Origin of the sequence: Aeromonas sp. 602200 (assembly GCF_049173895.1) — a bacterium.
GTDB classification, from domain to species: Bacteria; Pseudomonadota; Gammaproteobacteria; order Enterobacterales; family Aeromonadaceae; genus Aeromonas; species Aeromonas veronii_A.
In genome coordinates, this window is the sequence record NZ_JAAKSL010000014.1 from 55,492 (window position 1) to 113,162 (window position 57,671).

At 57.9% G+C, this 57,671-nt stretch carries 52 protein-coding genes (2 of these 52 only partly in view); 30 read left to right on the forward strand and 22 right to left on the reverse strand.

The window, feature by feature from the left end; genetic code table 11:
* A protein-coding gene (gene queF / locus G5221_RS15900; protein WP_101530823.1) for an NADPH-dependent 7-cyano-7-deazaguanine reductase QueF crosses the window boundary here: on the reverse strand, window positions 1–358 show its beginning. The gene continues 491 nt to the left of window position 1, outside the view; only the first 358 of its 849 coding nucleotides appear in the window; the start codon lies at window positions 356–358; the stop codon falls past the left edge of the window.
* A 204-nt stretch (window positions 359–562) separates the two neighbouring features.
* On the opposite strand from queF, the gene syd reads away from it, so the two are divergent.
* Window positions 563–1,111, forward strand: a complete 549-nt coding sequence (syd, locus tag G5221_RS15905; RefSeq protein WP_101530793.1) for a SecY-interacting protein — start codon at window positions 563–565, stop codon at window positions 1,109–1,111.
* A 92-nt stretch (window positions 1,112–1,203) separates the two neighbouring features.
* Here the strand turns inward: syd and G5221_RS15910 are convergent, their stop codons facing one another.
* From G5221_RS15910 to G5221_RS15930, 5 genes are all read right to left on the reverse strand, one after another.
* Window positions 1,204–1,989 carry a Zn-ribbon-containing protein gene (locus G5221_RS15910; RefSeq protein WP_227341186.1) on the reverse strand — a complete coding sequence of 262 codons (786 nt, stop codon included), beginning with the start codon at window positions 1,987–1,989 and terminating at the stop codon, window positions 1,204–1,206.
* A 3-nt stretch (window positions 1,990–1,992) separates the two neighbouring features.
* On the reverse strand, window positions 1,993–2,289 hold the full coding sequence (locus tag G5221_RS15915; protein ID WP_227341185.1) for a hypothetical protein: 297 nt from the start codon (window positions 2,287–2,289) through the stop codon (window positions 1,993–1,995).
* 84 nt (window positions 2,290–2,373) lie between these two features.
* Window positions 2,374–2,610, reverse strand: a complete 237-nt coding sequence (locus G5221_RS15920; RefSeq protein WP_005338602.1) for a DUF2789 family protein — start codon at window positions 2,608–2,610, stop codon at window positions 2,374–2,376.
* Between the two features lie 74 nt (window positions 2,611–2,684).
* The gene (locus G5221_RS15925; protein WP_139409987.1) at window positions 2,685–2,984 is read right to left on the reverse strand and encodes a DUF3301 domain-containing protein; all 300 of its coding nucleotides are present in this window, start codon (window positions 2,982–2,984) and stop codon (window positions 2,685–2,687) included.
* 112 nt (window positions 2,985–3,096) lie between these two features.
* Window positions 3,097–4,137, reverse strand: a complete 1,041-nt coding sequence (locus G5221_RS15930; RefSeq protein WP_421205924.1) for a DUF3549 family protein — start codon at window positions 4,135–4,137, stop codon at window positions 3,097–3,099.
* Between the two features lie 276 nt (window positions 4,138–4,413).
* On the opposite strand from G5221_RS15930, the gene G5221_RS15935 reads away from it, so the two are divergent.
* The 6 genes from G5221_RS15935 (at window position 4,414) to ptsG (ending at window position 10,817) form a co-directional block, all read left to right on the forward strand.
* On the forward strand, window positions 4,414–4,749 hold the full coding sequence (locus tag G5221_RS15935; protein WP_005338596.1) for a YqcC family protein: 336 nt from the start codon (window positions 4,414–4,416) through the stop codon (window positions 4,747–4,749).
* Window positions 4,746–5,519 (forward strand): tRNA pseudouridine(65) synthase TruC, encoded by a 774-nt coding sequence (gene truC / locus G5221_RS15940; protein ID WP_019445213.1) that lies wholly within the window; start codon window positions 4,746–4,748, stop codon window positions 5,517–5,519. Before G5221_RS15935 ends, truC begins: the two co-directional genes overlap by 4 nt.
* A 90-nt stretch (window positions 5,520–5,609) precedes the next feature.
* Entirely contained in the window at window positions 5,610–6,050 is a 441-nt protein-coding gene (locus G5221_RS15945; protein WP_201991790.1) for a flavodoxin, read from the forward strand.
* A 530-nt stretch (window positions 6,051–6,580) separates the two neighbouring features.
* The gene (locus tag G5221_RS15950; RefSeq protein WP_302054505.1) at window positions 6,581–7,900 is read left to right on the forward strand and encodes a maltoporin; all 1,320 of its coding nucleotides are present in this window, start codon (window positions 6,581–6,583) and stop codon (window positions 7,898–7,900) included.
* A gap of 91 nt (window positions 7,901–7,991) precedes the next feature.
* Window positions 7,992–8,963, forward strand: a complete 972-nt coding sequence (locus tag G5221_RS15955) for a MalM family protein (RefSeq protein WP_216951886.1) — start codon at window positions 7,992–7,994, stop codon at window positions 8,961–8,963.
* Between the two features lie 423 nt (window positions 8,964–9,386).
* Window positions 9,387–10,817 (forward strand): PTS glucose transporter subunit IIBC, encoded by a 1,431-nt coding sequence (gene ptsG, locus G5221_RS15960; protein WP_005338586.1) that lies wholly within the window; start codon window positions 9,387–9,389, stop codon window positions 10,815–10,817.
* A 269-nt stretch (window positions 10,818–11,086) separates the two neighbouring features.
* On the opposite strand, the gene G5221_RS15965 is transcribed toward ptsG, so the two are convergent.
* The 4 genes from G5221_RS15965 to map form a co-directional block, all read right to left on the reverse strand.
* A complete protein-coding gene (locus G5221_RS15965; protein WP_005338583.1) occupies window positions 11,087–11,470 on the reverse strand; it encodes a DUF3461 family protein in 384 nt (127 codons plus the stop codon).
* A gap of 126 nt (window positions 11,471–11,596) precedes the next feature.
* On the reverse strand, window positions 11,597–12,424 hold the full coding sequence (dapD, locus tag G5221_RS15970) for a 2,3,4,5-tetrahydropyridine-2,6-dicarboxylate N-succinyltransferase (RefSeq protein ID WP_101530944.1): 828 nt from the start codon (window positions 12,422–12,424) through the stop codon (window positions 11,597–11,599).
* A 173-nt stretch (window positions 12,425–12,597) separates the two neighbouring features.
* Window positions 12,598–15,234, reverse strand: coding sequence for a bifunctional uridylyltransferase/uridylyl-removing protein GlnD (gene glnD / locus G5221_RS15975; protein ID WP_104015480.1), 2,637 nt, complete (start codon window positions 15,232–15,234; stop codon window positions 12,598–12,600).
* Between the two features lie 85 nt (window positions 15,235–15,319).
* Window positions 15,320–16,108: a type I methionyl aminopeptidase gene (gene map / locus G5221_RS15980; RefSeq protein ID WP_421205927.1), complete on the reverse strand. Its 789-nt coding sequence runs from the start codon at window positions 16,106–16,108 to the stop codon at window positions 15,320–15,322.
* A 371-nt stretch (window positions 16,109–16,479) separates the two neighbouring features.
* On the opposite strand from map, the gene rpsB reads away from it, so the two are divergent.
* The 17 genes from rpsB to accA all read left to right on the forward strand — a co-directional run bounded on the left by rpsB (window position 16,480) and on the right by accA (window position 35,748).
* Complete coding sequence (gene rpsB / locus G5221_RS15985; RefSeq protein WP_204385178.1) at window positions 16,480–17,208, forward strand: 30S ribosomal protein S2; 729 nt, start codon at window positions 16,480–16,482, stop codon at window positions 17,206–17,208.
* A gap of 104 nt (window positions 17,209–17,312) precedes the next feature.
* Complete coding sequence (tsf, locus tag G5221_RS15990; RefSeq protein ID WP_204385179.1) at window positions 17,313–18,194, forward strand: translation elongation factor Ts; 882 nt, start codon at window positions 17,313–17,315, stop codon at window positions 18,192–18,194.
* 71 nt (window positions 18,195–18,265) lie between these two features.
* Window positions 18,266–19,000: a UMP kinase gene (pyrH, locus tag G5221_RS15995; RefSeq protein ID WP_005343782.1), complete on the forward strand. Its 735-nt coding sequence runs from the start codon at window positions 18,266–18,268 to the stop codon at window positions 18,998–19,000.
* Window positions 19,001–19,048: 48 nt separating this feature from the next.
* Window positions 19,049–19,606 carry a ribosome recycling factor gene (gene frr / locus G5221_RS16000; protein ID WP_216951882.1) on the forward strand — a complete coding sequence of 186 codons (558 nt, stop codon included), beginning with the start codon at window positions 19,049–19,051 and terminating at the stop codon, window positions 19,604–19,606.
* A gap of 72 nt (window positions 19,607–19,678) precedes the next feature.
* On the forward strand, window positions 19,679–20,455 hold the full coding sequence (gene uppS / locus G5221_RS16005; RefSeq protein ID WP_227341180.1) for a polyprenyl diphosphate synthase: 777 nt from the start codon (window positions 19,679–19,681) through the stop codon (window positions 20,453–20,455).
* Window positions 20,456–20,482: 27 nt separating this feature from the next.
* Window positions 20,483–21,340: a phosphatidate cytidylyltransferase gene (locus G5221_RS16010; RefSeq protein WP_227341179.1), complete on the forward strand. Its 858-nt coding sequence runs from the start codon at window positions 20,483–20,485 to the stop codon at window positions 21,338–21,340.
* Window positions 21,340–22,536 carry a 1-deoxy-D-xylulose-5-phosphate reductoisomerase gene (gene ispC / locus G5221_RS16015; protein WP_005338569.1) on the forward strand — a complete coding sequence of 399 codons (1,197 nt, stop codon included), beginning with the start codon at window positions 21,340–21,342 and terminating at the stop codon, window positions 22,534–22,536. Before G5221_RS16010 ends, ispC begins: the two co-directional genes overlap by 1 nt.
* On the forward strand, window positions 22,536–23,888 hold the full coding sequence (gene rseP, locus G5221_RS16020; protein ID WP_227341176.1) for a sigma E protease regulator RseP: 1,353 nt from the start codon (window positions 22,536–22,538) through the stop codon (window positions 23,886–23,888). Before ispC ends, rseP begins: the two co-directional genes overlap by 1 nt.
* 34 nt (window positions 23,889–23,922) lie before the next feature.
* Window positions 23,923–26,454, forward strand: a complete 2,532-nt coding sequence (bamA, locus tag G5221_RS16025; protein WP_204385182.1) for an outer membrane protein assembly factor BamA — start codon at window positions 23,923–23,925, stop codon at window positions 26,452–26,454.
* A 149-nt stretch (window positions 26,455–26,603) separates the two neighbouring features.
* The gene (locus G5221_RS16030; RefSeq protein ID WP_005338563.1) at window positions 26,604–27,116 is read left to right on the forward strand and encodes an OmpH family outer membrane protein; all 513 of its coding nucleotides are present in this window, start codon (window positions 26,604–26,606) and stop codon (window positions 27,114–27,116) included.
* A 3-nt stretch (window positions 27,117–27,119) separates the two neighbouring features.
* Complete coding sequence (gene lpxD, locus G5221_RS16035) at window positions 27,120–28,139, forward strand: UDP-3-O-(3-hydroxymyristoyl)glucosamine N-acyltransferase (protein WP_005338561.1); 1,020 nt, start codon at window positions 27,120–27,122, stop codon at window positions 28,137–28,139.
* A 24-nt stretch (window positions 28,140–28,163) separates the two neighbouring features.
* Entirely contained in the window at window positions 28,164–28,625 is a 462-nt protein-coding gene (gene fabZ, locus G5221_RS16040; protein WP_005338559.1) for a 3-hydroxyacyl-ACP dehydratase FabZ, read from the forward strand.
* 5 nt (window positions 28,626–28,630) lie between these two features.
* Complete coding sequence (gene lpxA / locus G5221_RS16045) at window positions 28,631–29,422, forward strand: acyl-ACP--UDP-N-acetylglucosamine O-acyltransferase (protein ID WP_005338557.1); 792 nt, start codon at window positions 28,631–28,633, stop codon at window positions 29,420–29,422.
* On the forward strand, window positions 29,415–30,554 hold the full coding sequence (lpxB, locus tag G5221_RS16050; protein WP_227341174.1) for a lipid-A-disaccharide synthase: 1,140 nt from the start codon (window positions 29,415–29,417) through the stop codon (window positions 30,552–30,554). The genes lpxA and lpxB overlap by 8 nt, the downstream gene beginning before the upstream one ends.
* Before the next feature lie 119 nt (window positions 30,555–30,673).
* On the forward strand, window positions 30,674–31,264 hold the full coding sequence (gene rnhB / locus G5221_RS16055) for a ribonuclease HII (protein WP_227341172.1): 591 nt from the start codon (window positions 30,674–30,676) through the stop codon (window positions 31,262–31,264).
* Between the two features lie 38 nt (window positions 31,265–31,302).
* The gene (gene dnaE / locus G5221_RS16060) at window positions 31,303–34,782 is read left to right on the forward strand and encodes a DNA polymerase III subunit alpha (protein WP_421263559.1); all 3,480 of its coding nucleotides are present in this window, start codon (window positions 31,303–31,305) and stop codon (window positions 34,780–34,782) included.
* 15 nt (window positions 34,783–34,797) lie between these two features.
* A complete protein-coding gene (accA, locus tag G5221_RS16065; protein ID WP_005338549.1) occupies window positions 34,798–35,748 on the forward strand; it encodes an acetyl-CoA carboxylase carboxyl transferase subunit alpha in 951 nt (316 codons plus the stop codon).
* Window positions 35,749–36,062: 314 nt separating this feature from the next.
* On the opposite strand, the gene G5221_RS16070 is transcribed toward accA, so the two are convergent.
* Together G5221_RS16070 and tal are read right to left on the reverse strand one after the other, a co-directional pair.
* On the reverse strand, window positions 36,063–36,245 hold the full coding sequence (locus tag G5221_RS16070) for a DUF3545 family protein (protein WP_005338547.1): 183 nt from the start codon (window positions 36,243–36,245) through the stop codon (window positions 36,063–36,065).
* Between the two features lie 160 nt (window positions 36,246–36,405).
* Window positions 36,406–37,356 carry a transaldolase gene (tal, locus tag G5221_RS16075; protein ID WP_005343804.1) on the reverse strand — a complete coding sequence of 317 codons (951 nt, stop codon included), beginning with the start codon at window positions 37,354–37,356 and terminating at the stop codon, window positions 36,406–36,408.
* Window positions 37,357–38,057: 701 nt separating this feature from the next.
* Here tal and G5221_RS16080 point away from each other — a divergent pair.
* Complete coding sequence (locus tag G5221_RS16080; RefSeq protein WP_201937296.1) at window positions 38,058–39,488, forward strand: alanine/glycine:cation symporter family protein; 1,431 nt, start codon at window positions 38,058–38,060, stop codon at window positions 39,486–39,488.
* A 62-nt stretch (window positions 39,489–39,550) separates the two neighbouring features.
* On the opposite strand, the gene G5221_RS16085 is transcribed toward G5221_RS16080, so the two are convergent.
* Genes G5221_RS16085 through G5221_RS16095 form a run of 3 tightly spaced genes read right to left on the reverse strand, consistent with a single transcriptional unit; the run spans window position 39,551 to window position 43,477 of the window.
* Window positions 39,551–41,566 carry a transglutaminaseTgpA domain-containing protein gene (locus G5221_RS16085; RefSeq protein ID WP_421263560.1) on the reverse strand — a complete coding sequence of 672 codons (2,016 nt, stop codon included), beginning with the start codon at window positions 41,564–41,566 and terminating at the stop codon, window positions 39,551–39,553.
* The gene (locus tag G5221_RS16090) at window positions 41,553–42,548 is read right to left on the reverse strand and encodes a DUF58 domain-containing protein (protein ID WP_227341164.1); all 996 of its coding nucleotides are present in this window, start codon (window positions 42,546–42,548) and stop codon (window positions 41,553–41,555) included. The genes G5221_RS16085 and G5221_RS16090 overlap by 14 nt, the downstream gene beginning before the upstream one ends.
* Window positions 42,548–43,477, reverse strand: coding sequence for an AAA family ATPase (locus G5221_RS16095; RefSeq protein ID WP_408082963.1), 930 nt, complete (start codon window positions 43,475–43,477; stop codon window positions 42,548–42,550). Before G5221_RS16095 ends, G5221_RS16090 begins: the two co-directional genes overlap by 1 nt.
* Before the next feature lie 355 nt (window positions 43,478–43,832).
* On the opposite strand from G5221_RS16095, the gene G5221_RS16100 reads away from it, so the two are divergent.
* The 3 genes from G5221_RS16100 (at window position 43,833) to dtpB (ending at window position 48,202) form a co-directional block, all read left to right on the forward strand.
* The gene (locus tag G5221_RS16100) at window positions 43,833–45,005 is read left to right on the forward strand and encodes an MFS transporter (RefSeq protein WP_227341162.1); all 1,173 of its coding nucleotides are present in this window, start codon (window positions 43,833–43,835) and stop codon (window positions 45,003–45,005) included.
* Between the two features lie 18 nt (window positions 45,006–45,023).
* Window positions 45,024–45,986 carry an HTH-type transcriptional regulator YidZ gene (gene yidZ / locus G5221_RS16105; protein WP_201937385.1) on the forward strand — a complete coding sequence of 321 codons (963 nt, stop codon included), beginning with the start codon at window positions 45,024–45,026 and terminating at the stop codon, window positions 45,984–45,986.
* 710 nt (window positions 45,987–46,696) lie between these two features.
* On the forward strand, window positions 46,697–48,202 hold the full coding sequence (gene dtpB / locus G5221_RS16110) for a dipeptide/tripeptide permease DtpB (RefSeq protein ID WP_076492903.1): 1,506 nt from the start codon (window positions 46,697–46,699) through the stop codon (window positions 48,200–48,202).
* Window positions 48,203–48,262: 60 nt separating this feature from the next.
* Here the strand turns inward: dtpB and ruvX are convergent, their stop codons facing one another.
* From ruvX to metK, 7 genes are all read right to left on the reverse strand, one after another.
* The gene (ruvX, locus tag G5221_RS16115; protein WP_421263561.1) at window positions 48,263–48,685 is read right to left on the reverse strand and encodes a Holliday junction resolvase RuvX; all 423 of its coding nucleotides are present in this window, start codon (window positions 48,683–48,685) and stop codon (window positions 48,263–48,265) included.
* 43 nt (window positions 48,686–48,728) lie between these two features.
* The gene (locus tag G5221_RS16120) at window positions 48,729–49,283 is read right to left on the reverse strand and encodes a YqgE/AlgH family protein (protein ID WP_005349793.1); all 555 of its coding nucleotides are present in this window, start codon (window positions 49,281–49,283) and stop codon (window positions 48,729–48,731) included.
* Window positions 49,284–49,484: 201 nt separating this feature from the next.
* Entirely contained in the window at window positions 49,485–50,435 is a 951-nt protein-coding gene (gshB, locus tag G5221_RS16125; protein ID WP_100654325.1) for a glutathione synthase, read from the reverse strand.
* Window positions 50,436–50,549: 114 nt separating this feature from the next.
* Window positions 50,550–51,281, reverse strand: a complete 732-nt coding sequence (rsmE, locus tag G5221_RS16130; RefSeq protein WP_064338534.1) for a 16S rRNA (uracil(1498)-N(3))-methyltransferase — start codon at window positions 51,279–51,281, stop codon at window positions 50,550–50,552.
* A gap of 118 nt (window positions 51,282–51,399) precedes the next feature.
* A complete protein-coding gene (locus tag G5221_RS16135; protein ID WP_042055150.1) occupies window positions 51,400–52,104 on the reverse strand; it encodes an endonuclease in 705 nt (234 codons plus the stop codon).
* A gap of 73 nt (window positions 52,105–52,177) precedes the next feature.
* Complete coding sequence (locus G5221_RS16140; protein ID WP_042055152.1) at window positions 52,178–52,705, reverse strand: SprT family zinc-dependent metalloprotease; 528 nt, start codon at window positions 52,703–52,705, stop codon at window positions 52,178–52,180.
* Window positions 52,706–52,773: 68 nt separating this feature from the next.
* Entirely contained in the window at window positions 52,774–53,925 is a 1,152-nt protein-coding gene (metK, locus tag G5221_RS16145) for a methionine adenosyltransferase (protein ID WP_005338519.1), read from the reverse strand.
* A 349-nt stretch (window positions 53,926–54,274) separates the two neighbouring features.
* Here metK and tkt point away from each other — a divergent pair, with 349 nt between their 5' ends.
* Both tkt and G5221_RS16155 read left to right on the forward strand, forming a co-directional pair.
* Window positions 54,275–56,266, forward strand: a complete 1,992-nt coding sequence (tkt, locus tag G5221_RS16150) for a transketolase (protein ID WP_149153405.1) — start codon at window positions 54,275–54,277, stop codon at window positions 56,264–56,266.
* A 159-nt stretch (window positions 56,267–56,425) separates the two neighbouring features.
* A protein-coding gene (locus G5221_RS16155; RefSeq protein ID WP_421263562.1) for a hypothetical protein crosses the window boundary here: on the forward strand, window positions 56,426–57,671 show its 5' portion. It continues 131 nt past the right edge of the window; only the first 1,246 of its 1,377 coding nucleotides appear in the window; it begins with the start codon at window positions 56,426–56,428; its stop codon lies off the right edge, out of view.

The window sequence follows — 57,671 nt, forward strand, 5'->3', positions numbered from 1 at the left end:
CCTTGGTCAGCATGGCGGCGACTGCCTCGATAGAGTCGCAACGGGTCTGGTTGAAGGAGTTGAGGTAGAGCTTGAAGGATTTGGATTCGATCAGGTTCGCACTGGTGGCCGGAATGGCCACTTCACCCACCGCCACCATCGGCTTGCCCTTGGCATTGAGCCAGGAGAGCTCATAGAGGGTCCAGACATCGCAACCGCTAAAGGGCAGGTCATCGCCCAGCTTGAGATCATCCCGGTTCAGGCTACGTGGAACCGGCTGCAGCAGGGAGGGGGTGTACTGGCTAATGTAATCGGATTGCTGGCCCAGGCTCAGGCCGGTCAGGGCGCTGGCCCCGGCGTATCTATCTTGTTTGCTCACAGGGTTGCTCACGTAATGTGCTCATGATGAGTGGAATGAAACGGGCCATTGCAGGGCCGGATGGTTGCAGCCGCTTGGCTTGGGCGTCGGCCTCTCTGTATCCCGGGTTCTGTTTCCCGGGTCACTAGGTCGGCTGGCAACCTTGTCTGTTACCGGGTTTGGTGGTGCAATAGCGGACTTTGCCAGCAATTGTGGGGATTTTCGATGTCGGATCAAGTTTTGTCTGCCCTGGAGCACTTTTTTGCCCGCTGGCAACGGGATGGCGAGGCCAGACGAGGCCTGCCCCTGTGCGAGTGGGAGGCGGACTGGCGTTCCCCCTGCCAGCTTGGTGAGCCCGCCGATGGCCGGGTGGCCTGGCGCCCTCACCAGCGCTCCGAGCCGGCCGATTTTACAGCCATGGCCGATGCCCTCGAGCTGACGATTCATCCCAGCGCTATCGCCCTGTTCGGGCACTGGTTAAGCCGCCCCATCCCCTGCCTTTTCAAGGGGCTGCGCCTTGAACTGATCCTGCCGTGGAACGACGCGGATCTCGACCTGCTCAAGGAGAACCTCATCGGCCACCTGCTGATGCTGCGCAAGCTAAAACGAACCCCCTCCATCTTCATTGCCACCACCCGCAACGAGATGACGCTCATCTCCCTTGATAACGAGAGTGGTCAGGTGTGGCTGGAGTGGCTCGATTCCGGCCGCCGTCTGACGTTGGCGCCCTCCTTGCCGGCGTTTCTGGAACGGCTTGAGACGTTGCCGCAATAGCACCTGCTCGAGCCAAGGTTACCCATCGGAACGAAAAGAGCCTTGCCATGCGGCAAGGCTCTTTTTTATGGCATCGCGTACAGGGAACGCGCTTAATCCTTGAAATCCCAGGAGAGGTTGGAGACCAGACGGCAGCTGTCGCACTTGAAGTCGAAGATCTCGTGCAGCGGCTCTGTCAGCGCCCACTCACCGCCACAGCTGGGGCAGGGGCGCGCCTTCTCCTCGGCGGCGCTCAGCCCGCCCACCCGATAGAGGTAGTAGTAGGTGGGGATGCCGCTCAGCACTTCCAGCCGTTTGGCCAGATCGCTGCCGCGCCGGTAGAGGCGGCTGCCCACTTCGCCGATTTCGTGCAGCGCCGCATGTTCGGCGATGGAGCCGTTCATCTGCAACTGATCGCACGCCTCCCAATCCTCCTGCCACTTGATGATCTGTTTCTGATCGCCGTTGGCGACTGCGGGCAGTTGGTAGAGCGGAATGGGGGCGAAGTGGTCGCCACAGCGCAGCGGCGAGCAGGTATGCAGGAAGCTGGTATAGAGCATCATCCAGCTCGGCCGCTCGCCCTGCTGGCCGCAAGGATCTGTGCTGTCGGAGAGCAGATCCGCCCCCTGCAGCTGGAGTTTGGGCGCTAGCAACCCCGCCTGATTGAGCTGCTGTTCGGCCAGTTTGACTTGCTCGCTCTGGTTGTCGGGGTGCAGGCTATCCTGCTCCGGGCAGACCACCCGACTGACGAAATAGCCTTCATGCATGCTGGTGGGGAACTCCCGCCCGAGGATCTGGCCCTGATAACGCAGCATGTCGAGGTAGTTGACGATAGCACGCTCGGCGTCGCCAAGGGAGGTATCGCGGTAACACTCAAAGCAGAGTTCGACGATATACATGGTTCAGCCTTGCCCCTGCTGAAGGAGCAGGTCGGTCAGGCGATCCACCTTCTGTTCGATGCGTGCGAGCTGTTCGGCGAGTTGCTGCAGGGTGAGCGCCGGCGCTGGCTGGGGGGCTGCCTCTTGCAGGATCTCGCTCTCGGCGGTCGCGACGGGCTGCTGCTTCCACTGGCTCAGCACTTTCAGCAGCTCGGCCATCGGCACAGGCTGGGTGAGGCGGGCCTTGATCATGGCGGTGGTGGGTGTCAGGCCCTTGGTGGCCAGCTCGTTGGCAATTCGGATGATCTCGTGGGCGGACATAAGCATGCTCTGGGTGAGAAGGGGGGATCGATATCGGTGCGGGATCTTAACCAAAGCCAGCAGGGGAGGAAAGGGGCGGGCGGCTTAGCGGGGCTGGCGCAGCATTACATCGAGCTGGTCGATCGCCTCGCACCAGTCGGAGTCGTTCCACAGGGCATCGCGCAGGAAGCTGGCCTGGGCGGCGTTCCAGAAACCGGCCTCCGGCAACAGGGTTTCATTGTCGAGGTGATGGTCGTGCACAAAGCGGTGCAGGCTCAGCTCGTCGTTGGCCATCCCGAGCTGGGCAAACAGGGCTGGCAGATCGTGGACAAGGGGTTCCATCTCGTCTCTCCCTTTGTTTAATCCCTGAGATTATAGACAGGCACAGCCATCGGGCGCAGAGACGAGATTGGGGATCAGGCAGAGGGGATGCGATGGGGTGGCAGATCAACGCCTACGATGTGCAGCCCCTGCATCTTGAGGGTGCCCTGATAGTGGCTCTCGCCATCGCTGGAAAATTCAAACTGATAGTGGGTCAGCAGCCGCAGGGGATTATGTGCCAGCTCCCGCCGATGGCGAGCCAGTGACAGCAGTTGCAGGTCATGGTGCTGGCAGTAGCGGCGCATGTATTGCCAGGCCACTTCTGCCTGTTGGCGTTGCAGCCAGAACAGGCCGGCAATCGCAATCAGCAACAAAATTCCGAGCATCTCTCCCATAGGCGGGCTTCCTTATCGTGATGTCGATAACCGGGAGTCCTGCTCGGCACTCCCGATCTCCTTTTCTATATTCCCGCCGTGTTGCCTCGTGGCGTGAGGGGGGGGCGAGGGATCAGGCCGAGGCAAACAGACGGCCGATGGCCTTGCCCAGCGCATCGCTGCGGTTGGGGTCACGCAGTCTGGCCAGCATATCATTGCGCAGGGCCGGTAAAGTGACCAACTCGGCAAAAACCTGATTGAAGAACTGGGTCGGTTGCAGTGCCAGCTGTTCCAGATAGTGGCTGAGCAGATTGGCATCTTTCAGGTCGGGCCAGAGCCGGCCGGCGATGGCGAGCAGCAGCGCAGGGCTCGGCTGGGTTTGCAGCAGGGTCAGCAGCTTGTTGGTGCGCAAAGTGCTGCCGGGGCAGGAGGACATGGCGCGGCAGAGGTAGGCCAGGGTCTCAGGGTTGGGGGCGGCGCACTCCTGCTCCTTGCCGATCCGCTCGAGCAGGGCCCCTTGTACTGCAGGTGGCAGCGGGGCGTTTTCAAGGCTCTGGCAGAGGGCATAGAGCGGTTCCTGCGGCAGTTTGGGCAGCGCCTTGCAGATCAGCGCCAGATTGCGCTCATCATGCAGCCGCTCGGCCAGATCGGCAAAGCCCTGCAGCCCCAGAGTCTGCCAACCGGTGTCGTTGGGGGCGGCCAGATAGTGGCAGAGGGCATCGTAATAGGCAGAAGGGGCCTGTTCCAGCTGGCGCGCCAGTTTGGCGTGCAGACTGGCCATCTTGGCCTCCGCCGGGCGGAAGGTGTAGGGATTGTCGGCCAAGCGCTGGGCTTTTTCCTCGTCCAGATCGCCGGTGAGCTTGTAGCCCAGGGTCTCCACCACCTGATCCATGAACAGCTTGGGGCCGTTTGACATCAGCAGGCCGCGCTCATCGAGGGCAAACTTGAGGAACCAGAGGTAGTGGCGAGACTCGCTTGGCTGGAAGAAGTGTACACCGAGCCAGGCGTGCTGTTGCAGCGGCCAGGGATAGGGCTCCTGCTGCTGTTCGATGCGCACAAAGGTGTCGCTTGCCAGTGGCCGCACCTGGCGGCCCATGTCAAACAGCTGGAACTGGGTGCCAGCCTGAGTCAGAAATTCGGTCAAGGTATTGATGGCAGTAGGCGTCACAGACATGGTGAGATCCGGCTAATGGTGATGCGGGCCGATTATAAGGCCCTTGCCGAGGATAGCCAGTGGCAGCAGACGTGCGCTGCGGCAGATATCAACATGGCAGCCATGCGGGGGGAGGTGTATAGTATCGCCCTTTTTTAAAGTCGGCAGGCCGCGCTGGCTGCCGTGTATGTCGACGAGCAGGCTTAATCGCCGGTGCTGCGCGACCGAATGTATCGGCATCCTGGCTGACCCTGTCGGGTCAGCGGATCAATCTGTGGTTATGAGGAAGAGAGCGAGATGAATCAATATTTGCTGGTAGCTGGCCTGTTGGGGGAACTCACCGCCGAGTTGCAGCGCCTTGAGCGCTGGCAAGCTGACCATCCCGGTGACGAAGCCCTGGCAAGCACCCTGCCTTTTTGTGTCGATACCCTGAGCTTTGATCAGTGGCTGCAGTTCGTGCTGATCCCGCGCATGGAGCAACTGGTGATGTTGCAGGCTCCGCTGCCAACTAGCGTTTCCCTCTATCCCATGGCCAGCGAAGTCTATAAAGAAGATCTGGCCGAGGCAGAAGCGCTGCTGCGCCTGATCGCCCGCTTCGATCTGCTGCTTTCCGGCAAAGTGATCGAACAATGATGCCTGCGCAAACTCGAGAAGAGAGTGACCTGAAGCTGACCCTGCTCTATCAGGATGAGTGGCTGGTGGCGGTCAACAAGCCGTCCGGTCTGCTGGTGCACCGCAGCTGGCTCGACAAGGGCGAGACCCGTTTTGCCATGCAGATGACCCGGGATCTCATCGGTGGTCGCCATGTCTATCCGGTGCATCGCCTCGACCGTCCCACCTCAGGCGTGCTGCTGTTTGCGCTCGATCCGGTGATTGCCCGCGCGCTGACCGAAGCCTTTACCCAGCGTCAGGTGCACAAGGAGTATCTGGCATTGGTGCGCGGTTGGGCGCCCGAGCAGGGGGTGATCGACTATCCCCTTAAGGAGCAGTTGGACAAGATTGCCGATGCCATGAGCAACCCGGATCGCCCGGCGCAGGATGCCGTCACCACCTTCCGGCGCCTGCATCAGGTCGAGCTGCCCCACGCGGTCTCCAAGAAGCATCCCACCAGTCGCTACAGTCTGGTCAGATTGTTCCCGAAGACCGGCCGCAAGCATCAGCTACGCCGTCATATGGATCACTTGTTCCACCCCATCGTCGGGGATACCACCCACGGGGATGGCCGTCACAACCGTTTCTTTCGCGAGCACTTTGGCTGCGAACGGCTGCTGCTGGTGGCCCGCACCCTGAGCTTTACCCATCCGGTGCTCAAGGTGCCGATGCGGATCCAGGCGCCGCTCGGTCAGGATGTGCTGCGCCTGTTTGCCGAGCTGGGCTGGCCCGCCAGCGAGAGCGACTACTAAGCGCCTGCTCCTCAGCCCTGAACCGGTGGCATCTGACGCCAGCTTGCTGATAGAGTTGCTCAAAAGAGTGACTCAAACAGGGAGGGGAGAATGGCGCAGATCGATATCGTGGTAGGAACTGTCTATGGCGCAGCCATGCTGGTGGCCGAGACCTTGGCAGATGAGCTGGAACGCAATGGGCATCACTGTTCTCTGCACGAAGAAGCACGGCTGGCGGACATCGACCCTGGGCGTTTTTTATTGCTGGTCAGTGCCACCACCGGGCAGGGGGATATTCCACCCAATCTGCAGCCTTTTGCCAGCGAGCTGGCCGACAAGGCACCTTGGCTCAAGGGATTGCGTTATGCCCTGATTGCCATGGGGGACAGCAGCTATGACCATTTTTGTGGCGCGGGCCGTCGGCTGGACGGATTGCTGCAAGAGCTGGGGGCCACTCGAGTGATGCCCCCGCTGGAGCTGGATGCCACCGTGCACGATGAACCCGAACAGGTGGCACTCAGCTGGCTGAAAAAGTGGGATATTCAGCCCTGAATATTCTCTTGAATAGAGCCATATCAATCCCCTGAGCCTTAAGTAGCAGGGGATTGTTATTTGCACAAAAACCATCTCACTCTGCAAAGCATATTTCCCCTGATGGCGGAGGGGTATTTTCCCCTTTTAGAATTCCATTGCCGTAATGGTTTCACGCGCACCGCAGACCCGTCATCCAAATAAAAGTTCCATCTTGAAAGCGATCTCAGTCATGTTTTTGTCATCTAACTACAAAATAATGACTTTGGTTCTATCGCGAATTAATTAATGATAACGCTTTCATGGTTGTTGTTGTTGTGTGTTTTTCTTTTTTTTCGGATTTTAATTGCGCAGTTAATGGCTTTTTTACTTGTTGTTGTTGTGGCGATCGTTTGCCGAGCGATTTGTCGCCATTTTGTGAGTCGCTTCATATTTGTCGTGAAATACGCTCCCTATAATCAACCTCGGTTATCACCAACAGGATTACATGGTGATAAGAAGTTGAATATTCAGGATCACACTCCTCACTGCGGGAAATAAGGAATATGACAATGAAAATGAAGTGGCTCCCGATTGCAGCAGCTGTTACTGCCGCCCTGGCTTCCCAAGCCGCCTTTGCCGTAGATTTCCACGGTTACTTCCGTTCCGGCGTCGGTGTTTCCGGCGACGGCGACATGGTTAAATACAACGTCAATAAAGTTGGCCGTCTGGGTAACGAAAATGATACCTACGGTGAAGTGCAACTGGGTCAGGAAGTATTCAACAAAGATGGTAAGACTTTCTATGTTGATTCCATGTTTGCCATGGCTTCCAACGGTTCAAACGACTGGGAAGGTACCGGTACTGTTTGTAACTTCGATGCCAAGCAGTGCAATGGTGATTCCGACTTCGCTCTGCGTCAGTTCAACGTACAAGCCAAAGGCTTGCTGAACTTTGCTCCTGAAGCAACCCTGTGGGCTGGTAAGCGTTACTATCAACGCCATGACATCCACATCTCCGACTTCTACTACTGGAACATCTCCGGTGCCGGTGCTGGTATCGAAGGCATCCAGGCTGGTCCGGGTAAAGTATCTTTCGCATGGGTACGCAACGATCGCAGCGCTGCCGATGTGTTTGGCCAGTACACCCAAACCGGAGTGGATGGCAACGGTAACCCGACCTATCAGAAGAATGAAGATCTGAACGTTAACACCTTGGATCTGCGTTATGCCGGCATCCCGCTGTGGACCGATGCGTCCTTGGAACTGGGCGTTGACTATGCTCTGGTCAATGAGACCAACGATCAGAAAGCACTGAAAAAGAATCCGCAAGATGGCGTGATGCTGACTGCTGAACTGACCGCTGGCATCCTCGGTGGTTTCAACAAAACCGTGCTGCAATACGGTACCGAAGGTTACTCCAAGACCATGGCTTTCTATGGCGATGGTTCCTGGTACGGCGCTGAAGCCAAAGACGGTGCTGACGGTTTCCGTATCATCAACTGGGGCGTTGTTCCGATGGGCAACTCCTGGGAGATGGGTCACCAGCTGGTTTACGGTGTAGGCAACGAAATGTGGGACGGCAACGACAAGTGGGAAACCATGTCTGTTGTTGTTCGCCCGATGTACAAGTGGGATGACTTCAACAAGACCATCTTTGAAGGCGGTTACTTCAAGGACAACAACAAGTCCACCAATGGCAGCGAAGACAAAGATGCCGGCTACAAGCTGACCCTGGCTCAAGCCTGGTCTGCTGGTTCCAGCTTCTGGGCCCGTCCGGAAATCCGTGTGTTCGCCTCCTACCTGGCTAACGACGAAGACAAGAAAGTCTTCGAAGGCAATACCTCCAAAGACACCTACCAGTTTGGTGTTCAAGCAGAAGCTTGGTGGTAAGCAAAAGTTTAAGTTAAGTTAGTGACTGCCCCCTTATGGGGGCAGTTTTGTTTCGCCGGATCACGGCCACCGGATTATGGAGATAAGAAAAATGAAACGGGTAAAGATGTCTATTGCAGCCGTAATCACTGCGCTATTAACCGGTTGTGCCGGAAACATGGTTGTTCCTCTGCAAGAACATGGCTCGATCTTGAGCGATGCAGATCAAGCCAAGCAAGCGTTGGCCAAAGCCTCAAGCTGCTGTGTGGCGTTTAAAGATTTCAGTTATGCCCCCTTGCCTGAAGGTGAGACCTTGCTGGCCATCGATGGCAAGCAACCCACTTTTCAGTTTGATGAGGGGATGAGTTACTTTGCGGCTTATCGCCTGCCGGCCAACACCGGTAATCTGGCGATCAGCCTGGCATCACAGGTGAGCAAAACCGTGATGGTGCCCAAAGTCATTATGCTGGATGCCGAGTTCAAGGTGACTCGCGTACTGGGTGAGTCTGTATTCAGTTATCAGCCTGCTCACCTGCTCGATAACGACCGTATCGAAGGGCGTCTCTTTGTTGACCGCAGCATGCCTGGCAACCCGGCCAGCGAAACATACATGATCGTCTATGCGCCTGCGGACCAACTCTCTGGCAGCACAACAATCCTTCATCCATCAAAAGCGTTTGCTCGTGCTAATGGTACCGTTGAGCCTGATATCAAGGATCCGGTGATCCCGCACTCCCCTTGGGGTTTGGTGCAGATCAAAGTCAAAGATATGGCCCGTGGAAGTGGTCTTGAAGCGGTATTCAAACCCGAATATGCCGATAAGGTGGCCATGAGCCAGGGTCAGCAGGTTGCCGCGATAGCGACGACTGCAGCCGTTACCACAACTACAACAGCTGCGGTCGCAGCCAAACCTGCTCCTGCCATGCTGAGTGAAACAGAAGCCTTCTACCAGAGCCAGATCGAAAAAGCGGTCAAGGCGGGGGATATCGACAAGGCGATGAAGCTGGTGAACGAGGCTGAACGGGCTGGTTCAACCAAGGCAAAAAGCGTGTTTATTGATGCGGTCAAGCGCTCGCAAAAATAGAGTAATACGACCGTTTGCTGGTCAGATATATTTGTTGAGGCCTCCCTTGTTGGAGGCCTTTTTAATCGGTAGACTGTAATAAATAAAAGTCGCGCCGTTACACTTGGTTACAATAGGTTGCCGTTTGATGTAAATGGTATTATTAAAATACAAAGTGAAACTGCTATTTATATGTCTTTGTAATAGAGTGATAATGCGGATTATTAATTTCTATTAGATGCGTTTTTTAGCCGCTAAACAAGTTGTGATCTTCCCTCCAAATTCAATATTCCCCCGCCTTCGAAAGCAGCAATTTATGACCCGCTGGGTTATATTCTGATGGTCAAAATAAACAAGCCCGACTCGAAGATATCTGAATGAATCAGTCCTTATTTCATCCAGATAGATCGTTCAGGGACGACAATCCATTCAGGAGCGCACACAATGTTCAAAAATGCTTTCTCTAATCTGCAAAAGGTTGGTAAGGCGCTGATGCTGCCAGTATCAGTCTTGCCAGTCGCAGGTATTCTGCTGGGGGTGGGTGCTGCCCACTTCAGCTGGATGCCGGAAATTGTCTCCCAATTAATGGAGCAAGCCGGTGGTTCCGTATTTGGCCAGATGGCCCTGCTGTTCGCAGTGGGTGTTGCTCTGGGCTTTACCAATAACGACGGTGTATCCGGTCTGTCAGCCATCGTTGGCTACGGCATCATGGTCGCAACCCTGAAGGTCATGGCACCTGTGATGGGTGTTGAAACCATCGAAACCGGCGTGCTGGGTGGTATCCTGGCCGGTGGTATCGCTGCCTGGGCGTTCAACCGTTTCTACAAGATCCAGCTGCCAGAATACCTGGGCTTCTTCGCGGGCAAACGTGCCGTACCCATCATCACCGGTTTCCTCTCCATCGGTCTGGGTGTGATCCTGTCCGTGATTTGGCCGCCAGTGGGTGGTGCCATCGGTGCCTTCTCTGACTGGGCTGCCAACCAGAACCCGGTACTGGCCTTCGGTATCTACGGCGTGGTTGAGCGCTCCCTGATCCCGTTCGGTCTGCACCACATCTGGAACGTACCGTTCTTCTATCAGGCTGGTACCTGCGTCAACGGTGCCGGTGAAACTGTTCACGGTATCATGACCTGCTTCCTGACTGCTGATGACGCTTCCCGCGCTGCCGGTAACGGTTTTGGTCAGCTGGCTGGTGGCTACCTGTTCAAAATGTTCGGTCTGCCTGCTGCTGCGTTCGCCATTGCTCACGCTGCCAAGCCGGAAAACCGCGCCAAGATCGTTGGTATCATGGCCTCTGCAGCCCTGACCTCTTTCCTGACCGGTATCACCGAGCCGATCGAGTTCTCCTTCCTGTTCATCGCTCCGGTTCTGTACGCAATCCACGCTGTACTGGCTGGTCTGGCTTATGTGCTGACCAACTCTCTGGGTATCGTACACGGTCACACCTTCTCCAACGGCTTCATCGACTTCGTGGTGCAATCACCGCGTGCCGACAACATGCTGCTGCTGGTTGGTCTGGGTCTGGTTTACGCGGCTATCTACTACGTCGTATTCAGCTTCGTTATCCGTGCCATGAACCTGAAAACCCCGGGTCGTGAAGACGAGACTGCTGAAGAGGCCGTTGGCCAAGGCAAAGACGAGATGTCTGCTGCTCTGGTTGCCGCCTTCGGTGGTAAAGAGAACATCGCTTCTCTGGATGCCTGCATCACCCGTCTGCGTGTTGGTGTGAAAGATGTTGCCAAGGTTGACCAGGCTGGTCTGAAGAAACTGGGTGCTGCCGGTGTGGTAGTGGCTGGTTCCGGCGTTCAAGCCATCTTCGGTACCAAGTCCGACAACCTGAAAACCGACATGGACATCTGGATGAAGAGCAACTAATCCTGTTGCCTGAATATCAGCGTGTTTGAAGAGGGAGGCGAAAGCCTCCCTCTTGCTATTTCTGGTTATGGATCGTGCGAGTCACAGCAGGTCGAACTCGGCAGGAGTCTCGTTACCCAAGATGCGATGTGTAACGGGATGCCCTATGTCGGCACAACCGCTGGTGTGCCTCGCTCGACTTATCGCATGTCATCACCTGATAAACCTATATAAAGTCAGCCAATAAAAAGAGCGCCACATTGGGCGCTCTTTAAGCAAGAGGGGGAGGGTTAGAGTTTCTCCAGATCCCGTTCGATTTCGCTGATCTTGTTTTGTACCACTTTTTCCAGATGGCGCAGGTCGCGCAGGATCTTTTGCTTGATGTCCGGGTCGGCCTGCTGATGGACGCCCTGGGTCAGGTTGTCCAGCTCATCCACCACATATTTGAGGTTGGCGTTGATCTCGGTGACATCCTTGTACTCATGGGTACCGGAATCGACCAGCATGGTCTTGCGCTGGCGTGGATACTTGAATTTGACACTCTTGGCGAAGAACTCGCCTTTCTGCTTCTTGAAGTAGATCTTGAGGATGTCGTGGTTGGCCTCCTGGCGCAGGGTATAGCTGTCGACGGAGGCGGGATCCTGGATCCCCAGGCTCTTCAGATTCTCGTACATCAGGCTTCCTCGGTTTGAAACGATCCTGTCCCATCCATCTTAACCGATGCCTCATGGCTTGCCTGTGACAGGGGCGCCAAAATGAAAAGGGCGCCATCAGGCGCCCTTTCATCACAGCAATGCTGATTACTCGTCGATGGAGCGCAGCAGGGCGTTGATGCCGACTTTGGCACGGGTTTTTGCATCGACCTTTTTGACGATCACCGCCGCGTAGAGGCTGTATTTACCGCACTTGGAGGGCAGGGAGCCGGAGACGACCACGGAGCCAGCCGGTACGCGGCCGTAGTGGATCTCGCCGGTTTCACGGTCATAGATGCGGGTGGACTGGCCGATGAAGACGCCCATGGAGATGACGGAACCTTCCTCGACGATCACCCCTTCAACCACTTCGGAGCGGGCACCGATAAAGCAGTTGTCTTCGATGATGGTCGGGTTGGCCTGCAGCGGCTCCAGTACGCCGCCGATGCCGACGCCGCCGGAGAGGTGGACGTTCTTACCGATCTGGGCGCAAGAGCCGACAGTAGCCCAAGTATCGACCATGGTACCTTCGTCAACGAAGGCGCCGATGTTGACATAGGAGGGCATCAGCACGGTATTGGGGGCGATAAAAGAGCCTTTGCGGGCGGTCGCCGGCGGCACCACGCGCACACCCGCTTCCTTGAACTGCTCGGCAGTGTAGTTGGAGAATTTGAGGGGAACCTTGTCGTAGTACTGGGTATCGTCGCCCTTAATGATGCCGTTGTCGTTGATACGGAACGAGAGCAGTACCGCCTTCTTCAGCCACTGATGAACAACCCACTCACCGGCGATCTTCTCGGCAACCCGGGCCTTGCCGGAGTCCAGCAGCTCGATGACTTGCAGGATGGCGGATTTGGTAGCGCTGTCCACAGTGCTCGGGGTAATGGTGTCGCGGCGCTCGAAGGCCGCTTCAATGATCTGTTGCAACTCGGTCATGACAGGTTTCCTTTAAAAAATTCTGTTTGTTGTATCACACTTTTCCGACTGTTTTTAAGTGGCTGACCGGAATTCTTCCGGCCAGCGACCATTTCTTTCATATTTCCCAGCCAACCATTTGTTTGGTATGGGAAAACGGAGGTGAAAACAGCCTCTTTCGAATCAGATCGCACTCACTCCATAGCAAATTGCTGCGGATTGAGCTGATGCACCAGCCGCTCTTCCAGCTGCAGTTGTTGCTCCGGTGTCAATGGCTCGCCATCGAGGCTGGTCAGACTGAAAAAGTCCTCGACCCGTTCGCCAAAGGTGGCGATCTTGGCGGCGTGCAGCGACAGGCCGCACTGCTGGAACACCGCGCCGATCCGCGCCAGCAGGCCGGGAGTATCGAGGGCGGTCAGCTCCATCAGGGTGTGGCGGCTCTCCCCCTTGTGCGGTAGAAAAACGACCCGGGTCGGCACGCTGAACTGGCGGTGGCGCCGTGACAGTGGCTTGTTGCGCAGCACCAGTTTGCCCGGCTCCTGCAGCGCCTTCTCCAGCGCTTTCTTGATGGTGGCGGTGCGGTTGGGACTGATGGGTTCGCCGTTGGGTTCGAGCACCACAAAGGTATCGAGCACGAAGTTGCTGCGCGAGTTCATGATCTGGGCGTCGTGAATGTTGAGATTCTTTTGATCCAGCGCCGAGGCGACGGTGGCAAACAGGTTCGGCGTGTCGCGGCAGTAGATGAACACCTCGCTGCCGCCGCGGGTCGGGTGTTTGCCGATCAGCACCAGCGGCGCCGGGTTGTCGCCATGCTCGATGATGTGGCGGCAGTGCCAGGCGATCTGTTCCGGGCTGTGACGCAGGAAGTAATCGGCCTTGAAGTCGCCCCAGAGCTGATTGATCGCCTCTTCCGGCACGTCGCGCTGTGCCAGCAGTTGCTTGGCCTGACGCTGGTTCTCGCGAATGCGCAGCCGCATGTCGGGCGGGTTCTCCAGCCCCTGGCGCAGTGCCTTCTGGGTCGCGAAGTAGAGCTCGCGCAGCAGGGTGCCCTTCCAGTCGTTCCACAAGGTGTCGTTGGTGGCGCAGATATCGGCCACGGTGAGGCAGTAGAGCAGGTCGAGATGCTGCTCGTCGCGCACCTTCTGGGCAAAGTCGGTGACCACGTCGGGGTCATAGATATCGCGGCGCTGGGCGGTGACCGACATCAGCAGATGGTGGCGCACCAGCCAGGCGACCAGCCGGCTCTCGTAGCGATCGAGGCCGTGCAGCTGGCAGAACTCCAGCGCATCGACGGCGCCAAGTTCGGAGTGATCGCCACGCCGCCCCTTGGCGATATCGTGGAACAGGGCGGCGATGCTGAGCAGCTCCGGTTTGCGCAACCGGGTGAACACCTCGTGGCAGAGCGGGTGGCTCTGACGATTGGCCGGGTTGGGAAAGCCGTGAATGTTCTTGAGCAGCCGATGGGTGTGCTCATCGACCGTGTAGGCGTGGAACATGTCGAACTGCATCTGGCCGACGATGAGGTTCCACTGCGGCAAGTAGGCCGCCAGAATGCCATACTTGTGCATCAGGCTCATCGGCAGGCCGATGCCGTTGGGGTGGCGCAGCAGCGCCATGAACAGGCGGCGGCACTCCGGCAGATCCTGCAGCCAGCAGTTGAGCTTGCGCCGCGCTTCGCGCAGCTGGCGCAGGGTAGCGGAGTGGATACCGGCAATCTCGGGATGCTGGGCCATCTGGTAGAAGAGGCGCAGGATGGCGGCGGGCTCGCGGGCGAACAGCTCGGCATCTACTGCATCGATGAGGCGGCCACGGAGCTGGAACTCGTCGGAGAGGCGGCGCACATCCATGGCGCTGTTGCCAAGAATCGCCTCGTCAAACAGTTGCAGCAGCATCTCGTTGAGCTCGGCGACCCGCCGCACCGTCTGGTAGAAACGCTTCATCATCTGCTCGATCGGCGCGTTGCCTTCCCCCTCGAAGCCCAGCATCTGGGCCACGGTGCGTTGGCGGTCGAATAGCAGGCGGTTGTCGCCCTTATTGATGGCCATGTGCAAGGCAAAGCGTACCTTCCAGAGGAAATTCTGGCAGTCGAGCAGCTCGCGGTACTCGGCGCGGTTGAGGAAGCCGTGACTGGTCATCTCGAACAGGGTGGTGGCACCGAAGTGGCGACGAGCGACCCAGGCGAGGGTCTGGATGTCGCGCAGGCCGCCCGGATTGCACTTGAGATCCGGCTCCAGCTTGTAGGCTGTGCCGAGAAACTGCTGGTGCCGCTCCGCCTGCTCCTGGCGCTTGGCGCGAAAGAAGGCTTCGCTCGGCCAGAAGTGTTGGGGGCCGGTCGCCTCCTTGAGTTGCCGGAAACCCTCCTTGCGGCCCGTGATGTAGCGCGCCTCTATGAGGTTGGTGGCGACCGTGATGTCGGCCTTGCCCTGCTCGATGCACTCCGCCACGTTGCGTACCGCCTGACCCACCTCGAGCTTGAGATCCCACAGCAGGGTGATGAACTCGCCGATGCGCAGCCCCAGCACTTCGTCCAGCTCGTCGCCGTCATAGAGGATCAGCAGGTCGATGTCGGAGTGGGGGTGCAGCTCGCCTCGGCCATAACCACCCACCGCGATGAGGGTGAGGTCGCTCTTGTCGAAGCCAAACTTCTGCCAGAGGCGGCAGAGCAGTTGATCCATATATTCGGAGCGGGTGGCAACCAGCTCGATAATGTTGTCACCGGCATCGAAGCGGGCGTGCAGCCAGCCGAGAAAGCGGCTCAGGTACTCTTTGCAGTTGTCGCGGGTGAGCTGGTCGTCGGGTAACAGATGGGGGGAAAGCAGGCTGGCGTCCATGGCATCTCACACACAAGTGGCAGGCATATGGCTGAAACGGGCAGTAAAAACCCCGGCGCTTTTCGCTAAGGGCCGGGGTTCGATGTTAGCTGTGTTTGATGACGCGGTCGATAGTGTCGTCGGGGCGCAGGGTCAGCACTTCGCAGCCATCTTCGGTTACCAGCAGGGTGTGTTCCCACTGGGCGGAGTCGCCGCCATCCTTGGTAGTCACGGTCCAGCCATCCTTCGGATTGACCTTGCAGTGGTACTTCTTGCTGTTGACCATCGGCTCGATGGTGAAGCACATGCCCGCCTTCAGCTCCAGCTTGCCGCCGTTGCGGTAGTGGAGGATCTGCGGCTCTTCGTGGAACTCGGCACCGATGCCGTGGCCACAGTAGTCACGCACCACGGAGAACCCGGCCTTCTCGACGATGGGCTGGATCACGGCGCCGATCTCGGTGATGCAGGCGCCCGGGCGCACCTTCTTGATGGCGGCGTAGAGGCTCTCTTGCGCAATCTTGCAGAGCTGACGACGCAGCGGGGTGGTCTCGCCCACGATGAACATGGCGGAGGTGTCGCCGTGGTAGCCATCCTTGATGACGGTGATGTCGAGGTTGATGATGTCACCATCACGCAGCTTCTTGTGGTTCGGGATGCCGTGGCAGATCACATCGTTCACCGAGGTGCAGATGGATTTGGGGAAGCCGTGGTAGTTGAGCGGAGCCGGGATAGCCTGCTGCACATCAACGATGTAGTTGTGGCAAAGGGTGTTCAGTTCGTCAGTGGTGACGCCAGCTTTGACATGGGGCGCAATCATGACCAGCACATCGGCGGCCAATTGGCCGGCAACGCGCATCTTTTCAATCTCTTCCGGTGTCTTGATTTTAATGGACATGGGATCTCTCTTGGGACCTGATCGCGCATCTATCGATGTCCGGCAATCAGGTAATGAAAAATAGATGCGTTTGCAATCAGGCCAAAATTTTATCCGCAACCCCCGCGTACTTCCAGTGTGATTGTCATCACAGCGTCAAATGGCAGTCGCAACCTCCTCTGGCGGGATCCAGATTTACACCTGTTTAGAGTGTCGGCCGGTGGTGTCCTGAACAAAGTTATGGTATAAAGCGCGCCGGAATGGGGAACTTGCGTCCCGATTTCATCACCCTTACTTAAACAACACACACACATCGACACATATGCCGGGGTGCCTTAACGGGTCGGTTATATGGGATGTGTGGAGGCCTAACCCCAATACAGAGGTATAAAATGGCTAAAGTTTCTATGCGCGACATGCTGCAAGCCGGCGTTCACTTCGGTCACCAGACTCGTTACTGGAACCCGAAAATGAAATCCTACATCTTCGGTGCCCGCAGCAAAGTTCACATCATCAACCTGGAAAAAACCGTTCCGATGTTTGACGATGCCATGAACTTCATCAGCTCCGTAGCTGCCAAGAAAGGCAAGGTACTGTTCGTAGGTACCAAGCGTGCCGCGTCTGAAGCCGTAAAAGAAGCCGCTGAGCGTTGCGACCAGTTCTATGTTAACCACCGCTGGCTGGGCGGCATGCTGACCAACTGGAAAACCGTTCGTCAGTCCATCAAGCGCCTGAAAGATCTGGAAACCCAGAGCCAGGACGGTACCTTCGAGAAGCTGACCAAGAAAGAGGCGCTGATGCGTACTCGCGAAATGGAAAAGCTGGAGAAGAGCCTGGGTGGTATCAAGAACATGGGCGGCCTGCCTGACGTTCTGTTCGTTGTCGATGCCGACCACGAGCACATCGCTATCAAAGAAGCCAACAACCTGGGTATCCCGGTAGTTTCCATCGTTGATACCAACTCCAACCCGGACGGCGTTGATTACGTCATCCCGGGTAACGACGACGCTATCCGTGCCGTACAGCTGTACCTGAATGCTGCTGCTGACACCGTACTGGAAGCTCGCGAGCAGGACATCGTTGTTCAAGCCGAACAAGATGGCTTCGTTGAAGCTGAGTAATTGATAAGGTCTGCAAAGCCCTTATTAACCAAGCTGATGTAATTGGTTAGCAGGGGCCCTTGTGGCCCCTGTTTCTTGTCAATTCAAGACCGAGGATACTGGACATGGCAAACATTTCTGCCGCCCTGGTAAAAGAACTGCGCGAGCGCACCGCCGCTGGCATGATGGATTGCAAAAAAGCACTGGAAGAGGCCAACGGCGATATCGAGCTGGCCATCGAGAACATGCGTAAATCCGGTCAGGCCAAAGCCGCCAAGAAAGCTGGCCGTATCGCCGCTGAAGGTGTGATTTTCGCCCGTACCGAAGGCAAAGTTGCCGTCATGATCGAGCTGAACTGCGAGACTGACTTCGTTTCCAAGGATGCCGGTTTCCTGGCCATGGGTCAGAAGATCGTCGAGATCGCAGCTACCCAGAAGATCGCAGACGTTGATGCGCTGAAAGCCGCTGATTTTGGCAACGGCGAATCCGTAGAGCTGACCATCACCAACCTGATCGCCAAGATCGGTGAGAACATGAACCTGCGTCGCGTGATGCTGGTTGAAGGTGACAACCTGGGCACCTACGTTCACGGTTCCCGCATCGGTGTTATCACCAAGCTGACCGGTGGTTCCGACGAACTGGCCAAAGATCTGGCCATGCACGTTGCAGCCAACAGCCCGCAATTCGTCAAGCCTGAAGATGTATCTGCTGAAGTCGTTGCCAAAGAGCGCGAAATCCAGATCGACATCGCCATCAACTCCGGCAAGCCGAAAGAGATCGCCGAGAAGATGGTTGAAGGTCGCATGAAGAAGTTCACCGGTGAGGTTTCCCTGACTGGTCAGCCGTTCGTGAAAGATCCTTCCATGACTGTTGCCGAGCTGCTGAAGAAAGAAGGCGCTGACGTTGTCTCCTTCACCCGTTTCGAAGTGGGCGAAGGCATCGAGAAGCAAGAGACCGATTTCGCTGCTGAAGTTGCAGCCCAAATCGCGGCCGCTCAAAAGGCCTAATCGAACCGGTTTTTCCGTTTCCCCAGACCGCGACTTATGTCGCGGTCTTTATATGACCAGGAATCAGTGACATGAGTACCAATCCCAAACCTGCATACAGACGTGTTCTTCTGAAGTTGAGTGGTGAAGCCCTGCAAGGATCCGAGGGTTTCGGCATTGATCCGGCAGTGCTGGAGCGGATGGCCCAAGAGATCAAAGAGCTGGTTGAGCTGGGTGTTCAGGTCGGTCTGGTCATCGGTGGCGGCAACCTGTTCCGTGGTGCCGGTCTTGCCAAGGCGGGCATGAACCGCGTGGTGGGCGACCACATGGGTATGCTGGCAACCGTGATGAACGGTCTGGCCATGCGTGATGCTCTGCATCGTGCTTATGTGAATGCCCGTCTGATGTCTGCCATTTCCCTGCAAGGGGTTTGTGATTCCTACAGCTGGGCCGAGGCAATCAGCCAGCTGCGTGCAGGCAAAGTGGTGATCTTCTCTGCCGGTACTGGCAACCCCTTCTTCACTACCGATTCTGCAGCTTGCCTGCGCGGGATCGAGATCGAAGCCGATGTAGTGCTCAAGGCCACCAAGGTTGATGGTGTATACAACGAAGATCCAGTCAAGAATCCGGATGCCGTGCTGTACCATGAATTGAGTTATGATGAAGTTCTTGAAAAAGAGCTCAAGGTGATGGATCTTGCTGCTTTTACTCTGGCACGTGACCATGATCTGCCGATCCGGGTGTTCAACATGAACAAGCCGGGCGCTTTGCGCCGGGTTATCATGGGTGAGCCGGAAGGTACCCTGATCCATTACGTCAGCAAATAATATAGATGCGAGCCGCATGGCGGCTCGTTCGCCAAAAGGAAAACCGCTGTGATCAACGAGATTAAAAACGACGCCAAGGAGCGTATGGGCAAGAGTGTCGAATCACTCAAGACCCAGATGTCCAAGATCCGTACTGGCCGTGCTCACCCGAGCCTGCTCGACGGCATCCAGGTTGAGTATTACGGTGCTGCCACTCCGCTGAAACAGTTGGCCAACGTCGTGGCAGAAGATGCTCGCACCCTCTCCATCTCCATTTTCGACCGCTCCATGATCCAGGCGGTAGAGAAGGCGATCCTGACCTCCGATCTGGGCCTGAACCCCTCCAGCAATGGCCAGACCCTGCGCGTGCCGCTGCCGCCGCTGACCGAAGAGCGCCGTCGCGACCTGACCAAGATCGTCCGTGCCGAAGCGGAAAACGCCCGTGTTGCCGTGCGCAACATTCGCCGCGATGCCAACGCCGACCTGAAAGCGCTGCTGAAGGACAAAGAGATCTCCGAAGACGACGACCGTCGCGCCCAGGAAGAGATCCAGAAGCTGACTGACTCCTACATCAAGCTGGTCGATGAGGCTCTTGCTGCAAAGGAGAAGGAGCTAATGGAAATCTAAGCGCCTGAAAGGTATATTACGAGCGCCGTGTAGTGCCCCTGCACGGCGCTTTTGTCTTTGTGGGAGAAAACCATGTCGCTTTTGGCTGCGTTGGGTGATTGTGCCAACTCGTCTTTACCCCGTCACGTCGCCATCATCATGGATGGTAACGGTCGCTGGGCCCAGAACCGAGGCAAGATGCGGGTTTATGGCCACAAGGCGGGCGTCAAGTCAGTGCGCGAGGCCGTTACCTTTGCTGCGCGAGCCAAGATCGAGGCATTGACCCTGTTTGCATTCTCCAGCGAAAACTGGCGTCGTCCGGAAGGGGAAGTCAGCGCCTTGATGGAGCTGTTCATTACCGTGCTGGGCCGCGAGGTGAACAAACTTCACAGTCACGGGATCCGGCTCAGGGTGATTGGCGATACCGCTCGCTTCAGTGATCGGTTGCAGGCCAAAATCGCCAAGGCGGAAGCCTTGACCGCCAATAACAAGGGATTGACCCTGAACATTGCAGCCAACTATGGCGGCCAGTGGGATATCGCTCAGGCGGCTCGCAAGCTGGCCCGCGCGGTTGTTGCCGGTGAACTGGCCGCAGACGACATTGATGAATCCATGTTGACCCGCGAGGTTTGCATGGCCGATCTGCCACCCGTGGACCTGTTGATCCGCACCGGTGGCGATCATCGCATCAGCAATTTTGTTTTATGGCAGCTCGCCTATGCAGAGCTCTATTTTACCCCGGTATTGTGGCCCGATTTCAACGAGGCCGAGTTCAGTGAGGCGGTTGCCTCTTTCGTTGCCCGCGAGCGTCGCTTCGGTTGCACGGGTGAACAGATACGGGAATTGATCGCCGAGCAGCAGACCGGCTAAACCCCGCTCCCAAGAGAGAGGTTTCTTTTGCTAAAACAACGAATTATTACTGCTTTGATGTTGATCCCCCTGGTGTTGGGGGCGCTCTTCTTTCTGCCATTGAAATTTTTTGCCCTGTTGGCAGCGCTGGTGTTTTTGTTGGCCAGTCGCGAATGGAGTGGGTTTGTCTCTGCTGCTCCGCAGCAATGGTTACCCATCGTATTTTGTCTGTTGCTTGGTGCCAGCCTCTTTTGGCTGCCGGTGGAGCAACTCTGGACGCCTCACCTGCACCCCCTCGTGATGGGCGTGCTCTGGACCGCGGTAAGCTGGTGGTTGCTGGGTCTGCTGCTGGTGCTGCGTTATCCCCAAAGCGCCAAGCTGTGGAAAGAGTCTCTCTGGCTCAAGTCCCTGTTTGGTCTGGTGACCCTGGTTCCCTTCTTCTGGTCGCTGGTCGCCATCCGTGGTTACAACTTTTACCATGACCCCATGATGGGCGCCTGGATCCTGTTGTTCGTGATGGGACTGGTCTGGGCGGCAGATTCTGGCGCGTATTTTTTCGGTAAGGCGTTCGGTAAGCACAAGCTGGCACCGGCTGTGAGTCCGGGCAAAACCATCGAAGGGATGTGCGGCGGCCTCTTTACCGCCAGCCTGCTGGCCATCGGTGTCACCTGGTCGATGGGATTTGTTCCTGCCAAGATGATCACCGTGCTGTTTTGCTCTCTGCTGGCGGTGCTAGCCTCCGTACTCGGCGATCTGACCGAAAGCATGTTCAAGCGCGAGGCGGGCATCAAGGACTCCGGCACCCTGTTGCCGGGTCATGGCGGCATTCTCGACCGGATCGACAGCCTGACCGCCGCCCTGCCGGTGTTTCTGCTCAGTTATCTGCTACTCAGTCAGGAGTTTTGATGCACAAGTCACTGGTTATTCTGGGGGCCTCTGGCTCCATTGGTCAGAGTACCTTGAAAGTGCTGCGCCATAACCCGGGCAGTTGGCAAGTATTGGCGTTGACCGCCGCCCGCAACGTGGATGCCATGTTGCGGGACTGCCTCGAATTCTCCCCCCGTTTTGCCGTGATGGTCGATGAGGATGCCGCCCGTGAACTGGCTGCCCGTCTGAAAGCGCACGGCAGTGCGACCCGGGTCATGTCTGGTGCAGCAGCCCTCTGCGAGGTTGCCGCTCACCCCGACGCCCATAGCGTGATGGCCGCCATCGTCGGTGCGGCCGGACTGGCCCCGACCATGGCCGCGGTACGTGCCGGCAAGCGTATTTTGCTGGCCAACAAGGAGGCGCTGGTGATGTCCGGTGCTTTCTTCATGGAGGCCGTTCGCGAGCATGGTGCCGAGCTGCTGCCCATCGACAGCGAACACAATGCCATCTTCCAGTGTCTGCCGACTGCCGTGCAGCGCCAGCCCGGTTTTTGTGATCTGGCGGCGGCGGGGATCAGCAAGATTTTGCTGACCGGTTCTGGCGGCCCGTTCCGTTACACCGAGATCAGCGAGCTGGCCAAGGTGACGCCGGCGCAGGCTATCGCTCATCCCAACTGGTCGATGGGGGCCAAGATTTCGGTCGACTCCGCCACCATGATCAACAAAGGGCTGGAGTACATCGAGGCGCGCTGGTTGTTCAATGCGGCGCCCGAGCAGATCCAGGTGGTGATCCACCCGCAGTCGGTGATCCACTCCATGGTGCAGTACAAGGATGGCTCCGTGCTGGCTCAGCTTGGCAATCCGGATATGTGTACCCCCATTGCCCATGCGCTGGCTTATCCCAATCGCATCCCCTCCAGTGTGGAACCTTTGGATTTCTTCAGTGTCGGAGAGTTCAGCTTTATCCGGCCTGATTATGATCGCTACCCCTGTCTGGCGCTGGCCATCAATGCCTGCCAGAAGGGACAAGCGGCGACTACTGCGCTCAATGCGGCCAACGAGGAGGCGGTTGCCGCCTTCCTGGCCGGGCGCATCGGTTTTATGGATATTGCCCGGATCAACGAGGCAGTGATGCTGGCGCTGGAGAGCAGCGCCGTCGGCTCGCTCGATGATCTGTTTGCCCTTGACGGTGCGGCAAGAGCCCGTGCTCACACTTTGATTGAGGAGCTTGGCTGATGGGCGGTGTGTTGTGGAATATCGGTGCTTTTGTTGTTGCGCTAGGCCTGCTGGTCGCGGTGCACGAGTTTGGTCACTTCTGGGTGGCCCGTCGTTGTGGCGTCAAGGTTGAGCGCTTCTCTATCGGTTTTGGCAAGGCGATCTGGCGCCGGATGGGTAAAGATGGCACCGAATATGTGCTGGCGCTGATCCCGCTCGGTGGTTACGTCAAGATGCTCGATGGCCGGGTCGATGAACTCAAGCCCGGTGACGAGCAGTATGCCTTCAACCACAAGAGTGTCTGGGCGCGGATGGCGATTGTCGCCGCAGGTCCCATGGCCAACTTCGTGTTTGCCCTGTTTGCCCTCTGGCTGATGTTTATCATCGGGGTGCCGAGCGTCAAGCCGGTGATCGGTGAAGTGCGTCCGGCATCCATCGTGGCCGAGGCGGGTGTGCTGCCCGGGATGGAGATTGTCGGGGTCGGCGATGAGCTGACCGGTGACTGGGAGAGCGTCACCTACGCTCTTATAAGTCATCTGGGTGATGATACAGTGACTCTCAAGGTGCAGGCACCCAATACCAGCTATGCCACCGATAAAACCTTGTCGCTGACCGGCTGGACCTTCGATCCGGATAAAGAGTCGCCTATCGGCAGCTTGGGGATCGTCCCCCTGAGTGGCAAAGTGCTGCCAGTCGTGGCTGCAGTGGTGGCCAAGAGTGCCAGTGAAAAGGCGGGGCTGCAGGTCGGTGACCGTATCAAACAGGTCGGCGATCAGCCTATTACCGCATGGGCCCAGTTTGTCGAACTGGTGCAGCAGGCACCGGGCGAACCCCTTCAAGTGGTGGTTGAGCGCAACAACAGTGATCTCAACGTGACCCTGACCCCGGATAGCCGCAAGGTGCAGGGCAAGCTGGTGGGATTCGTCGGTCTCTCACCGCAACTGGTTCCATTACCGGATGAATATCGAATTCTGTTACAGTATGGGCCTTTGCAGGCGCTGTGGCATGGCGCGGACAAGACCTGGAGCCTGATCACGCTCACCTTTGACATGATTGGCAAGTTGATCGGTGGCATCGTGTCGCTGGACAACCTGAGCGGCCCCATCTCCATTGCCAAGGGCGCCGGCAGCAGTGCCGACTATGGTCTGGTCTATTTCTTGAGTTTTCTGGCGCTGATCAGCGTCAACCTGGGGATTATCAATCTATTCCCCCTGCCGGTGCTCGATGGTGGCCATCTGGTCTATTTCCTTATCGAAGCGGTCACCGGCAAGCCGGTATCAGAGAAAATACAGGAAGTGGGTTTCAGGATCGGCGCCGCCATTCTGATGTTATTGATGGGCATTGCGCTGTTTAACGATTTCGCTCGCCTCTGAGGCCAGAGCATCAACAAGGACACATAAGAACAAAATGGCTGTTAAAAAAGCATTGGTGTTGAGTTGCCTGCTGGGTGCCAGTTTCCTGGCCCAGGCGGCCCCTGCCTCTTTTGTGGTGCAAGATATCCAGGTCGAAGGTCTGCAACGGGTGACCCTGGGTGCCGCACTGTTGAACCTGCCGATCCGGGTCGGTGATACCGTCGACTCCGTGGCTCTGGCCAGCGCCATCAAAAAGCTCTATGCCTCGGGTAACTTCGAGGATGTGAAGGTTTACCGTGACGGCCAGGTACTGCAGGTGATGGTCAAGGAGCGTCCGACCATCTCCAGCATCGAGTTTGCTGGCAACAAGGATATCAAAGAGGAGCAACTGACCCAGAGTCTGGAGTCCTCCGGTATCCGTGTGGGCGATCCGCTGGATCGCACCGTGCTCACTTCCCTCGAGAAGGGACTGGAAGATTTCTACTATGGCGTGGGTAAATACTCCGCCAAGGTCAAGGCTATCGTCACCCCGTTGCCGCGCAACCGGGTCGACCTCAAGTTCACCTTCGTGGAAGGTGAAGCGGCCAAGATCCAGCAGATCAACATCGTCGGCAACAGCGTCTTCCCTGAAGAGAAGCTGATTGCCCAACTCTCCCTGCGCGACGAAGTGCCCTGGTGGAACTTTACCGCCGACCAGCGCTATCAGAAGCAAAAACTGGCCGGTGATATCGAGACCCTACGCTCCTACTACATGGATCGCGGCTATATCCGCTTCCAGCAGGAGTCTACCCAGGTCTCCATGACCCCCGACAAGAAGGGCGTCTATGTCACCCTCAACATCAAGGAAGGGGATCAGTACAAGGTCTCCGGTGTCCAGCTCAAGGGTGACCTGATCGATCGCGGTGGCGAGATGAAGGGATTGATCCCGATTGCTGCCGGCAGCACCTACTCTGCCAGTCAGGTGACTCATACCGAAGAGGTGCTCTCCAAGTTCCTCGGCCGTTACGGCTACGCCTATCCGAAAGTGGTCACCTTCCCGCAGATCAATGACAAAACCAAGGAAGTGGAGCTGATCGTCAACGTTGAGCCGGGCCCCCGTGTCTATGTGCGCAATATCAACTTCAGCGGTAACGCCACCACCGAAGATCAGGTGCTGCGTCGCGAGATGCGCCAAATGGAGGGCACCTGGCTCTCCTCCGACAACATCGAGCAGTCCAAGAGCCGTCTCAACCGTCTCGGTTATTTCGAGAGTGTAGAAGTGGACACCAAGCGGGTGCCGGGCAATGATGACCTGGTTGACCTCGACTTCAAGGTCAAGGAGCAGCCAGCAGGCTCCATCAACGCCGGTATCGGTTACGGCACCGAATCGGGTCTGAGCCTGCAGGCGGGGATCTCCCAGGACAACTTTATGGGTACCGGTAAAAAGGTCTCCATCAACGCCAGCACCAACGACTACTCCAAGAACGTCGATCTGAGCTACAACGACCCCTACTTTACCGTGGATGGTGTCAGCCTGGGTGGTCGGGTCTACTACAACCAGTTCCGCGCCGATGATGCCGATATCGTTGATTACGAGAATGAAACCATCGGTTTCCGTCTCTCCAGCGGCTTCCCGGTCAATGAGTTCAACCGTCTCGACTTCAGTACCGGTATCGAGAGCACCAAGCTGAGCCGTCCGTCATTCAATGCCCAGAACTATCAGGAGTGTCTGAAGGACAATCCGGATACTGATGGCAATACCTACTGCTGGGATCAGTGGAATGATAACCGCCAGTCGGTACAGATGGATCAGTTCTGGAATGCTTACTCACAGGATGGTTCCAACCTCGATTTCGTGACCGTTGATGTCACCGCTGGCTGGACCCGCTCTACCCTGAACAAGGGGATGTTCCCGACTTCTGGCGATCGTCAGCGTATCAACGCCAAGGTGACCGTACCGGGCATGGAGCTGCAGTACTACAAGCTCTCAGCCGAGGATGCCCACTACTTCCCGCTCGATGCGGATCACAGCTGGGTAATGATCGGCAAGGGTCGTGTCTCCTACGGTAACGGCTATGGCGATGACTCCATGCTGCCGTTCTTCGAGAACTACTATGCGGGTGGTTTCGATACGGTGCGTGGCTTCAAGAGCAACACCATTGGTCCCAAGGCGATCTACAAGACCTACAACAAGCCGGGTGCTGGCAGTTGCACGGGTTCTCAGCCGTGTGAAACTGGTTACTACGAAGGTTCCGACACCTCGGTGGGGGGCAACGCTCTGGCCGTCGCTTCACTGGAGCTGGTCTTCCCGACCCCGTTCGTCTCCGAGACCTATCGTCCGCAGATCCGTTCCACCGTCTTTATGGACGCAGGTACCGTCTGGAGCACCGATTTTGCCAACGGAGCATATCCTTGCGCCGCCGGTTCTGATTGCAACTATCTGAGCCAGGACTACTCCAACCCGGGCAATATCCGGGTCTCTGCCGGTGTCTCCCTGCAGTGGCTCTCGCCGATGGGGCCGCTGGTGTTCGCCTTGGCCAAGCCGATCAAGAAATATGAAGGGGATCGCACCGAGTTCTTCTCCTTCAACATCGGTCGTACTTTCTAAGCAGAGTTTCGCCCCCACCCATGCGGTGGGGGTCTTCAATGATGGGACGCGCGGTATGCGTGCCTCACCAGGTAACAAGACGGTCCTAACGCCGCTTGCATAATCGGGTAAATCAGGTAGCCCTCGCCATGAGGGAACAAGGAGTAAGTGTGAATAAAGCGTTGAAAGTAGCTGGTTTGAGCTTTGCACTGATGGCTGCCGGCATGGGTTCTGCCTTCGCTGAGACCAAGATCGCCGTGGTCGACATGGGCGAAGTCTTCCAAAAGCTGCCCCAGCGTGAAGCCGTTGCAGCCAAGCTGAAAGGTGAATTCGAGCCGCGCATGCGTGAGCTGCAGAAGCTGGAACAGGAAGGCCAGAAGCTGGTCGAGAAGTTCCGCAAGGATGAAGCCTTTATGAGCGCCGAGCAGAAGAAGCAGAACCAGGAGAAGCTGGCCAAGCTGCAGATGGAGTTCAACCAGAAGCGTCAAGCCTTTGAGCAGGACAACGGCCGCCGTCAGTCCGAAGAGCGCAACAAGATCCTGACCAAGGTGCAGGCTGCCATCGATTCCATCGCCAAGAGCAATGGTTACGATCTGGTGCTGGAGCGCAATGCCGCCCCGTATGCCGCCAGCAAGCTGGACATCTCCGGCCAGGTTATTTCTCAGGTAAGCAAGAGCAACTAATTGATGGCATTCACTCTCGCACAGCTGGCCCAGCAACTGGGGGCCCAGGTCCATGGCGACGGAACCCTGGAAATCCGCAAGGTAGCGACACTGGAAAAGGCCGGGGAGGGGGATATCACCTTCCTGTCCAACAAAAAGTACCGGCACTATCTGGAGCAGAGCAAGGCGACCGCCGTGCTCATTACCGAAGCGGATCTGCCATTTTGTCCCACCAATGCCCTGGTGCTCAAAGACCCCTATGTGGGCTTTGCCCGGGTAGCTCAACTGCTGGACACCACCCCGCAGCCGGCCACGGATATTCATCCGAGCGCCGTTATCGCGGCTGACGTGCAACTGGGCGAGAGAGTGGCCATCGGCGCCAATGCAGTGATCGAATCCGGCGTCGTGCTGGGTGACGATGTACGCATTGGCCCGGGCTGTTTTGTTGGCAAAAATACCCGGCTGGGAGCCCGCTCCCGGCTGTGGGCCAACGTCACCCTCTATCACAATGTGACCATGGGTACCGACTGTCTGGTTCAATCCGGCACAGTGATCGGGGCCGATGGTTTCGGTTACGCCAACGAGCGTGGCGAGTGGATCAAGATCCCCCAGCTCGGCGGAGTGACCATTGGCAACCGGGTCGAGATCGGTGCCTGTACCACCATTGACCGCGGTGCGCTGGAAGATACCCGCATCGCTGACAACGTCATCATCGACAACCAGTGCCAGATCGCCCACAACGTGGAGATCGGTTACGGCACCGCCGTGGCGGGCTCTACCGTGATGGCTGGTAGTCTCAAGGTCGGCAAATACTGTATCATTGGCGGCGCTTCCGTCTTTAACGGGCATATGGAGATCTGCGACCAGGCCACCGTCACCGGTATGGCCATGGTGATGCGACCCATTACCGAGCCTGGTGTCTACTCTTCCGGCATCCCTCTGCAAACCAATAAAGAGTGGCGCAAGACCGCCGCCCGGGTGATGCGTATCGAAGAGATGCACAAGCGGTTAAGCAAGCTTGAGAAGAAGCTGGATCAAGAATAATCACGATTGGTATAGGGTACTGTTTTGACTACTGAAAAGAAGAGCCTGGGTATCCAGGAAATCATGGATCTGCTGCCCCACCGTTATCCGTTTCTGATGGTGGATCGTGTAGACGACTACGAGATCAGCGATGAGCGCAAAACCCTGCGTGCCATCAAGAACGTCTCGTTCAACGAGCCGATCTTCCAGGGGCACTTCCCGGCCAAGCCGGTGTTCCCTGGCGTACTGATCCTGGAAGCGATGGCACAGGCCACCGGTATCCTGGCCTTTACCATGGTGGGCAAGCCGTCTCCCAACGAACTTTACTATTTTGCCTCAATCGACAACGCTCGCTTCAAGCGTCCGGTCGGCCCCGGTGACCAACTGGTGCTCGACGTGGAGTTCCTGAAAGAGCGTCGCGGTATTGCCAAGTTCACCGGTGTCGCTACCGTCGACGGTGAAGTGGTCTGTACCGCCGAGCTGATGTGCGCCAAACGCGAGGTTTAACACACGTGATCGACCAGACTGCCATCATTCACGATACTGCCATCGTCCATGAGTCTGCCGTGATCGGTAAAGGGGTTGAAATCGGCCCCTTTTCTGTCATCGGCGCCGAGGTGGAAATCGGTGACAACACCTGGGTAGGTTCCCATGTGGTGATCAAGGGCCCGACCAAGATTGGTCGCGGCAACAAGATCTTCCAGCACACCTCCATCGGTGAGGATTGCCAGGACAAGAAGTACGCCGGTGAGCGCACCTTCCTTGAGATTGGCGACAACAACGTCATTCGCGAGAACTGCACCTTCCACCGTGGCACCATTCAGGATCAGAGCCTGACCAAGGTGGGCAGCGGCAACCTGTTCATGGTCAACGTTCATGTTGCCCACGACTGCATCATCGGTGACAACTGCATCTTCGCCAACAACGCGACCCTGGCGGGCCACGTGGTGATCGGTGACTTCGTGATCTTTGGGGGTCTCTCCGCCATTCATCAGTTTGGCCGCGTCGGTTCCCACGCCTTCGTCGGTGGCTGCGCCGCCCTGAACAAGGATGTGCCGCCCTACGTGATGGCCGCCGGCAACTACGCCAAGCCGTTCGGGGTCAACTCCGAAGGTCTGCGTCGCCGCGGTTTCAGCGCCGAGGCCATCTCTGCCGTCAAGCGTGCCTACAAAGAGATCTTCCGTTCCGGCAAGACCATCGAAGAGGTGCTGCCGGTGCTGATCGAGATGGCGCAAGCCGAACCGGCCGTCCAGCTCTATGTGGACTTCCTCAAAGATAACGAGCGCGGGATCATCCGTGCCTGATCCGGTTCGTATCGGTATCGTCGCCGGAGAGGTCTCCGGCGACATTCTGGCTGCCGGTCTGGTGCGCGAGCTGCAAGCCCGCTACCCGGATGCGCAGTTCGAAGGGATCGCCGGGCCGCGCATGCAGGCCCTCGGCGTCAAGGCCCTGTTCGAGATGGAAGAGCTCTCCGTCATGGGGATCACCGAGGTGCTTGGCCGTCTGCCGCGTATTCTCAAGGTCCGTCGCGAACTGCTGCGCCACTTTATTGCCAATCCGCCCGATATCTTCATCGGCGTGGATGCACCGGATTTCAATATCGGAGTGGAGCTGAAACTGCGCCGCGCCGGTATCAAGACGGTTCACTATGTCAGCCCCTCTGTGTGGGCATGGCGCCAGAACCGCATTCACAAGATCAAGGCCGCTACCGACATGGTGCTCGCCTTCCTGCCGTTCGAGAAAGCCTTCTACGACCGCTTCGACGCCCCTTGCCGTTTTGTCGGTCACACCATGGCGGACGATATTCCGTTGGTGCCGGATCAGGCTGCCGTGCGTCGCAATCTCGGTATCGATGCCAATCGCCGCTGGCTGGCGGTGCTGCCGGGCAGCCGCACCGCAGAAGTGGGCTTTATGTCCCCCCTGTTTCTCGAGGCGTGCAAACACCTGACGGTGCGCTATCCGGATCTCGGCTTCATTGTGCCGCTGGTCAACCAGAAACGGCGCGAGCAGTTTATGACCATCAAGGCCGAGGTAGCGCCGGGTCTCGACATGGTGCTGCTGGAAGGGCAGGGCCGCGAGGCGATGATCGCCGCCGACGTGGTGATGCTGGCCTCCGGTACCGCGGCGCTCGAAGCCATGCTGGTGAAAAAGCCGATGGTGGTGGGTTACAAGCTCAAGTCCTTCAGCTATTGGCTGGCCCAGCGACTGGTAAAGACCGAATTTGTCTCTCTGCCCAACCTGCTCGCCGGTCGCATGCTGGTGCCGGAACTGATCCAGCACGAGTGCACCCCGGAGAATCTGGTGGAAGAGGTGAGCAAGTACTTCGAGCACGACAACAGTGCGCTGGTCAACACCTTCACCGAGCTGCACCAGCTGATCCGCTGCAATGCCGACTCGCAGGCTGCCGATGCGGTGGCGGATCTGCTCGGCAGATAACGCTATTTCGGACCGTCGATTGCGCCGAGCAGCCCGTTAATCCGTTTTCCGAGCGGTGATGCCGCGCCAGTCGACCCCTGTCAGGCCCCACGGGGCCTGTTTTGATTCAAGGCTACAAGATGATGATCGATATTCCTGACGACAAGCTGGTTGCCGGTGTGGACGAAGTGGGTCGTGGCCCCCTGGTGGGCGACGTGGTCACCGCTGCGGTCATTCTCGATCCCGCCAATCCGATTGTCGGACTGGCTGACTCCAAGAAGCTCTCCGAGAAGAAACGGCTGGCGCTATTTGACGAGATCAAAGAGAAAGCGCTCGCCTGGGCTATCGGTCGCGCCACTCCGGAAGAGATAGACGAGCTCAACATCCTGCATGCCACCATGCTGGCGATGCAGCGCGCCGTAGCAGGGCTGAAGGTGACACCCGAGCTGGTCTTTATCGATGGCAACCGCTGCCCGGCATTGCCGATGGAATCGCGCGCCGTGGTCAAGGGTGATAGCCTGGTGGCCGCCATCAGTGCCGCTTCGATCCTTGCCAAGGTAACCCGCGATGCGGAGATGACCGAGCTGGACAGCCGTCATCCCGAGTATGGTTTTGCCCGCCACAAGGGGTATCCGACTGCTGAGCACCTCGCCATTCTGGCAGAGCGCGGCCCGCTGCCCGAATATCGCAAGAGCTTCAAACCGGTGCGCCGCGCACTGGGGATCGAGTAGACCATGCCATTTAGTTTGAGCAGCGAGAGGAGATGACGATGGCTGAACCCCGTTTTATCCACCTGCGAGTCCACTCCGACTTCTCCATGGTCGATGGCCTGCAGAAGATCAACCCCATCGTCGGGGCGGCTGCGGCCAACAACATGCCGGCGCTGGCGCTGACCGATCAGATGAACATGTGTGGCCTGGTGCGCTTCTATGGCGCGGCCCACGGCAAGGGGATCAAGCCCATTGTCGGTGCCGACTTTTGGGTGCAGAGCGATGAGCTCGGCGACGAGCAGTTCCGTCTCACCCTGCTGGCCATGGATAACGACGGCTACCAGAACATCACCTTGCTTATTTCCCGCGGTTACCAGCGCGGCCATGTGCAGGGGCGGCCGGTTATCGACAAGAGCTGGCTCGCCGAGCATGCCAAGGGGGTGATCGTCCTCTCCGGCGGCCGCGAGGGGGATGTGGGCAAGTTCCTGCTCAAGGGCAACCGGCAGATGACCGAGCAGTGTGTCGCCTTCTATCAGACCCACTTCCCCGATGCCTACTATCTCGAACTGCTGCGCACCGGTCGACCCGACGAAGAGGTCTATCTGCACATGGCGGTGGCCATCGCTACCGAGTTCGAGCTGCCAGTGGTCGCCACCAACGAGGTGGTGTTCCTTAACGCCGATGACTTCGATGCACACGAGATCCGGGTTGCCATCCACGATGGCTATACCCTGATGGACAAACGCCGTCCCCGTCGCTACAGCCCCCAGCAGTACCTGCGCAGTCAGGAGGAGATGGCGGAGCTGTTTGCCGATATCCCCGAAGCGCTGGAAAACACAGTGGAGATCGCCAAGCGCTGCAACGTGACGGTGCGTCTTGGCGAGTACTTCCTGCCCAACTTCCCGACCGGCGACATGACCACCGAAGATTTTCTGGTGGCCAAATCGAAAGAGGGTCTGGAGGAGCGTCTCGAGTTCCTGTTCCCGGATCCGGCGGTGCGGGCCGAGCGTCGTCCCGAGTATGACGAGCGTCTCGATGTTGAGCTGAAAGTGATCAACCAGATGGGCTTCCCGGGTTACTTCCTCATCGTGATGGAGTTTATCCAGTGGTCCAAGGACAACGGCATCCCCGTTGGCCCGGGCCGGGGCTCGGGTGCGGGCTCTCTGGTGGCCTACGCCCTCAAGATCACTGACCTCGACCCGCTGGAATTTGACCTGCTGTTCGAACGTTTCCTGAACCCCGAGCGGGTATCCATGCCCGACTTCGACGTCGACTTCTGCATGGACAGGCGCGATGAAGTGATCGAGCACGTTTCAGATATGTATGGTCGGGAGGCGGTCTCCCAGATCATCACCTTCGGCAGCATGGCGGCCAAGGCGGTGGTGCGGGATGTGGGCCGGGTGCTGGGCCACGCCTACGGCTTTGTGGATCGTATCTCCAAGCTGATCCCGCCGGATCCGGGCATGACGCTTGCCAAGGCATTCGAGGCTGAGCCCAAGCTGCCCGAGCTCTACGAACAGGATGAGGAGGTCAAAGACCTCATCGACATGGCTCGCCGCCTGGAAGGGGTGGTGCGCAACGCCGGTAAACACGCCGGTGGCGTGGTGATCGCACCCACCAAGATCACCGACTTTGCGCCGCTCTACTGCGATGACGAAGGCCATCACCCGGTCACCCAGTTCGACAAGAACGACGTGGAGTACGCCGGGCTGGTGAAGTTCGACTTCCTGGGTCTGCGGACCCTCACCATCATCGACTGGGCGCTCGGCATGATAAACCCGCGTCTTGCCAAAGAGGGCAAGCCGCCGGTCGACATCGCCGCCATCCCCATCGATGACAAGAAGTCGTTTGACCTGCTGCAGCGTTACGAGACCACGGCAGTATTCCAGCTGGAATCCCGCGGCATGAAGGATCTCATCAAGCGGCTGCGCCCCGACTGCTTCGAAGACATGATCGCACTGGTGGCCCTGTTCCGACCGGGCCCGCTCCAGTCAGGCATGGTGGATAACTTCATCGACCGCAAGCACGGTAATGAAGCGATCTCCTATCCGGACGAGAAGTGGCAGCACGAGAGCCTGAAACCGATTCTGGAACCGACCTACGGCATCATCCTCTATCAGGAGCAGGTGATGCAGATCGCCCAGACTCTGGCGGGTTATACGCTGGGTGGCGCGGATATGCTTCGCCGGGCTATGGGTAAGAAAAAGCCCGAGGAGATGGCCAAGCAGCGGGCCGGTTTCGAGGAGGGCGCGGTCAAGAACGGCGTCGACGGCGAGCTGGCGATGAAGATCTTCGATCTGGTGGAGAAGTTTGCGGGCTACGGCTTCAACAAATCCCACTCCGCCGCTTATGCGCTGGTCTCCTACCAGACCCTCTGGCTCAAGACCCACTTCCCGGCCGAGTTCATGGCGGCGGTCATGACCGCCGATATGGACAATACCGACAAGATAGTGACCCTGGTGGATGAGTGCCAGCGGATGGGGCTGACCGTGATCCCGCCGGATGTGAACACTGGCCGCTATCGCTTCAGCGTCAACGAAGATGGTCACATCGTCTACGGCATCGGCGCGGTGAAGGGGGTGGGGGAAGGCCCCATAGACGCGATTCTGGACGCTCGTGATCGGGATGGCCCATTCCGCGATCTGTTCGACTTCTGCAACCGGGTCGACATCAAGAAGCTTAACAAGCGGGTGATGGAGAAGCTGATCCTCTCCGGCGCCATGGATCGGCTCGGTCCCCACCGAGCAGCCCTGATGGCGACGCTGGAGGAGGCGATGCGGGCCGCCGAGCAGCACGCCAAGGCGCAGGCGGTGGGGCAGGTCGACATGTTTGGCGTGCTGACCGAGGAGATCGACGACGTCAAGAAGGCATTCGCCAATGTGCCGCACTGGCCCGACAAGGTGTGGCTGGAAGGGGAGCGCGAGACTCTCGGGCTCTACCTCACCGGTCACCCCATCAACCAGTACAGCAGCGAATTGCGTCGTTATACCTCGGGTCGGCTGTGCGATCTGCACCCTACCTCCCGCGATACCGTAACCACGGCGGCGGGGCTGGTGATCGCTGCCCGCAGCATGGTGACCAAGCGTGGCAACAAGATGGGGATCTTCACCCTGGACGACCGTTCCGGTCGCCTCGATGTGACCCTGTTCAGTGAAGCGCTGGAAAAATATGAAGAGTTGATGCAAAAAGACCGCATTTTGGTGGTTTCTGGACAGGTCAGCTTTGATGACTTCTCCGGTGGCCTTAAAATGTCGGCCCGGGAATTACTGGATATCAATGATGCGAGGGAGCGTTTTGCCAGAGCAATCCGCATCTCCCTCGATGAACAGCGTATCGATGATCGCTTTTTTCCGCGTTTGTGCGAGATTTTGGAGCCCGCCCGTGCCGGAGTCTGTCCGGTTCAGGTAAACTATCGTCGCCCCGGTTCCCGGGTGCGATTGACGCTCGGTACCGAGTGGCGGGTGACGCCCACCGATCAACTGTTAGATGACTTGCGCGTCCTGCTTGGACGAGAGCGGGTCGAGTTGGTTTTTGATTAGAGGTTCTAAGGCCCTATGAGTCTTTTTCTGGATTTTGAACAGCCGATTGCCGAGTTGCAGGCGCAGATTGATGAACTCAAACATGTGAGTGAAGGCAATCACGCCGTGGATCTGAAAGACGAGATCCGCCGGCTGGAGAAGAAAAACGAAGAGCTGACCAAGAAGATCTTCGGTGATCTGGGTGCCTGGCAGGTATCCCAGATGGCGCGTCATCCCCAGCGCCCCTACACCTTTGACTATATCGAGCATATCTTCACCGATTTCGACGAGTTGGCTGGCGATCGCGCCTATGCCGATGACAAGGCTATCGTCGGCGGCATCGCCCGTCTCGACGGTGAGCCGGTGATGGTGATTGGTCACCAGAAGGGTCGCGAGACCAAAGAGAAGATCAAGCGTAACTTCGGCATGCCGCGTCCGGAAGGATACCGCAAGGCCCTGCGTCTGATGGAGATGGCCGAGCGCTTCAAGATGCCGATCATCACCTTTATCGATACCCCGGGCGCTTACCCCGGCGTCGGTGCCGAAGAGCGTGGTCAGTCCGAGGCGATTGCCCGCAACCTGAAAGTGATGGCCGGTCTGACCGTGCCGGTGGTCTGCACCGTGATCGGTGAGGGCGGTTCAGGTGGTGCACTGGCAATCGGCGTGGGCGACCGCGTCAACATGCTGCAGTACTCCACCTACTCCGTCATCTCGCCGGAAGGGTGTGCCTCCATCCTGTGGAAGAGTGCCGACAAGGCCTCTGTGGCTGCCGAAGCGATGGGTATCACAGCCCAGCGTCTGAAGGAGCTCAAGCTGATCGACCATGTGATCGACGAGCCCCTCGGCGGTGCCCACCGCGATGTGGAGAAGATGGCCAAAAACCTCAAGGCTCGCATCAAGCAGGATCTGGACGCCCTGCGTCCGCTCGATACCGAGCAACTGCTGGAGCAACGCTACCAGCGTCTGCTGGGCTACGGTTACTGCTAAGCGCAGCTGTCACCCCCGAGTATTCAGGCCCCCGTCATTGACGGGGGCTTTTTATTGCGGTTGATCTGTCATTCAGGTGAGTGCCCCAACGTGCCCTGAAACGGCGCTGCTCACTCTTCGCGGGTGAGGGGCAGGGTTGGTATGCCATGCCGTTGGTGAGGGCTGTCAGGGACTGTGGCAACCCGTTGTCTGTCGCCTGCCCGCTGCATCCTGTGGCATCGCTGGCGATGGCACGACAAGCCGCTTGATCATCTGATTGCGGCATAAAAAAGCGCCCCGACTATGCGGAGCGCTTTTACAGGTGTCTGGCGGTATTACAGTTCAATCTCGTCTGTAAGACCTTCATAGGCGATATCGATGGATTGCAGCTCCTTCTGCAGGCGATGTTTGTCTTTCAACGCCTCGATTTCACGCCATTTACGTTTTTTTCCCGTTGTCCCGCGGCTACGCGAACCGAGTTCAACCACCTCGTCATAATCGAAGTTGAACATTTCCATGGCTCCCTCCTTGGTTTTTATCGTTTTCACCACCCGTATAACATAACGAATCTGAAATTAAAACGTTTTCGTGACGACTCTATGACAGCGCTAAAAAAGCCCATGAAAAAAAACCGGGCCCCTTGGTAGGGGCCCGGTTTTTATCAGAAAAAAGAACCGATTACAGGCGGCTTGCCAACATGGTTTCCAGCTTGCCCTGGTCGATGGCAAACATGCGGATGCCTTCGCCCAGCTTCTCGTGAGCCATGGCATCCTGGTTCAGTTCCCAGCGGAATTCGGCTTCGGTCATCGGGGTCGGTTTGGCCTTGCGCTCACCGGTGTAGTCCAGTTTGCGTACCACGGCGCCTTCGCTCTTGCTCAGCTCTTCCAGCAGGGCCGGGCCAATGGTCAGGCGGTCGCAACCGGCCAGTTCCAGGATCTCGCCGGTGTTGCGGAAGCTGGCGCCCATCACGACGGTCGGGTAGTCGTGCTGCTTGTAGTAGTTGTAGATGGAGGTAACGGAGACCACGCCCGGATCTTCGCTGGCGGTGTAATCACGGCCATTTTTGGCCTTGTACCAGTCGAGGATGCGACCCACGAACGGGGAGATCAGGAAGGCACCGGCTTCGGCACAGGCACGGGCCTGGGCGAAGGAGAACAGCAGGGTCAGGTTGCACTGGATACCCTCTTTCTCCAGAACCTCGGCGGCACGGATCCCTTCCCAGGTGGAGGCCAGCTTGATCAGAATGCGGTCGTTGCTGATGCCCGCTTCGTTGTAAAGACGGATCAGCTTGCGGGCCTTGGCGATGCTGGCTTCGGTATCGAAGGAGAGACGGGCATCCACTTCGGTAGAGATGCGCCCCGGAACGATCTTCAGCACTTCCAGACCGATGTTGACGGCCAGCTTGTCGCCCGCGTCTATGATTTGCTGTGCCTTGTCCTGGCTCTGGGCTTTGGCCCACTTGATGGCGTCTTCGATCAGCGGAGCGTACTCGGGGATCTCGGAGGCCTTCAGAACCAGAGAGGGGTTGGTGGTGGCATCGATGGGCTGATAGCGTTTGATGGCTTCGATATCACCGGTGTCGGCAACAACAGTGGTCAGGGCTTTCAGCTGGGTTAATTTATCGGCCATAGCGAATATCATCTCTTAATGAGGGAGTAATCCCTGGGTTGCGGGCTTGAGACGGTGGTTCTGAAATAAAATTACAGGATCTTGGTGCCTCATGCTCAGAAAAGCGCGATGGGGGCGGCCCATCGTCATTGCCTGCCTAATTAATACTGATGTGCTGCATCCTGCAATAGGGGCGCTTGGTTGTTAAACATTCAGGCTGCTGAGTTATCCCATTTTATGGCTTGAAACTATATGATTAGTAAGGTTTTTTACATTTCATTCCGACCTCGCTCCGGTTTGCTTTCAGCTGAACTTTTTTAGCCAATATCCATATTTGTGTCGTCGATCACATAAATTATCTCGCTACGTACTTGAAATTTAATTACAGAGAAAACGTTTGGCGAAATGTCTCCGTTTGAAAGCCATTTCATGCAAGCGTTTGCGTTTTCGCATAGCTCATCAGGGATATATCAAAATGGTTCTCTTATGGGGCTTAATGATGGCCTGTCTGATTGAATTATTGAGTTTGTTGAAAGTTTGCGATTTAAATGGAGCTTTATGGGCTTTTACCGTTCGTTTTTTGTGTCTCGCGTGACCGGGATCACTATTCCGGGCTCTCCCGCTGTGCTAGATTCCGCCCCTTTAGCGAAACGCTAATTAAACGACAGACAGAAAACGGTCAGCGCAGACTGACCATGGATGTGAATAACAACGAGAGAATTATGGACACCTTGATTGCGATGCTAAACGACCTGATGTGGGGAGCCGTGCTCATCTACCTGCTCATTGGGGTCGGTATCTTTTTCACCTTCCGCCTGGGTTTTATCCAGATCCGTCACTTTGGCCACATGTTTTCCGTGCTGAAAAACAGCCGTAAATCGGACAATGCAGGCATCTCCTCCTTCCAGGCCCTCTGTACCAGCCTTGCCGCCCGTGTCGGCACCGGCAACTTGGCCGGTGTGGCTGTCGCCATCTATCTGGGTGGCCCCGGCGCCATCTTCTGGATGTGGCTGATTGCCTTTATCGGCATGGCGACCGCCTTCGTCGAAAGCACCCTGGCCCAGCTCTACAAGGTCAAGGATGAGGATGGCAACTACCGTGGTGGCCCGGCCTACTACATGGAGAAAGGCCTTGGCATGCGCTGGATGGGGGTGGTGTTTTCGCTCTGCCTGATCCTGGCATTTGGTCTGGTGTTCAACGCGGTGCAGGCCAACTCCATCAGTCTGGCGATGAAGGTGGCGTTTGGTATTCCTGACTGGGTCAGCGGTCTGGCGCTGGTGGTGCTCTCCGGCCTGATTATCTTCGGCGGCATTCGTGGTATCGCCCGTTTTGCCGAGCTGGTGGTGCCCTTTATGGCGCTGGCCTACATCCTGCTGGCGCTGGTGATCGTGGCGATGAACATCACCGAGTTGCCCCATGTCTTCATGCTGATCATCAAGTCCGCCTTCGGGATTGAGCAGGCTGGCTCGGGTGCGCTCGGTTATGCCATCTCCCAGGCGATGATCAACGGTATCAAGCGTGGTCTCTTCTCCAACGAAGCGGGCATGGGCTCTGCGCCCAACGCTGCAGCGACTGCCACTCCCTATCCGCCGCACCCGGCCTCCCAGGGTTATGTGCAGATGCTGGGGGTCTTTATGGATACCATCGTCATCTGCAGCTGTACCGCCGCCATCATCCTGATGTCAGGTCAGTTTGAGCCGGGCTCCGGCGTGACCGGTGTCGAGCTGACCCAGCGGGCGCTCTCTTCCCAGATTGGCAGCGGTGGCAACATCTTTATCGCGGCGGCCATCTTCTTCTTCGCCTTCACCTCTATCGTGGCGAACTACTCCTATGCCGAAACGAATCTGGTGTTCCTCGAGCACAACCACAAGGGCGGCCTGATGCTGTTCCGGATGTTTGTGCTGGGCATGGTGATGTTCGGCTCTGTGGGCGAGTTGCCGACCGTCTGGGCAATGGCTGATGTCTCCATGGGGTTGATGGCCATCGTCAACCTGGTGGCGATCCTGCTGCTCTCCGGCGTCGCCATCAAGCTGGCCAAGGATTACAACGACCAGCTCAGGCTGGGCAAGGTGCCCACCTTTGATGCCAACAAGTACCCCGAGATCCGCTCCCAGCTGGAAGAGGGGATCTGGGACAATCCGACCAAAAAATAACAAGCGGTGAGTCAAACCTCTTGATTAAAACCTGAAGGGGGAGCCGGTGGCTCCCCCTTCTTTTATGAGCCGCTCTTCGGCGGCTGATCCCAGCGCTGGGCGAGCTGTCTGATACGCCGTTGCAACTGGCGCCAGCAGCGCCCTTGTTGCCGGTCGTTGAGGAGGGCATAACGCCAGCGGCGATAGAGCCACGCACTCTTTAGCAGGGGATGGGCAAGGTCGGGGCGCAGCCGCGCCAGCCGCTCGCACCATGCTCCCATGCTCTCGGCAGGCTCTGGGGAATAGCCGCTGCGTTTGCCCCGTTTGAGCAGGGGTTGCCAGATGCGCCGCTCTGGCGGCAGACGGGCGGGCAACAGCAGGGGCAAGCTCACCAGCAGGGCGACCAGCATCAGGCTGGCGAGGATCAACCAGGGAGTGTATCCCGCCAGTGCAGGCCAGCGCAGACCGATTTGCTGCCAGAGCTGGCCCGCATCGTAACCAATCACCCAGCGACTCCACTGGTAGTCGATATTGTTGCCCCACCAGCGCAGCTGATTGAGCAGGGCCCAGTTGCGATAACGCTGCAGAGCGAGAGGGTCGGCGGCGGTAAACTCGTCGCTCAGCGCCTCCCTCACGCCGCCTTCAATGCGCTCCGGTGCCACTGCCGCAGTGGGGTCGATTCGCCGCCATGTTCCTCCTTCATCGAGATACTCCACCCAGGCGTGAGCATCGAACTGGTGTACCGCCAGATAGTTGCCTCTGGGATTCCACTCACCGCCGAGATAACCGGTGACCAGCCGTGCCGGAATACCGGCGGCGCGCAGCACGAAAGCGGTCGCCATGGCGTAGTGGCCGCAAAAGCCGCGCCGAGTATCGAACAGGAACTCATCCACCCCGTCACCGCCAAGTCGTGGCGGTGTCAGGGTGTAGTAATAGGATTGGCTGCGAAACTGCGCTAGCAGGGCGGCGACCAGCTCTGCGCGATCCGGATAGCGCACAGCCAGCACTTGGCCATGGACGCGCGCTCTCGGGTTGCCTCCGGCTGGCAGTTGCAGGTTGCGCTGAGCGGCTTGGCTATCATTCTCTGGCTGCGCTTCGCCGCGGCCAATGCGATAGCGGATTGCCACCTCGCCGCTCCCCTGCCGATAGAGGGTGTGAATGGGGGTGAGCAGCACTGGTCCAGTCAGAATAGTCGGTTCACTTTGGGCAAAGGCCCAGCGGTGGCGCTGGGGCTCGGCGATCACCTCGTAGCTCCCGGCGGGTAATGGACTATCTGCCAGCTGATTGCTTGCCCGTGAAGATGATGCCAGAAGGGTCAGCCCGGTCTGCACCGGCACTGTCTGCTGCCATGCTTTGACCTCGGGGCTCAGCAACCAGCGCTGACCATCGAAAACTTCTTGGCGCATCACCGGAAAATAGCGCTCGCGGACAGGGGGCGGGCCATCGGCAAAGCTGACCCGAAACGCCAGTTCCGAGGAGTTGACCAGTTCGCTGATATCGCCGGGGGCCAGCTCTTCGGAGAGCCCCGACAGGGCGCGGCTGGTGGTGGGCATCTGCCACAGGGGCGGGAGCCTGGGCAACAGCAGAAACAGAGTGATGAGCAGGGGAAGCGCCAGCAGCAGGGCTCCGCCCGCGCTGCGCCACGGCCGTTTCTGCTCGGGGGCGATGGCGGCCACCAGTGCTGTCACCGCCAGCCAGAGCGCTACTGTCATTCCGGCCGTCCAGCCGATGCTCTGTCGCTGCACCAGCGCCAGCGCGATGAGGAAGAAGGCGAGCAGAAGCACCTGCTCGATATCCCGCTCGCGCCGTACCTCGATCATCTTGAGGCTATAGCCGAGCCAGAGCAGATTGATCAGGGCGGGCAGGGTGCCCAAGCCACGCCACTGTAGTCCCAGCAACAGCACAGTGGTGATGGCCAGCAGCGCCAACCCGCGGGCAGGCAGGGGCGGCCAGCCGCGCCACAGCATCATGGCCCGGACGCCGAGGGTAGCGGCGCTTACCGCCACCACCCAGAGCTGCAACTGGGGCCAGAGCGCCGCGACCAGCAGCAGCTGTTGCAGGGCGATGAGCGGCAGCAGGCGGTGGTTATCGAGCAGCATCGGGCTTGCTCTTCAGTGGTTTGGCATCGAATCGGGCCAGTGCCAGCAGGCAGCGCTGCACAAAGGCGGCGCCGCTATCGGGCCCCAGCATCTGGTTTGCCAGCGTCAGTGTGAAGGGGATCCTTCGCTTGCCGTAATCGACGCACCACCAGGCCAGCACCGACAGCCGCTGCTCCAGATCCCCACCCGTGACCCGCTGCAAGGTGAGGTGAGTGTCATCCTGCTGCGGTTCATGGAACTGCTTGGTCAGCAGGCCGCGCCCTTGGGCAAGTTGCTTCCAGGCGACCCGGCTCAGTGGTTCACCGGCCTGATGTGTCCGCAGGGTATCAAAGTCACCGAGAGTGGCTGGAGCAGGTTGGCCCTGATAACCCTCGCTTTGGGTCGCATGCTCCCCTCTTAACGCTCCGAACGCCGGTTTGGGGGAGAGCCAGCCTTCCAGTTGCAAGTCCAGCAGGGACCAGCAGCGAAACAGGCCGAGAGGGTAGCGGCTCTCGACCCGCAATCGGCCAAGGGGCAGTGGCCCACGGCGCGAGCCCGATACTGGCAGGATAACTGTGCTGGGCACAGCGTCGGCCTGTGCCAGCCAGAGGGTGCCTTCGTTGAGGCTAAAGTGAAGTGCCTGTACCGGGCGCGGGCTCTGCACCAAGATACGGATAGGTAGCTGGCTACCCGCTTCCCCCAGTACCAGCTGGCCACCCAGCAGTTCCAGCCCCAGCAGGTTGCGGTGGGTAAGCCACATGGCGGCCATAAACAGGCTGCCGAGGCAGTAGGCCAGCAGCAGTACCAGATTGTTCTGGTAGTTGGTGCCGAGCAGATAGATGACGAGCAGCACCAGCAGATAGAGCAGCCCCATGCGGGTAGGGAGAATAAAGAGGCTGCGGGTACCCAGCGTGATCTGGCGCGCCGGGGGTATACGGCGATCGAGCCAGCGCCGCTGCCACTTTTCTCTCTTTTGCCGCCAGCGGGTGAGCAAGGCGCTCATCAGGGATTGTCCGGATCGACCCGGGCCAGCAGCCGCTGGCTCAGGGGACAGGCTTCGCCGTGCTGTACGCCAAAGCTGCCCCGCAGCCGATGCTCGGCCACATAGGGGAAGACCGCCTGCACATCCTCTACCGTGACAAAGCGCCGCCCGGCTACCATCGCCCAGGCCCGGCTCACCGCCAGCAAGGTCTGGGCTGCCCGAGGGGAGAGGGGCTGTGGCAGATCCCCATCAAAGCGGCTCTGGTGCACCAGCGCCAGCAGGTAGTCGAGGGTGGCATCGGAAACATGGATGGCATCCCCTTCGCTTTGCAAGGTGGCGAGTCCGGCAGCATCCAGCATGGCGGGCAAAGGGCCCGTCGGCTGGTGGCCGCGCAGTAGCTGGCGCTCCGCCTCTCGCGGCGGAAAACCCAAAGAGAGTCGCACGGCGAAGCGGTCGAGTTGGGATTCCGGCAGTGGATAGGTGCCCGCCTGATCCGCCGGATTCTGGGTGGCGATGACGAAAAACGGATCGGGGAGTGGGTGCGTGTGGCCCTCGATGCTCACCTTGCCTTCGGCCATCGCCTCCAGCAGGGCGCTCTGTACTTTGGGGCTGGCGCGGTTGATCTCGTCCGCCAGCAACACCTGGGTGAAGATGGGGCCGGGGTGAAAGCGAAATGTTTGTTGCTGGGGGTCAAAAATCTGAAGCCCCAGCAGGTCGGCGGGGAGCAGATCGGCGGTAAACTGCATCCGCCTGCATGCCAGCCCCAGCACCTGCGCCAGGGCGTGGGCCAGGGTGGTTTTGCCCATGCCGGGCAGATCTTCGATCAGCAGATGACCGCGCGCCAGCAGGGTCACCAGCGCGATTTTCAGCTGTAGCGGCTTGCCCAGAATGACTTGCTCCAGTGCCGCCAGCAGCCCGGCAATCTGCTCTTCTCTCTTCATTCCCTTCATACACATTCCCTGTATTGCGTCGCACCTACAGCTTATACGCCCGCAAGGGCCAAGGCGGATAACAGACGGGCGGTAAAGTGCAGCGCAGGGATGGCAATGAGCGGGAGGTGACCCGGTTTATTGCTGAGTCTGCTTGATTCAATATGGCCGCTTAGGCACGCAACTTAATAGAATATTTCCTGATTGGAATGTACCGATCGCCATCTCTTCACTAGGTGAGGGCGGTGGGCACCCATATAGTTGCCCCATTGCGACGCGCTGTGTTGCTACCTTTGTCACCACCTTGGCCCCGCCACTGTTCGCCTGTCGCTGTGATCTGGCAGGCATCGGCACGCCAATCTGCTATGGAGCATCCATGCTTGTTTTCCTGTTGTGCACTTTTCTGATGATCATTCTCTATCCGGTCGGGATCGATCTCTATCTGGTCGCCGTGCCCCAGATTGCCGATACCCTGCAGGCGAGCGAGGCGCAGATCCACACCGCCTTCTCCATCTATCTGTTTGGTATGGCGGCCACCGTGCTGCTGGGTGGGATGATTGCCGATCGCTTCGGGCGGCGCTGGGTGGTGCTCGGGGGCGCCCTGATTTTTGTCCTTGCCTCGCTGGTGGCGGGTAATGCAGAGGGGATAAGTCAGTTCTATTTCGGCCGTTTCTGGCAAGGAGTCGGGGCGGGGGCGCTCTATATCATGACCTTTACCGTGCTGCGGGACGTGCTGAGTCAGGAGCGGCTGGCGATGGCGCTCTCGATGATCAACGGGATCATCTGCGTGATCCCGGTGCTGGCGCCGGTGCTCGGTTACCTCATCCTGTCACATTTTGATTGGCGCGGGATCTTCGTGGCGATGGCGATGGTGGCGGCCGTCAGTGGTCTGGTGAACTTGCTTCTGCTCAAGGAGACCCGCCCGGCTCGGCAACCGGGGAGTAGCGCGGCGCTGCCCTTTGCCCTGCTGCGCTCGCCGCGCTTTATGCTGCTCTCCCTGCTGACCAGTGCCAGCGTGACCGCCATTCTGGTCTATGTCAGCGTCTCGCCGCTGATCCTGATGAAGGAGTTTGGCTTCACTACCGAGCAGTACTCCATCGTGATGATGGTGATGGCTGGCGTGAGTATGTCCACCTCCTTCCTGACGCCCCTGCTGTTGCGCTGGCTGGGCAAACAGAAGGTGCTGGCGGTGTCTCATCTCTCCTATCTGCTGGCGGCCTGCTCACTGATCGGCAGCTGGCAGACGGGGGGCGATATCCATCTGCTGCTGCCGGGGTTTGCGCTGGTCTGTGTCGGCTTCTCCTGTGGCTTCGGGGTGGCAATGGGAGAGGCGCTCGATGGTTGCCAGCATAACGTGGCCTTTGCCAGTGCCGTGCTCTGCATCATGCAGATCAGCCTCTCCGGCCTCTACATCTGGCTGCTGGGCCAACTTGGCTTTGCCCCGACCGAGATGCTGATCTGCGCCCTGCTGCTGGCACTGCTCAGTTACATGGCTGTCAGGGGGCTGTTACCATTGCTCGCGCTTCGTGAAGCGCGGTCGCAGGGCTGATGGAAGATGAGAGGGGATATGCGCAATCTGGGTGAACTCGATTTGAACCTGCTGGTGGTGTTCAAGTACCTGATGCAGGAGCGCAGTGTGGCAGGGGCGGCGAAAAAGCTCTGTGTCACTCCGTCGGCGGTGAGCAAGTCTCTGGCCAAATTGCGGGAGTGGTTTGACGATCCCCTGTTTGTGCGGGTACGGCTGGGGTTGCAGCCCACCAACCTCTCTCTGACCCTGGAGGAGGAGCTGAAGGTCTGGTTCCAGCTCACCGACAGCATCACCTCGCTCAATAGCGAGGCGATCCCCGACGGTGCCCGCTTCACCCTGGTGATGGAGTCCCCCTTCTACATCAGCTTCCTGAGCGATCTGCCCATGACCATCTACCAGAAGTACCCCAACTCGGTAGTCAGGATGCTGGGGTGGGATCACCACTCCCTCAACGACATCGTCAACGGCGATGCGGATCTCGGCTTCTGCGCCCGCGAAACCCATGGCCGCTCCCAAGCCAAGGTCAACCGCTTGCCCTACTACATCGATCACGAGGTGCTGTTCACCGATCGCCCGGTGGTTTTTCTGCGCAAGGATCACCCCTTGCTCCAGCAGAAGTGGTCGCTGGAGAATTTTTTGGCCTGCCCCCAGATCAGCATGGTGTGGGAGGCGAACGATACCTGGGCCCTCGACAGTCTGCTGGAGGACGAGGGGCTGAAGCGGGAGGTGCCCATCATGGTCTCCAGCTTCGAGCAGGCGCTGCATATTGCCTCCCAGTCGAGCCACGAACTGATTGCGGTGGCTCCTTCCTACTGCGGTGGTTATGCCAGTCGGCATCACGGCAATCTGATCGCCATGCCGCTGCCGCTACCGGAGAAGCTCTACGCCCAGCTGGAGATCGCCTTCATCCTGCTGTGGCACAAACGGCACAATCAGGATGCCAAGGTGATGTGGCTGCGCAACGAGATCCGGCGGCTCTACAACGACGAATCGCCACGCTAATGTGGCCGAGACGGTGCCCATTGATCAGCCGGAGCCATCTGCTCCGGCTTTTGTTGTCGTATCGCCCGGATGAGTGGGCTTTTGCACGACTTAAGTGCCGAGATCGGGTTCAAAATGTGTGCCATTCAACTCTCTTTATGCACATATTGGCCTTGGTTGCACGTCTCGAGGGAAGCTCTTTTCACGAAAAAAATTCATGTTGTTTCATTAGAAAACTTCACTTATGGTCACTTTTAAAGTGTGATCGACCATTAAGTTCCTGTATTTGCAGTGATATAGCATGACTCCCCTTGGAATGGCGGGGTTAGATAGCGCCTGCGTAGGTGACTGCCAGTAGAGCGCGGCGTGAGCCAGCCCCACAGGTCGTCTGTGGCCGTGTCATGCCCCGGCTATCTGGCTACCAGCCATGAGTGATGGAGCAGAGGGGAATAAGCATCAAGGTTGATAAACCGGCTTGAGTGAAGGGATGCAGCAAAGGTAGAACCCGGAGCCGGTAACTGTACTGGGAGACGCCACTCACCATCCCCCGATAACCCGTAATTGAAACCGGCTAGATGAAAAACATCTTTCATCGAACGGGGCCCGTGCACCCGAAAATAGCCAGATTGGCAGGCTGACTGTGCTCCCCGTTATGGCAATGGCGGGCAAAAAAATAGTGCGGTAGCCACCACCAGATTAATAAAAATAAATCTCAGCAAAGGCAGGTTGATATGCGTCCAGCAACAGCACCGACCGGGTTGTTACAACAACCCAAACCCTTCTTTATGATATTTTTCGTCGAACTCTGGGAGCGCTTTGGTTATTACGGCGTGCAGGGGATCCTGGCGGTTTTCTTTGTGCAGCAACTGGGATTTTCCCAAGAGCAATCCTTTATTACCTTCGGTGCCTTCTCGGCGCTGGTATATGGTCTGATCTCGGTCGGTGGCTATGTCGGCGACCATGTGCTTGGCACCAAGCGCACCATGGTGCTGGGGGCCGTGGTGCTGGTGATAGGCTACTTTATGACCGGCCTCTCTATCTACAATCCCGACCTGATTTTCTATGCGCTAGGCACCATCGCGGTCGGTAACTGTCTGTTCAAGGCCAATCCGGCCAGCCTGCTGTCAAAATGCTACCAGCCAAAAGATCCGCGGCTGGATGGGGCTTTTACCCTGTTCTATATGTCGATCAATATCGGCTCCCTTATTTCCCTCTCGCTCGCGCCGGTGATTGCCGATCACTACGGCTATACAGTGACCTATAACCTGTGCGGGGTGGGGCTGATTATTGCGCTGCTCACCTTCTTTGCCTGCCGCAATATGGTGAAGGATATTGGCTCCGAGCCGGATCACCTGCCGCTCGATTACAGCAAGCTGCTGCTGGTTATATTGGGTTCGGTAGCCATGGTCTTCTTCTGTGCCTGGCTGATGCACCACGTGGTGATCGCCAACATGGTGTTGATGACGGTAACTATCGCCGTGGTGATCTTCTTTTTTCGCGAGGCATTCAGGCTCGACACAGTGGGCCGCAACAAGATGTATGTGGCCTTCGTGCTGATGCTGGAGGCGGTGCTCTTCTATGTGCTGTACGCCCAGATGCCGACGTCTCTGAACTTCTTTGCCATCAACAACATGCACCACGAAATGCTGGGCATGAGCGTCAACCCCATCAGCTTCCAGGCGCTCAACCCCTTCTGGGTGGTGGTGGGCAGCCCGGTACTCGCGATGATCTATACCCGGATGGGCAGCAAGGGGCGGGATCTCACCATGCCGCTCAAGTTCACCCTCGGGATGTTCTTCTGCTCGCTGGGCTTTCTGACGGCGGCGGCATCCGGCTGGTGGTTTGCCGATGAGCAGGGGCTTACCTCCCCCTGGTTTATGGTGCTTATCTACCTGTTCCAGAGTCTGGGCGAGCTGATGATCAGCGCCCTGGGACTGGCGATGGTCGCCGCGCTGGTGCCACAACGGCTGATGGGCTTCATTCTCGGAATGTGGTTCCTGACTCAAGCGATGGCGTCCCTGCTGGGAGGCTATGTGGCGACCTTTACCGCCGTGCCGCAAGGGATGACGGATCCGCTGCAAACCTTGCCGATCTACACCGGCGTATTTGGCAAGATCGGGATGGCGACTCTGCTGATTGCGGTAGTGATGGGGCTGATGGTGCCCTGGCTCAACCGGATGATGAATGCGACGCCGACAGAGGCCGAGGGGCTGGTCGCGGGTCAATCACAGGCGTAATGAGGGGAGGATAGTGCGAGACAAGGCAAGGGCGGCGGCCCTTGCCTTGCTGTTGATGGCTTAGTTGTACTGCTCTTCCATCCAGGCTTCGACGATCAGCTGCGCCGATACCCCGTCCACACTGCCTTTCTCCAGCGCGCGATAGCCGCCTCGCTCAAACAGGCGGGCGCGGGCATCTGTGGTGGTGAGTCGCTCATCCTTGAACTCCACCGGTTTGCCGAAACGGCCATGCAGCCGGTTGCCGAATTTGCGGGCCCGTACCGTGATCTCCTGATCGGTGCCATCCATGTTCAGCGGCAGGCCGACCACCAGCAGGTCTGGTTGCCACTCCTCGAGCAGCTTCTCAATCTCGTCCCAGTTGGGGATGCCGTCGTTAGCCTTGAGGGCGCGCAGAGGCTGGGCTGTGCCAGTCAGCTCCTGACCGATGGCGACGCCAATGCTCTTGGTGCCATAGTCAAAGCCCATGATGCTGCGTGATGACATAACTGATAAATCCTCGAAATAGAGAGCGGAGCGGGCCAGCCGATCAGCTGTGGCCGATATCGCTGGAGAGGTGAACCGGGTTCACCCCTATGCTGGCGGCAGCTTGCTGCCAACGTTTGTGAATGGGGGTCTTGAACACCAGAGCCGGATTGGGGGGGATCACCAGCCAGGCGCCGTCCACCAGCTCCTGCTCCAGCTGCCCGGCGCTCCAGCCGGCATAGCCAAGGGCCACCAGCCAATGGGCAGGGGCTTCGCTCGTACCCAGGGTTTCCAGAATATCCTTGGAGGTGGTCACCATCATCTCATCCCCCACCTGCAGGGTGGAGTTGAAACCGGGGCGGAAGCTGTGCAGCACGAAGCCGCGATCGGCGTGAACCGGCCCCCCTTGCAGCACCGGCTGTTTGAGCTCCGGGTTGTTGGGCGGATTGAGCTGGAGCTGGGTCAGCATGGTTTCCAGCGACATCTCCACCGGAATGTTGACGACCAGTCCCATGGCGCCCTCTTCGTTGTGCTCGCACAGATAGACCAGCGAGCGCTCGAAGTAGGGATCCGTCAGGCTTGGCATAGCAAGCAGGAAGTGATTTTGCAGTGTTTGCATAGAGGCCAAATAGTGCAAAGGTATTTGAGGTCAATTATGGCAGTTGATCCCCATGGGAAAAACCGCTTTTTGGGCTGGGTGAGATCCCGCCCCTGTCCGGATTGTCTTGAAACAGAGAGGGTGGCGCCGGGCCACCCTCTCTTTTTTCGGGCTTGTCGGGGGCGGTTACCCCTGAACAGGCCGGCTTAGCCTGCCTGGCGATTATTTGCCCAGTCGGCGCTCGATGGCATCCATCAGCATGCCGGTGATGTGCACGTCGAAGGCCGCTTCAATCTCGCGAATGCAGGTCGGGCTGGTGACGTTAATCTCGGTCAGGCGGTCGCCGATGATATCGAGGCCAACGAAGATAAGCCCTTTCTCTTTCAACGTCGGGCCCACTGCACGTGCGATGGCCCAGTCGGCTTCGCTCAGGGGACGCGCTTCACCACGGCCACCGGCCGCCAGATTGCCACGGGTTTCGCCTTGCGCCGGAATGCGGGCCAGACAGTAGGGAACCGGTTCACCGTCCACCACCAGTACCCGCTTGTCGCCATCCTTGATGGCGGGCAGATAGGTCTGTGCCATGCAGTACTGGCTGCCGTGGGCGGTCAGGGTCTCGATAATCACGCCGACGTTGGCGTCATCTTCCTTCATGCGGAAGATGGAGGCGCCGCCCATGCCGTCCAAGGGCTTCAAGATCACGTCTTTGTGCTTGGCGTGGAAGGCGCGCAGTTTGTCGGCGCGGCGGGTCACCAGCGTGGTCGGGGTGTGTTCGGCAAACCAGGCGGTGTAGAGCTTCTCGTTGGCGTCACGCAGGCTCTGCGGCTTGTTGACGATAAGGCAACCCTCATCCTCGGCCCGCTCCAGCATGTAGGTGGCGTAGATAAATTCGGTGTCGAACGGCGGATCCTTGCGCATCAGGATCACATCGAGGTTGGAGAGGGGCTGATCCACCACCTCGCCCAGGCTGTACCAGTCGGCATAATCATATTTGACGGTCAGCGGGCGCATGGTGCCAAAGGCGCGACCGGCTTCCATGTAGAGATCCTTCATCTCCAGATAGAAGAGCTCATAGCCGCGCTTTTGCGCCTCTTCGAGCATGGCAAAGCTGGAATCTTTCTTGATGTTGATGGCCGAGATGGGGTCCATCACGATGCCGAGTTTAATGGTCATCCGCTGTTCCTTTTTAATGGCTCGATAGGGTTGTAGGGTCGATTAGCGCAGCGTAATCGTCCGCTTGAGGCTGCGTCGATGCAGCCATGGGGCTGATTGATGCGGCCGATAGTATCAAGCTAGATCGCCAAAGCGGCACTGCAGCGCAGTAATCGCAGTCAGGGCGGCGGTTTCGGTGCGCAGCACCCGCGGCCCCAGCAGCATCTCTTTGAAATCTTCCTGCACGGTACGGGCGATCTCGTCGCTCGACAATCCCCCTTCCGGGCCAATCAGCAGGCGCACGCCGTGCTCGGGAACGGGCAGGGTGTTGATGCTGTACTCGGCGCGCGGGTGCAGGTTGAGCTTGAGCTCTTTGGTCTCTTCCGCCAGCCAGGCATCCAGCTCCATCGGCATACGCACTTCGGGCACCACGTTGCGGCCGCACTGTTCGCAGGCGCTGATCACCACCTTCTGCCACTGCTCGCGCTTCTTCTCCAGTCGATCGGCCGGCAGCTTGACGCCACAGCGCTCCGAGAAGAGCGGGGTGATGCAGGTGACGCCCAGCTCCACCGATTTCTGGATGGTGAAGTCCATCTTGTCGCCACGGCTGATCACCTGACCTAGGTGGATGGCCAACGGTGACTCCACCGATTGGACGTCGCAGCTGTCGATGGTCACTTCCACCGACTTTTTGCCGACGCTGGCGATGGTGGCGGGATATTGAGTGCCATCGCCGTTGAACAGCTCGAGCTGCTGGCCCGGCTGCATGCGCAGTACCCGGCCGATATGGTTGGCGCCGTCTTCCGACAGGGCGATGGTCTGGCCAACTTGCAGGGTGGCCGGTTCATAGATACGTGGAATGCGCATGGCTGCTTGTCAGTCTCTTGCTTGGAAACCCTTCATATCCTGCGGCGAGCAAGGCTCACACGGCAGTGGGGAAGGGCTTCATGATAGGAGGGGCTATCCCCTCCCAGGTCAAATGGGGTTATTGGCACTGCTTTTCAATAAAGGGATTGGTATTGCCCTGCAGCTTGCCGATGTGGCGGTTGCGCTCGCACTCCCAGCCCTCTGCCGGGTACTGGCGATCCCAGGCTTCAAACAGTTTACGCTGTTGCGCTGCCAGACGCAGCCCATACTGCTGGCTCATGTAGAGGTAGGCGCGGGCAATCTGGCCCCGTACCGGCCCCTTGGGCGGCTGCACCCGACGATCCTTGAAATCCACCAGCATCTGGCACTGGCCGTACTGATCCGGCTTGCCGTTCCAGTCGGAGAAGCGGTAGTTGGCCCGATCGCCGTTCACTTCGCCAATGGCGGGGAAGAGGTTGTGCATGTCCCCCTCCATCTTGTTGAACTCGGGACTCGCTTTTTCGCAGTTCTTGCGACCGCCATCCTGCCAGCACTGCAGCTGGTGGCCGAACTCCCAGGCGGGGACCACGTGTTCCCACTCGATGCGGGCGGCGCGTTTGGCCTGCTTGCGCGGCTCGTAACCGCAGCTGGCGAGATCCGGGCTCATTTTCTTGCCCTGATAGTCGATGTCGCAGCCGCAGTAGAAGGTGGTGACCGCAGGCTGGCTGCGATAGATCTTCACCAGATCCTGCTTGGCTTCGCGAAAGGTCTGGGCGTGCAGGGGGGCGCTGAGCAGCGGTAAACCGGCCAGCAGGGTCAGGGCGAGGGAGGAGATGAAACGCATGGGATTCCTTGCAAACGGGGTGATTGACGAACGATGGCGGGCACCCTACCACAGGGGCGCGACACAAGCTGGCTTACTGCTCTGGCTCCGGCCGTTCCCGCTCCAGCGGCTGCTTGCAGCGACGACAGTGATAGCGGGCTTCGCCACGCACCACCTTGTTGTGGCGGCGTATCGACAGTTGATGCTGCTGGCAGTGACAGCGATAGGGCACGGTGCGCTGGGCCAGTACCGCCAGATCGAAGCTGTGGGTGGTTCTGGGCTCAAGGCCGAACACCTCCCGCATTACCGATTGCCACTGGCGGCCGTGGGGTAGCACCCGGTTTTTGCCGCGCCCGTCACCCCACAGGGCATAGACCAGCAGATGGGCCACCTCGTGGGGCACCACCTCATCCAGAAACGCCTGCTGGTTGGCCTGATAGAGGGCAGGGTTGAAGCGCAACTCCCAGGTTTGCAGCCGCGCCGATCCTGCCGCCCGGCCCCGCATATTGCAGTAGATCCGCGGGCGGGGGAAGGTGCGGCCAAGGCGCGCCTCGGCCTGCACAAAGCAGGCTTCTACGCGTTGTTGCAGCAGGGCGACAAGCTGGGCAGGAGTGGCAGACATCAACATCTCGTCAGATAGCGGATAAGCAAAAGGGGAGCCAGGCTCCCCTTTTATCACAACAGCGAGCCTTACAGGCCAGCGGCGGAACGCAGCAGTTCGGCCTTGTCGGTCTGCTCCCACGGGAACTCGTCACGACCGAAGTGACCGTAGGCAGCGGTAGCCTGGTAGATCGGGCGCTTCAGATCCAGCATTTCGATCAGGCCATACGGGCGCAGTTCGAAGTGCTCGCGCACCAGTTTGACCAGCAGCTCTTCGGCGACCTTGGCAGTACCGAAGGTTTCGACGCTGATGGAGGTCGGCTCGGCCACGCCGATGGCGTAGGAGATCTGGATTTCACAGCGATCGGCCAGACCGGCGGCAACGATGTTTTTTGCAACGTAACGTGCGGCGTAGGCAGCGGAACGGTCAACCTTGGACGGATCCTTGCCGGAGAAGGCGCCACCACCGTGACGGGCCATGCCGCCGTAGGTGTCGACGATGATCTTGCGACCGGTCAGACCGCAGTCACCCATCGGGCCGCCGATAACGAAACGGCCGGTCGGGTTGATGAAGTATTTGGTGTCCTTGTTGACCCACTCGGCCGGCAGTACCGGCTTGATGATCTCTTCGCGTACCGCTTCAACCAGATCTTTGTGGCTGATGGATTCGGCGTGCTGGGTAGACAGCACAACGGCATCCACACCGATGATCTTGCCTGCGTCGTCGTAGGCGAAGGTCAGCTGGCTCTTGGCATCCGGACGCAGCCACGGCAGGGTGCCGTTCTTGCGCACTTCAGCCTGACGCTTCACCAGCAGGTGAGAGTAGGTGATGGGGGCCGGCATCAGCACGTCGGTTTCGTTGGTGGCGTAGCCGAACATCAGGCCCTGGTCGCCAGCGCCCTGCTCCAGCGGATCGCTGCGGTCAACACCCTGGTTGATGTCCGGGGACTGCTTGCCGATGGCGTTCAGCACGGCGCAGGAGTCAGCATCGAAGCCCATGTCGGAGTGGGTGTAGCCGATTTCACGTACGGTATCACGCACGATCTCTTCGATATCAACCCAGGCAGAGGTGGTTACTTCGCCGGCCACCATGACCATACCGGTCTTGACCAGGGTCTCGCAGGCGACACGGGCCTTGGTATCTTGCTTGAGGATGGCGTCCAGTACCGCATCGGAGATCTGGTCCGCAATCTTGTCGGGATGGCCTTCGGAGACCGACTCGGAAGTAAACAGCTTTGCCATGATAAGAGTCTCAGCTTGTCTGGGTTATCGCCACGGCAATAACCGGATGAATGGGATGGTGTAGAGGTATCTACATCTGGACGTCTATTTTAATTAGCGCCCCCCCCGATTGCCAGCACTATTTTGTCGCGCAGTGTCCAATGGGTCACAAGCGGTGCTCTCCTATCCCGAAAGGGATGGAAATCAAACGTTTTTCTCTGGTTGCTTTGGTCAATAGAGGGCAAGAAAAGCGATTGTCCTCCCAAAGCCACTTTATTCATCCAGATAATATTTGCACGCCGCGCGCCCTGCTGGGACAATAACGCGCCTTAATCTTGGCCATCAAATGAAGCAATCGCAGGAGATTCAGATGCCTTCTCGTAAAGAGCTTGCCAATGCCATTCGTGCATTGAGTATGGATGCCGTTCAAAAAGCCAACTCCGGTCACCCGGGCGCCCCCATGGGAATGGCGGATATCGCCGAAGTGCTGTGGCGTAGCCACCTCAGACATAACCCGAACAACCCCAAGTGGGCCGACCGCGACCGTTTCATTCTCTCCAACGGCCACGGCTCCATGCTGCTGTACTCCCTGCTGCACCTCTCCGGTTATGACCTCTCCATCGACGATCTGAAAAACTTCCGCCAACTGCACTCTCGCACCCCGGGTCACCCGGAGTACGGCTATGCACCGGGCGTTGAAACCACCACTGGCCCACTGGGTCAGGGCATCACCAACGCCGTTGGTATGGCGATCGCCGAAAAAGCCATGGCTGAGCAGTTCAACCAGCCGGGTCACGACATCGTTGACCACTACACCTACGCCTTTATGGGCGACGGCTGCCTGATGGAAGGTATCTCCCACGAAGCGTGCTCCCTGGCAGGTACTCTGCAACTGGGCAAACTGATCGCGTTCTGGGATGACAACGGTATCTCTATCGACGGTCACGTTGAAGGCTGGTTCACCGACGACACTGTCAAGCGTTTCGAAGCCTACGGCTGGCACGTTATCCCGGCTGTTGACGGTCACAGCCCCGAAGCCATCAATGCCGCCATCGAAGCCGCCAAGGCCGAGACCGGCAAGCCGACTCTGATTTGCTGCCGCACCATCATCGGTTACGGCTCCCCGAACAAATCCGGTTCTCACGACTGCCACGGCTCACCGCTGGGCAACGACGAGATCGCCGCTGCTCGCGCATTCCTGAAGTGGGACCACGCGCCGTTCGTTATCCCGGCCGATATCGCTGCCGAGTGGAACGCTCAGGAGAAGGGTGCTGCACTGGAAGCCGACTGGGCTGCCAAGTTCGCCGCCTATGAAGCCGCTCACCCGACGCTGGCTGCCGAATTCAAGCGCCGCACCGCTGGCGAACTGCCGGCCAACTGGGCTGCTGAATCCGCCAAGATCATCGAAACCCTGCAAGCTAACCCGGCCAAGATTGCGACCCGTAAAGCGTCCCAGAACTCTCTGGAAGCGTTCGGCAAGCTGCTGCCGGAATTCATGGGTGGCTCTGCCGACCTGGCACCGTCCAACCTGACCATGTGGTCCGGCTCCAAGTCTCTGACCAACGACGATGCCTCCGGCAACTACATCCACTACGGTGTACGCGAGTTCGGCATGTCCGCCATCATGAACGGTATCGCCCTGCACGGTGGTTTCATCCCCTACGGCGCTACCTTCCTGATGTTTATGGAGTACGCCCGCAACGCCCTGCGCATGGCCGCCCTGATGAAGCAGCGCGCCATCTTCGTTTACACCCACGACTCTATCGGTCTGGGTGAAGATGGCCCGACTCACCAGCCGGTTGAGCAGATCGCCTCCCTGCGTCTGACTCCGAACATGAGCACCTGGCGTCCGTGTGACCAGGTTGAATCTGCCATCGCCTGGAAACACGCCATCGAGCGTACCGACGGCCCGACCTCTCTGATCTTCTCTCGTCAGAACCTGGCCCAGATGGATCGTACTGCCCAGCAGTTGGCCGACACCGCCAAGGGTGGTTACGTGCTGAAGGATTGCGCCGGTACTCCGGAGCTGATCCTGATCGCCACCGGTTCCGAAGTGGAACTGGCCGTTGCCGCCTATGAGCAGCTAACTGCCAAGGGCCGTGCCGTGCGCGTGGTCTCTCTGCCGTCTACCGACGTGTTCGACGCCCAGTCTGCCGAGTACAAAGAGTCCGTTCTGCCGGCCTCCGTCACCAAGCGTGTAGCCATCGAAGCCGGCATCGCCGACTACTGGTACAAGTACGTGGGCTTTGGCGGCAAGATCATCGGTATGACCACCTTCGGTGAATCCGCACCGGCCGAGCTGCTGTTCAAGGAATTCGGCTTTACCGTGGAAAACGTGGTTGCGACCGCTGAATCCCTGTAATAGCTAATTGCTTTGTATAGAACTGAAAAGCGCCTCCCTTGGGAGGCGTTTTTTTTATTGAAATTTATAAATATCATTTATGGATATAAGTAAATAATATTGATAGGTTATAAGTAATGCGAAAAGTTAAACTTTAATAAATTACAAACAAGGATCGACATGGGAAAAATATCTTTTACCGAAAGAGAAATACAAGATTATATTTGGAGTAATCGAGAGAGCTTTGACTCGTTTTTAGATGAACCTGTAGGTCTAGATATTTTTAAATTTGAAGATGACTTATCAAATGTTTCAGCACAGAATTTAATAAGAAATAGAATTAATAAAAAACTGGAGGAGTTTCATGCCAAACTATACAGCATTAAATTAATTGGGTGTGAAGTTCCTTTAGAACAGCAATCAAACTCAACAATTAGAGCTGATTTTTTAGCTACATTCCCTGGCGATACTGGGGTGGGAGTTATAGAGCTAAAGAAAAGTGAACAGACTGAAAGACAAGCATTTACTGAGTTGCTTGCATATTCAAACCATCTAACAACATTATTTCCTGCTATGAGTAGAGAAGATAGTGTTTATATTTTGATATCACCGATGGAAACTCGTATCGCGCGAGATGCTGTCATTCAAACATTAACATTTGATAATCGAAAAATAGTTGCTCTGATCCCCTATTTTGACGATCCAAGTAATATAACCTCTTTGAGGCTGAAGTTATGGATTCCGACAGATAATGAGTTAGCAACGTTCAGTCATGTTATTTTTAAAGAAGATAACTTTAGTGTTTGTAAGATTGTCTGGGAGTACGATGAAGAACGTTGGGATGCTCCTAAGGGAGAAAATCCCTCTGCGGAATTAAGAGAGCAATTCAATAGTATATCGACAATTGCCGCTCAGAAAATGGAAGAATCAGGGATTCATGGTTTTGTATATTGCTCTCAACTTTGGTCAGAGCTGTCTGAAAAATTCCCATACACCAACTCCCTCGTATTAGTTGGGTTGAACCCTTATGCGGCTGCAAGTGCACAGTACTTGGTCGATAATATAAAAATTAAACCAAGTGAGATTCCTGCGCCACTAAATTATTTGCCAAATATTTGTGACTTAATTAAAAAAGGAGTTCCACGCGATGATAATGAAGATACAATGTTTGATTTATATGCGGTGTGGAGCTCTCAGCTATCTATAATAGGTCGGAGTGTGGTTGAAGCGGTCACTCAGACAACAGATGGGAAAAAAGGAGATATTGATCAAGGCTTTTTAGATTGGGAAGAATATCAATGGTCTCTTCTAGAGGATGTTTACTGTCATAACTTTCTTGTAAGACCAACAGGCTTATTAAGGCGGTTATATGAAGATGTAACAGATCTTGATTATAAAGCATCTCATTTTTATGGCCTTACTGAAC

Coding starts and splice junctions, on each gene's coding strand:
- G5221_RS16070 (WP_005338547.1), bottom strand. CDS start 36,245: ATGGAAATGTTCAACTTCGATTATGACGAGGTGGTTGAACTCGGTTCG.
- uppS (WP_227341180.1), top strand. CDS start 19,679: ATGTCGCTTTTGGCTGCGTTGGGTGATTGTGCCAACTCGTCTTTACCC.
- G5221_RS16140 (WP_042055152.1), bottom strand. CDS start 52,705: ATGTCTGCCACTCCTGCCCAGCTTGTCGCCCTGCTGCAACAACGCGTA.
- G5221_RS16080 (WP_201937296.1), top strand. CDS start 38,058: ATGGACACCTTGATTGCGATGCTAAACGACCTGATGTGGGGAGCCGTG.
- G5221_RS15955 (WP_216951886.1), top strand. CDS start 7,992: ATGAAACGGGTAAAGATGTCTATTGCAGCCGTAATCACTGCGCTATTA.
- rsmE (WP_064338534.1), bottom strand. CDS start 51,281: ATGCGCATTCCACGTATCTATGAACCGGCCACCCTGCAAGTTGGCCAG.
- lpxD (WP_005338561.1), top strand. CDS start 27,120: ATGGCATTCACTCTCGCACAGCTGGCCCAGCAACTGGGGGCCCAGGTC.
- G5221_RS15910 (WP_227341186.1), bottom strand. CDS start 1,989: ATGTATATCGTCGAACTCTGCTTTGAGTGTTACCGCGATACCTCCCTT.
- syd (WP_101530793.1), top strand. CDS start 563: ATGTCGGATCAAGTTTTGTCTGCCCTGGAGCACTTTTTTGCCCGCTGG.
- G5221_RS15945 (WP_201991790.1), top strand. CDS start 5,610: ATGGCGCAGATCGATATCGTGGTAGGAACTGTCTATGGCGCAGCCATG.
- rpsB (WP_204385178.1), top strand. CDS start 16,480: ATGGCTAAAGTTTCTATGCGCGACATGCTGCAAGCCGGCGTTCACTTC.
- accA (WP_005338549.1), top strand. CDS start 34,798: ATGAGTCTTTTTCTGGATTTTGAACAGCCGATTGCCGAGTTGCAGGCG.
- gshB (WP_100654325.1), bottom strand. CDS start 50,435: ATGACCATTAAACTCGGCATCGTGATGGACCCCATCTCGGCCATCAAC.
- ptsG (WP_005338586.1), top strand. CDS start 9,387: ATGTTCAAAAATGCTTTCTCTAATCTGCAAAAGGTTGGTAAGGCGCTG.
- dtpB (WP_076492903.1), top strand. CDS start 46,697: ATGCGTCCAGCAACAGCACCGACCGGGTTGTTACAACAACCCAAACCC.
- G5221_RS15965 (WP_005338583.1), bottom strand. CDS start 11,470: ATGTACGAGAATCTGAAGAGCCTGGGGATCCAGGATCCCGCCTCCGTC.
- G5221_RS15915 (WP_227341185.1), bottom strand. CDS start 2,289: ATGTCCGCCCACGAGATCATCCGAATTGCCAACGAGCTGGCCACCAAG.
- G5221_RS16095 (WP_408082963.1), bottom strand. CDS start 43,477: ATGAAGGGAATGAAGAGAGAAGAGCAGATTGCCGGGCTGCTGGCGGCA.
- truC (WP_019445213.1), top strand. CDS start 4,746: ATGATGCCTGCGCAAACTCGAGAAGAGAGTGACCTGAAGCTGACCCTG.
- tkt (WP_149153405.1), top strand. CDS start 54,275: ATGCCTTCTCGTAAAGAGCTTGCCAATGCCATTCGTGCATTGAGTATG.
- glnD (WP_104015480.1), bottom strand. CDS start 15,234: ATGGACGCCAGCCTGCTTTCCCCCCATCTGTTACCCGACGACCAGCTC.
- G5221_RS16135 (WP_042055150.1), bottom strand. CDS start 52,104: ATGCGTTTCATCTCCTCCCTCGCCCTGACCCTGCTGGCCGGTTTACCG.
- G5221_RS15920 (WP_005338602.1), bottom strand. CDS start 2,610: ATGGAACCCCTTGTCCACGATCTGCCAGCCCTGTTTGCCCAGCTCGGG.
- rnhB (WP_227341172.1), top strand. CDS start 30,674: ATGATGATCGATATTCCTGACGACAAGCTGGTTGCCGGTGTGGACGAA.
- yidZ (WP_201937385.1), top strand. CDS start 45,024: ATGCGCAATCTGGGTGAACTCGATTTGAACCTGCTGGTGGTGTTCAAG.
- G5221_RS15950 (WP_302054505.1), top strand. CDS start 6,581: ATGAAAATGAAGTGGCTCCCGATTGCAGCAGCTGTTACTGCCGCCCTG.
- ruvX (WP_421263561.1), bottom strand. CDS start 48,685: ATGTCATCACGCAGCATCATGGGCTTTGACTATGGCACCAAGAGCATT.
- G5221_RS16100 (WP_227341162.1), top strand. CDS start 43,833: ATGCTTGTTTTCCTGTTGTGCACTTTTCTGATGATCATTCTCTATCCG.
- dapD (WP_101530944.1), bottom strand. CDS start 12,424: ATGACCGAGTTGCAACAGATCATTGAAGCGGCCTTCGAGCGCCGCGAC.
- G5221_RS15925 (WP_139409987.1), bottom strand. CDS start 2,984: ATGGGAGAGATGCTCGGAATTTTGTTGCTGATTGCGATTGCCGGCCTG.
- dnaE (WP_421263559.1), top strand. CDS start 31,303: ATGGCTGAACCCCGTTTTATCCACCTGCGAGTCCACTCCGACTTCTCC.
- rseP (WP_227341176.1), top strand. CDS start 22,536: ATGGGCGGTGTGTTGTGGAATATCGGTGCTTTTGTTGTTGCGCTAGGC.
- G5221_RS16090 (WP_227341164.1), bottom strand. CDS start 42,548: ATGAGCGCCTTGCTCACCCGCTGGCGGCAAAAGAGAGAAAAGTGGCAG.
- tsf (WP_204385179.1), top strand. CDS start 17,313: ATGGCAAACATTTCTGCCGCCCTGGTAAAAGAACTGCGCGAGCGCACC.
- metK (WP_005338519.1), bottom strand. CDS start 53,925: ATGGCAAAGCTGTTTACTTCCGAGTCGGTCTCCGAAGGCCATCCCGAC.
- G5221_RS15930 (WP_421205924.1), bottom strand. CDS start 4,137: ATGTCTGTGACGCCTACTGCCATCAATACCTTGACCGAATTTCTGACT.
- G5221_RS16120 (WP_005349793.1), bottom strand. CDS start 49,283: ATGCAAACACTGCAAAATCACTTCCTGCTTGCTATGCCAAGCCTGACG.
- tal (WP_005343804.1), bottom strand. CDS start 37,356: ATGGCCGATAAATTAACCCAGCTGAAAGCCCTGACCACTGTTGTTGCC.
- map (WP_421205927.1), bottom strand. CDS start 16,108: ATGTCCATTAAAATCAAGACACCGGAAGAGATTGAAAAGATGCGCGTT.
- pyrH (WP_005343782.1), top strand. CDS start 18,266: ATGAGTACCAATCCCAAACCTGCATACAGACGTGTTCTTCTGAAGTTG.
- ispC (WP_005338569.1), top strand. CDS start 21,340: ATGCACAAGTCACTGGTTATTCTGGGGGCCTCTGGCTCCATTGGTCAG.
- G5221_RS16085 (WP_421263560.1), bottom strand. CDS start 41,566: ATGCTGCTCGATAACCACCGCCTGCTGCCGCTCATCGCCCTGCAACAG.
- bamA (WP_204385182.1), top strand. CDS start 23,923: ATGGCTGTTAAAAAAGCATTGGTGTTGAGTTGCCTGCTGGGTGCCAGT.
- G5221_RS15935 (WP_005338596.1), top strand. CDS start 4,414: ATGAATCAATATTTGCTGGTAGCTGGCCTGTTGGGGGAACTCACCGCC.